Below are 56,616 nucleotides of genomic sequence, written 5' to 3'. Positions count from 1 at the left end.
TTTTTCTTTGTAGCAACTGTTTATAATTATACCTATATCTACCATCCTGTTCAATATTATGTGCATAAAACAAGGGCGTTTTCACGCCCCTGCCTATTGCACTATCAGTTATTCATCTCTCAGGTCTTAGATTATTCCTATTAAGATTTGGACTTTGCTGCTCCTTCCTCTGATCAACTATCGTCTGGCTTTCTCTTAGCTTTTGCAAAATGCTTGTTTTAGCCTTTTCAGCTACCTCAGGCTTCTTGGTCTTATCCCACCATTCCTTGAATGTTCTGAAGGCTTTCGAGACTAGTTTTCCCAGTGTGGTCTTAGGATTTTCGAGTGTTGCGTATCTCATGAATTCCTTTTTCATTTCTGTATTTACCACTGAGTCCACATATTGGTTAACTGTGCTTTCAATGTCCTCCTTCATTTCTTTAGCCGTTCCGTCCAGAGCTTCAATCTGTGTCTCCTTCTCCTGGCACTTATCTTCCAGCTTTTCATATTCTTGCTGCTTTAGCCTTAAGTAGAATTCTTTTGAGAAGTCGCTATTCCTTCCTTTTTCCTTTGGCTTTAAGGTTTCATCTCCAAAGATCTCCGGGTGGTCTATCATCTGATGCTCTACAAAATCGTGCATTAGATCTTGTATTTTTCTAGTCTCTCCTGATCAAACACTTTTGTTTTTGCCACCTGTTTGCTTAGTCCTCGTTTGTATCCTGTTGCTACCGGAACTCCTACTACGTGCATATGAGGTGAATCCTCATCCAAGTGTGTTACCGCCGATGCGATTTTGAATTCCGGAACTATCTCTTTTACATATTCAAGCTGATCTCTCAAGAGTGGCTTCATTGCATTCCACTGCTCTCTCGTCTTATCTGCCCAGAATTCCTTATCCCCTACTTGGAGAATTACCTCCGTAGCCACATCATTCTTTTTACTTTCGGATACATACTCCAGATAGTCAGGAATCTGTCTGTCACTTCTTTTACCTTTGTTGTATTCCGCAAGTGCCTCAGAGAATTCCCTTTCATAAATCTCTTTTACATCATCGAGAACATTTACTTCACTCCCGACTTCCACTTCGATCATTTCTTCGTTATACTCTTCGCTTTGAAATAATCGAAGATTGTGTTTGCTCACCGAAACCACATCTCGCGTTTTAGTGAGCGAATGCTTCTTACATGAAATGTGAAATGTCACTGTTATCATAAACAAACTCCTTTCGTAATATTTTTTTGCCGCCGGCAGGCCCCTCGGAGAGCCCCCGGATAATGATGTGTAATGTCATTATCCATAGAGGGTTACCCATAACGACACGTTATGGGGAAGCTCGCTCCGCTCGCCTGCCAAGCCATTCATTCCTTGGCTGATTATTACCGGAGCGTGTCACGCTCCCGTTCAATCCATCAAGGGAAATCACCATCTAAAATCCCTGTGCATTCCCACCATATCGAGGTAGTCCTGACGAGCTTTTTCCTTCTCCTCTTCTGTGGGTGCTGTCTTGAACTTTGAATAGATTTCATGCCTCACTAGTTTTTCCATCTTGTCTTCAAGTTCTTTTTGATCAGATCAGTATCTTCATCAAACTCAAAGACCAGTAATCGTACCAGCCTTATAAATAATTCCTGTGATATCTGTACGTTTTTCATTCGTCCCTTTCTTCTAGTCCGCAACAATGCAGTGTCTTTATCTTTTTACAACCTTGCAATCTTAAGAGTGTAACTTCAGATACCTTACATTGTTGCGGTCTTGATTATCATTCGTTCTCTTTCAATATCCAGTACCAGGTATTGTTGATTCTCCTGGCTTTTATCCCAAGTTCATTTTTGGCTATCTCCAGAGTTCTTTTTGATATATCCTCTTCTTTAGCCAGTTCTACTGCCTCGTTACTTGGGATCATATTATGGTCTTCAGCCAATTCTCTCAGAAGAGCTATCGCCTTTTCCTGCTTATTCGCTTTCGGTGCAATTCCTCCGAGAACTTCGTCTGCGGTTATTTCATAATCTCCAATCCACTCGAATCCCTTTTCTGATAATCTGAAGGCCTTTGAATGTCCAAATGCTGCTAAGTTGTTCTTTATTTGGACTATTGCCCTTAGTTCCGGTTCTCCTTCTATCCTTCCTACCAGCAGGACACTTCTTGCTACTGCGTAGAAGTCAATTGATCCCATCCCTCTATAGGCTGCCTTGTTTCCGGAAGCCTTGTTCATGTGTCCGATTAGGATGATTGCACATTTGTACTTCTCCGCCAGAGCTCCCAGCTTCTTAGTCATATCTCTTGCTTCGTTAGCTCTATTCATATCCATTCCGCCTCCGAGATATGCCTGTAGTGGATCCAGAATCAAGAGTTTTGCTCCAGTCCTTATGATTGCCTGTTCAACTCTCTCATCTACCATTGATAGCGATTTATCACTCTCATCTATCACATGGATTTTGGAGCAGTCAGCCCCGGCACCTTCAAGTCTTGGCTTTACTGTATCAGCCAGTCCGTCTTCTGCTGTCTGATATATGATGTTTATTGGTTCCTCACTCTGCAGACCTGTATCTAACGAAATTCCTTTTGATAACTTCGCTGCTGCATTTAGTACAAAAGTTGTTTTTCCATCTCCGGGATCTCCCTGAATGATGGTAAGCTTTCCATATGGTATAAACGGATACCATAGCCAGGAAACTTCTTCAGCTTCTACATCTGACATCTGGATAAGCTTTAATTCTGGTTTGCTTGTTTCCATTTTGATTCCTCCAATCTTACTTTTTTGTTGAACTTGGCCGGAACCCTTGCTATACTTTATTTAATCGAATTTACAAAAGCTCCGGCTTTTCATTCACTCTCTTGTTACCAGCAAGAGAGTTTTTTCATTTTAGACTGCTTCTGGACTAAAGTATCCAATCTCTTCCCATACCTTTCTGTCTGGACAATAGTAGTTGTATTCACTAGAATTCTCTTTCTTCATGGCATATCCAAATTTGAATATCCCCTGCTGGATTCCAATTCTTACGAACTGTGCATCCTTGTGCATTGCCTCGGCAACCTCAGTTATAGGAACATTTCTACCGGTAAATCTTGGTAGTTCTACATATAACTTTTTGTCTTCCATACTTTTCACCTCCCTTCTTTCAAAATACGAATTATCAGTTCGTATTTTGATAATACGTCTTAGTAATTCATTTGTCAACACAAAATATGTATTTATAATTCGTATTACGTTCTTGCAATTCGTATTACTACATGTTACAATTCACACAAGGAGGTCAGTATGATGAATAATAGATCTGATATTGGAAATAGAATTAAAGAAGCCAGAAAAGCTCAGCACCTCAGTCAGACTGAACTGGCTAACAGACTAGGTAAAACTATGCGTACCGTACAGAAATATGAAAGCGGTGAAATAGAGCCTTCAATAGGTGTACTGAATGAGATCGCAAGTATTCTTAACATCTCTCCGGCAGAACTTATTGGATATCAGAAGAAGAACATCACTTTAGATACACTCTCAGATGTCCTCTATGTTCTAAACGAATTAAATAAAAAAGCAGGTCTTCACTTTAATATAGACGTAAATCGCCCGCCAAAAACTGAAGAGTGGAGCTGTAGCCTTAAATTCATAGGAAACGATGAAGCAGCAGAAAACAACGCAGATCTCTGCCTTTTTCTGGAAAGATACGCAGATGAACGAGAAAGCCTTGAACAAGCCTATCAAATGAAGATAGATTTAATCACTGGTTTGAAACAGAACTTGCATACTACGCAAATGTAGCATTGCCCGATAAGAAAGGTGATTAAGGGACTATCCCCTTTTTCATAAATTACCTGAGCATCAAAGGAGGTCGATATTATTTGAAATTACCAAACGGATATGGAAGTGTTATGAAAATGTCCGGGAAACGCAGAAAGCCCTATATGGTAAGAGTAACCACCGGATGGACCATTGATCCGGAAAAAGGTACCAAAAAGCAGACGTACAATGTCATAGGATATGCTGAAACCAAGCAGGAAGGCTTGCAAATGCTATCAGATTATCATCAGAATCCATTTGATACAAAAGCAGCCAAAATGACATTCTCAGACGTATATAACGCCTGGTCTGAAGCAAAATATCCTACAATCTCTAAATCCAATGTGCATGGGTATACAGCCTCATATAACGTATGTGGCACCCTTTACAACAAAACTTTTAGAGATATAAGGCTGGCAGAGCTTCAGAATGTCATTGATACCTGCGGAAAGAATTATCCTACACTCCGTAAGATCAAAGTCCTTTTCAATCAGCTTTACGATTATGCCCTTAAGAACGATATCTGTAACAAGGACTATTCCGAATTTGTAGATATCCTCAAGTATAAGGACAAAAATCCAAATAAGGTTGAGAGAGATATCTTTTCAAAAGCTGAGATTGACAGGCTATGGGAACTCAAGGATGATCCGTTCTACCAGACAGTACTGATGCTGATTTACAACGGCTGTAGAATATCTGAACTACTGGATTTGGAAAAGAAAAATGTTCATCTTGAAGAACAGTATTTCGATGTGATACTAAGTAAGACTGAAAATGGTATCAGAAAGGTTCCTATAGCAGATAAGGTTCTACCATTCTACAAAGCCTGGTATGAATCCTCTGACTGTGAATACCTTCTTCACACAGATGACAACAAAAAATCACCTACAGGAACTATAAAGACAGCTACTGGACACCACTAATAGAAAACCTTGGTATGGAGCACAATCCTCATGATACTAGGCATACCTGCATATCAATGCTGGCGGAAGCTCATGTGGATCCTACAATGATCAAGAAAATCGTAGGACACGCCGGAGCAATGTCTCTGACAGAGAAAGTGTACACACACCTTGATATCCAGTCTCTGGTAGAAGCAATAAATAAAATCTAAGACTTGATAATTTTGCTGTCTACCTGCTGTTTACTCGCTGTTTACGGTACAAAATTTTCTGCGTTTCACCACAACTGAATACAATTATAGATAAAAGAAAAACCCCAGAAACACTGAGTTTCTGAGGTTTGTAAATTCTTTTTGAATCTCGAAAGATTATCTCTTTGAGAACTGAGGAGCACGACGTGCCTTCTTGAGACCGGGCTTCTTTCTTTCCTTCATACGAGGATCTCTTGTAAGGAATCCAGCCTTCTTAAGTGTAGGTCTGTACTCATCTGAGTCAGCCTGAAGAAGTGCACGAGAAATGCCGTGACGAATAGCACCAGCCTGACCTGTTGTGCCGCCGCCTCTTACAGTTACAACTACGTCGAACTTCTCAACTGTATCTGTAGCTACGAGTGGCTGACGAACGATAGTCTTAAGTGTCTCAAGACCGAAATACTCGTCAATGTTTCTCTTATTGATTGTGATATTTCCCTTTCCAGGGAGAAGGTATACACGTGCAACAGAACTCTTTCTTCTGCCGGTACCATAATATGTTGCTGCTTTAGCCATTTTGAATTCTCCTTTCAATTACCTGTAATTAAAAATCCAGTACTTCAGGCTTCTGAGCAGCGTGATTGTGCTCTGGTCCTGCATATACATGAAGCTTTGTGTACATTTCTCTTCCAAGAGAACCCTTAGGGAGCATGCCCTTAACTGCGTGCTCGATAACTCTTTCAGGGTGAGTATTAAGCATCTCACGAAGTGTTGCGCTCTTCTGACCACCAACGTAGTCTGTGTGGTGCCAGTAAATCTTCTGATCAAGCTTCTTACCTGTAACTTTGATCTTCTCAGCGTTTACTACGATTACGAAATCGCCTGTATCAATGTTAGGTGTGTAGATAGCTTTGTTCTTTCCTCTAAGGACGTTAGCTACTTCTGTAGCAAGACGACCAAGTGTCTTATCTGTTGCATCAACAACGTACCATTTTTTCTCTACGTTAGTTGCGCTTGGCATGAATGTTTTCATCGTATTACCTCCATAGTTACTCTGTACTATATATACTATGAAAAGAACTGCCGCCAGCCTTTTCACGTTACAGAAACCCTTCACCTGATTTCTGCCATGATATATACGAAGCTCTAAAGCCCGTGGATAGACTTCTCTGTTTGTGAGGCAGACGCTTCGCGGTGCATATGCACCTATGAAAACTGTACCATGAAGGAACGTTTTCACTGTATCATCGGAAGCTTACCGGGTCTTCCGAATGATATTAACAAATTTAATGTGTGAACAAAATTAATCACACAGCAATATATTTTAGTCTTATTTTAGTAGATTTGTCAAGCGTTTTATTGTGAATCAGGGCATTTTTTAACCTCATGTCGCGAGTGAAAAAAGCGACTGCATTTTCAAACTGATGGAGCTTGCAACATCAATTTGAACTTAAAAATGGAACATTTTAAGCTTAAATCACTACTTCTTTGTCCGGAAACTCATATTTCATAAGGCATAATCCATTAGCAGGAGCTGTAGGTCCGGCTGCTGATCTATTTCTTGCTTCTATCATGGCCTGTATGTCCTCAGGGCTTCCTTTGCCTCTACCTATCATAGCCAGTGTCCCTGCCATGATTCTGACCATGTTGTACAGAAAGCCCTTGCCTTTGACTTCTATCACGACTTCCTTGCCTTCTCTAAATACGTTAACACTTATTACAGTTCTCACATGATCCGGTGTCTGTGTTGCTGTATTACAAAAAGAAGTAAAGTCATGGGTGCCTACAAGATATTCTGCCGCTTGCTGCATTTTCTCTATATCAAGATTGAAACTGCAATGCCATGCATAGTATCTTTTTACAGGGAGCATCACATCGTCGTTCCAGATTCTATACTGGTAGGTCTTAACGCTATTACAGTGCCTGGGGTGAAAAGAAGGATCTACTTCCATTGACTTCATGATCCTTATATCATCAGGCAGCATGCTGTTAAGGGCGTAGGAGAATTTATCGGGTGGTATACTTGCTTGCGTATCAAAAACAAACAAATTGCCACAAGCATGAACTCCTGCGTCAGTACGGCTTGCTCCTATAAGCTCAGGCTCATGTCCTGTAAGGCCTTTTATGGCTTTTTTTAATACGCCTTCTATTGTGACAGCTTCAGGCTGATATGCTGATCCGTTATAGCCTGTGCCATCATATGCTGTTATCAGCAGTACTCTTGGCATCGTATCTCCATTTCTTTTGTCAAAAAATAATATCGTAAGATAATACTTGCATTATAGATAATAATACAATCGGTAGATTGCTTGTACCTTTAGTTTTAAGCTGGTGTTAAAGTTCTAAGAAAAACGTATTATCATCTATGCTTAGATCAGTATATCTATTCTGCCAAGTACTACCATAGAAATCATAAATACTGCAACTACAAGATATGCTACAAAATCGTTTTTTTTGTAGATAAGCGGTTTCATTCTGGTTCTTCCGTCTCCGCCGTGATAACATCTGGCTTCCATTGCCATTGCAAGGTCATTGGCTCGTCTGAAAGCGGAGATAAAAAGCGGTACGAGTATTGGCACCAGGCTTTTAGCCTTTTGGATGATTCCGCCTGATTCAAAATCAGCTCCTCTTGCCATCTGTGCTTTCATGATCTTATCGGTCTCTTCCATGAGGATTGGTATGAATCTAAGTGCTATCGCCATCATCATGGCAATCTCATGAACTGGTACGCGAACTTTTTTTAGCGGATTAAGAAGAACTTCCAGGCCGTCCGTAAGCTGGTTGGGAGTTGTTGTAAGTGTGAGAATTGAAGATCCTGTTATAAGGAATATAAGCCTTATAGCCATCCTTCCTGCCATAATAAGGCCTTCTTTGGTTATCTTCAGTATCCAGAATGTAAATATCGTCTCTCCCGGTGTCAGAAAAATATTAAATAAAACCGTGATCATAAGCAGCATAAATATTGCTTTCATGCCTCTAAAGATAAATGAAGGCGGCACATGGGAAAGATATATGGTCGTTGCAAGATAAGCTGCTGCAATAATATATCCTGTCATGTTGTTCACAAGAAACAGGAATATGATGAACGCAAGCGTTGCAACTATCTTAACTCTTGGATCAAGGTCATGGACCTTAGATTTAGTTTGATAATACTGACCTATCGTTATGTCTCTAAGCATTGAATTATGTCCTTGTTTATTGTATTTCTAAGTCCACTGTTACAGGATGTAACTGGGACTTGTCCAGAAATACAGGGATGTATTTCTAAGTCCGCTGTTACAGGATGTAACTGGGACTTGTCCAGAAATACAGGGATGTATTTCTAAGTCCGCTGTTACAGGACGTAACTTGGACTTGTCCAGAAATACATGGATGTATTTCTAAGTCCTAAGATAAAGCTCTCATGATCTCATCAGTTGCTTCTTCAATGGTTGTGATATTACCATCAACATCAAAGCCTTTTTCTTTAAGATCATTCATGATATATGTTACTTGAGGCGCTGCAAGTCCCATTTTCTCCAGTTCCTTGTAACTTGCAAAAACTTTCCTTGGTTCGTCATCAAATTGAACCTGCCCGTGATCCATTACAATGATCCTCTCGACATAATTGGCAACATCTTCCATGCTGTGTGATACAAGGATTACTGTGATACCTCTTTCTTCATGAAGCTTCTTGAGGAGATCAAGTATCTCCGTCTTTCCTTTTGGGTCAAGCCCGGCTGTGGGTTCATCTAATACCAGTATTTCAGGATTCATGGCAAGGACGCCTGCTATAGCAACGCGCCTTTTCTGTCCACCTGAAAGGTCAAATGGAGACTGCTTATAATATTCATCAGGAAGACCTACCATTCTAAGAGCATCATAAGCTCTTTTTTCAATCTCAGATTTAGAAAGACCGAGATTTTTGGGGCCAAAGCATACATCTGCAAATACATCTGTTTCAAATAGCTGATGCTCCGGATATTGAAATACAAGTCCGACTTTAGATCTTAGCTTTTTTCTATCATAATCTTTTGCATTTATGTCTTCGCCGTTGTATAGTACTTGGCCGGATGTAGGCTTTACAAGACCGTTTAAATGAGTTACAAGTGTCGATTTACCGGAACCTGTGTGTCCTATAAGTCCGATAAATTGACCATCTTTTATTTCAATTGTCACATCGTTTAGAGCAGTATGAGCCATCTCGGTGTCTGCATCGTATATATAATTTACATGATCTAGTTTTAATGCCATGTTAATCCTCTATCATTTTAGATATCATCAATAATACATGTAGTACTCATGTTCATGAACATACTTTTGAAGTAGTCATAAGTTTTATAGTTATTCACTTTTGGGTTATATAATTTTGCAATTATACATTTTAGTACTTATTAGATGTACCAAAATTATGTATTATATCGTGCTTATATTTAATCTTTTGACCGTTTCTTTATTGTGACCAAAGCATCTGTAAGTTCATCTCTGGTAAGAATTCCCTTTGGTATATCAAGTCCTTTTTTTCTAAGGCTATCAGCAAGTAATGTAACCTGAGGTACATCCAGACGCAGCTCTTTGAGTTTATCTACCTGACTAAAGATTTCTCGCGGAGTTCCTGACATCACAACCTTTCCTTTGTCCATTACAAATATTCTGTCAGCGTGTACAACTTCTTCCATGTAGTGAGTTATAAGAATTACAGTGATGCCTTCTACGTCATTTAAAGCTCTTGCGGCTCTTATAACTTCTCTGCGCCCTGAAGGATCCAACATAGCTGTAGGCTCATCCATGATTATGCATTCCGGATGCATAGCTATAACACCAGCAATGGATACGCGCTGCTTCTGACCTCCTGAAAGATGATTAGGAGATGCTTTCCGGTATTCATACATTCCAACTGTCTTTAAGCTTTCATTAACACGTTCCCATATCTCTTCTGTAGGCACTCCCATGTTCTCAGGACCGAATCCCACATCTTCCTCGACTATCTGACCGATTATCTGATTATCAGGGTTCTGAAAGACCATGCCAGCCTTCTGGCGTATATCCCATATTCTGTTATCATCACAGGTGTCCATACCGTCTACCAGTACTGAACCTTTAGTAGGATATAAGAGAGCATTAAAATGTTTGGCAAGAGTAGACTTACCTGAACCATTATGGCCCAAGATAGCAATAAACTCGCCTTTATTTATAGTCATATCTACACCATCTACTGCAGTTACAGTTCCTATCGGGTTGCCTTCTTCGTCATGTTTTGTGTATTCAAAACTAACTCCACAGGCTTGGATCATTGGTTTATTATCTTTTCGTGTATAATCATTCATTTTTTTATATGTGTAATCCTGCGATCATTATTATATTTATATTTTTTAGATAGGTTTCAAAAGGTCCTTTTAACCTATATTTCATATTATGAGGAATATATGGATTTTATAAAAATAGAATTAGCCACATTTTTCCTGTATCTTCACGATTATACAAAATTAGCATAAAAGCGTCAATTAGAGTAAACTATACGTATAGGGAGGTGCGTATGAGAATTAGCAATCTTAGTCTATCCAAAAAGATATTCATATTGATAATCTGTATCGTAATATGCGCAATCGGAGCGAGAATTTTAAACTCAGGAGAAACTCTGTCAGAATATGCAGCAAATCATCCAGAGGAAGCATATGCTTCAACAGCAGAAAGCACTGGTAATTGAGTTCTTTTTGTAAAAAGCTTATATAAAATATAATCTTGTTCAAAAAATCCGCATATACATTTAGTATATGCGGATAATTTTTATGTTATCTTAAACTGAATTAAACGAGCTCAAGAACAACCATCATAGCTGCGTCACCCTTACGCTGACCAATCTTGATGATACGTGTGTAGCCACCCTTACGGCCAGCATACTTCTCAGCGTACTCATCGAAGATCTTGTCTGTAAGATCAACAACCTTTGTGTTCTGCTTACGAAGCTTTCCTTCTGTAGGAACTTCAGTAACCTTGTAGATCTCTTTGTACATCTGACGTCTAGCATGAAGACGTGAAGGCTTGTCCTTTGTTACTTCCTTCTTCTCGATGTCATAATCGTAAACCTTAAGAGTCTTCTTAAGCTTTTCGTTATACTTCTTCTCGAGAACGATGCGCTTTCCGTTTTCGTCCTTCTTGCAGTGCTTAACTTCTACAGTAACAGTCTCAACGTTATCTTTCTCTCTGATTCCAAGTGCGATAAGGTGCTCAGCGATCTGACGTACCTCTTTTGCACGAGCCTCAGTTGTAACGATCTTACCGTTGTAAAGAAGTTCAGTTACCTGGTTTCTAAGAAGAGCCTTTCTAGGCTTGCTTGCTTTGCTAAGCTTTCTGTACATTGCCATGATATAATATTTCCTTTCTCATTACAGAGTTCCCTCTGCGTTGGTGCATTTTACAGCGCTCATTGGTCTTACCCGTAAAATGTTATGTTTACCATGAGATTCGCATCAGTACACTTTGGTTTTACCTTCTGCGAATTAACTCTTTAGTTAAGTTCCTCAGTTATCTCACCTTTTCTAAGCTGCAGACCGAGCTCTTCGAGCTTGGCAAGAACTTCTTCAAGTGACTTACGTCCGAGGTTACGTACCTTCATCATATCATCAGGAGTCTTGTTGCAGAGTTCCTGAACTGTATTGATTCCGGCTCTCTTGAGACAGTTGAATGAACGAACAGAAAGTTCAAGCTCTTCAATTGACATCTCAAGGACTTTACCCTTAACATTGTCTTCTTTATCTGTAATAACATCAGCAGTCTGAGCTACTTCAGAAAGATCAATGAAAAGAGACAGATGCTCTGAAAGTACCTTCGCAGCAAGGCTTACAGCCTCATCAGGCTCAAGTGTACCATTAGTGTGAACATCTAAAGTCAGTTTATCAAAGTCAGTTACCTGACCGACACGAGTGTTCTCAACTGTAACATTTACACGCTCAACAGGAGTGTAAATAGAGTCAATAGCAAGAACTCCGATCGGAAGGTCTCCAGACTTGTTCTTATCTGAGCTGACATATCCTCTGCCGCGTGTGATTGTAAGCTCCATATAAAGCTTAGCATCAGCACCGCAAAGTGTAGCAATAGTCTGATCGGGATTCATGATCTCGATATCCTGATCAACCTGAATATCTGAAGCCTTAACAACGCCATCACCTGTATATTCGATGTAAGCGATCTTAGGCTCATTTGTTTCAGATTTATTCTTGATAGCAAGATTTTTGATGTTCATTATGATTTCAGTAACATCCTCTTTAACTCCAGGGATAGAACTGAATTCATGAAGAACGCCTTCGATCTTGACCTGACTTACTGCAGCACCAGGTAAAGAAGAAAGCATAATCCTTCTGAGGGAATTACCAAGTGTAATACCATAACCTCTCTCAAGAGGTTCTACAACGAATTTACCATACTTCTTGTCATCTGAGATTTCTGCTACTTCAATATTTGGTCTCTCAAAATCAAACACTGATATTTCCTCCTTTTATGCTTAGTCAACAGTTGCATTCTTTATATAATAATTAACTATTTACAAATTACTTGGAATACAGCTCGACGATAAGCATTTCGTCAACAGGAACATCAATCATGTCTCTTGCTGGAAGCTGTGAAATAGTACCCTTCCAATTCTCCTTGTCAGCATCGATCCATGAAGGAACGAGTCTAGCACCAGCGATTTCAGCGATATCCTTGAATCTCTGCATGTTCTTAGCAGACTCTTTGATTTCAACTGTATCACCAGCCTTGATCTGGTAAGAAGGAACATTTACAACCTTACCGTTAACAAGTACGAACTTATGAAGAACTACCTGACGTGCTTCTCTTCTTGTTCTAGCGAAACCAAGACGGAAGATTACGTTGTCGAGTCTTCTCTCCAGAAGAACCATAAGGTTCTCACCGGACTGTCCTCTCATCTGCTCAGCCTTCTCATAGTAATTTCTGAAAGGCTTCTCAAGTACTCCATAAATGAATTTTGCTTTCTGTTTCTCACGGAGCTGAAGACCATATTCTGAAATCTTACGGCCTGATCTCTGTGGGTTTCTCTTTGACTTCTTGTCATATCCAAGGAATGTAGGATCAAGGTCAAGAGATCTGCATCTTTTAAGTATCGGTGTTCTGTTTACTGCCATTTTGTGTGGCTCCTTTCTTCAGGATAATTGTCCTGCTGTTGTTTACAATCAATATGTGTCCGAAATGGACATGACCTTCTTCCAACTAACTAAATTGCTATTTGTAACTATATATTCTTCCAAACAGAAGAATTGAATTGATCATAATGCAGCTATTACAGCTGCATCACAATCAATATATATCATCTCATAAATGTATCTATATATTTTTAATATATATAGAGTCTTTCACGAAGTGACAACAGGCTATAAATACAACCTGCATAACCCAGCTATTACAAACTGAGTCTTATACTCTACGTCTCTTAGGTGGACGGCATCCGTTGTGAGGAACTGGAGTTACATCTGTGATGCTTGTAACTGTGAGTCCATTAGCTGCGAGTGCTCTGATAGCAGCTTCTCTTCCTGAACCCGGTCCCTTTACGAACACATCAACTGTCTTAAGACCATGTATAAGAGCAGCCTTTGTAGCTGTTTCAGCAGCTACCTGTGCAGCATAAGGAGTAGATTTCCTTGAACCCTTAAATCCAAGTCCGCCTGCACTTGCCCAGCTAAGAGCGTTTCCAGCTGCATCTGTCAGTGTAACGATAGTGTTGTTGAAAGATGCCTGGATGTGTGCCTGACCGTGTTCAACGTTTTTCTTAACACGCTTCTTTGAAGCGCTAGCTTTCTGATTTGCCATAGTAAACTAACCTACTTTCTTCCTTTTAGTTTGTATACAGATGACTGAATGCTACATTCCAAAATCATCTGTGTCAACGATTGACTGACTACTATTACTTCTTCTTGTTAGCAATAGTTCTCTTAGGTCCCTTACGTGTTCTAGCATTAGTCTTTGTTCTCTGACCACGGCAAGGAAGACCCTTTCTGTGACGAGTACCGCGATAGCATCCGATCTCAGTCAGTCTCTTGATATTCATTGCTACTTCACGACGAAGATCACCTTCTACAAGGTAATCGTTAGTGATAATCTCACTAAGCTTCTTTACTTCGTCATCTGTAAGATCACGGCAACGAGTATCTGGATTAACACCAGCAGCTGCAATAATCTTATTGGAACTTGTTCTTCCGATTCCATAAATGTAAGTCAAGCCGATTTCTACGCGCTTGTCTCTAGGTAAATCAACACCTGCAATACGAGCCATTTTAATAATTCCTCCATAATAAATTATATGTATGTACGCGAACATAGAGGCGTGGCTTGTTGCCTATATGCTTTTTACTGGCGTCATACGGTTACTTTTGATTGAGGCATCTGAATGTGATATTCATAACTTCGCCTTTGCGAAATTTCTATGCCCAATCGGACAGGATCCGATCTTTCCAACACACAATATTAATATTGGTATCAAAAAGTAATATACGTAGGCTCTACGATATATTAATCGAACAGACATCAGCCGCTAGCAGCGGCGCCCGGACGAATCGAATTATCCCTGTCTCTGCTTGTGCTTAGGGTTCTCGCAGATAACACGAATGACACCCTTTCTCTTAATGACCTTGCACTTCTCGCACATAGGCTTAACAGAAGATCTGACTTTCATCCCGACTCCTTTCCTGTAGTTTCCCACATTCTTTATGTCATACTACCTCTTCACAATAAAATAACGCAAAGAGAGCCTTCTACGCAGAAGACCGTTTTATAGTATAGCGCATATTAAAATAAAATGCAACAAATTTTGCCCAAAAATTTCAGTAATTTTTTTGAGCAATTATTTGTCTCTCCAAATTATTCTACCCTTTGTAAGATCATATGGTGAAAGTTCCATAGTAACCTTATCTCCGGGAAGGATTCTTATAAAGTTCTGTCTGAGCTTGCCGCTGATATGAGCCAGAACTACATGTCCGTTTTCAAGTTCTACACGGAACATTGTGTTAGGAAGTTTTTCTATTACTTTTCCTTCGATTTCAATTACATCTGCCTTAGACATTATTTCCTCCTTGCTATGTGCAGCATTTATTCCTCACCTTCAAGCATTGTCAGGATTTCGGGTTCATCGTCAGTTATCACGATAGTATTTTCATAATGCGCTGCCGGTGATCCGTCTACTGTCACTACTGTCCAGTCATCATCAAGCCATCCAACATGTCTTTTTCCCATTGTGATCATGGGTTCTACACATATCGTCATGCCTTTTTGAAGTTTTATTCCTCTTCGAATCTGTCTGTAGTTAGGGACATTGGGCTCTTCATGTAGACTTTGACCTATTCCGTGGCCTGTCAATTCATGTACTATTCCATATCCATATTGTGTAACATATTGATCAATGGCTTTGGATATCTCATAAAGTCTGTTACCTGCTCGTGCCTTCGCAATTCCCTCAAAAAAGCTCTGCTTTGTAACTTCGATAAGCTTTCTTTTCTCAGGACTGATCTCGCCAACCCCCCAGGTTCTGGCAGCATCAGAATGCCATCCTTTGTAAATAAGGCCGGTATCAAATGTTACGATATCACCTTCCTGAAGTATTCTGTCAGCACTCGGTATTCCATGAACTACCTCTTCATTAACAGAGATACATATGGAAGCCGGAAAGCCTTCGTAATTCTTACAGTTCGGGATACCACCCATTTTTCTGATCAGTTCTTCTCCTAAAGTATCAATCTCGAGAGTTGACATACCCGGGCGTAATGCCTGATGTAATTCTGCATGCACCTGCGCTAAGAGGTGCCCTGATTGTCTCATAAGATCAATCTGATCCGGTGTTTTGATATAGATCTGCATAACAGGACCTCAATTATCCAAGGATCTTAACAATATCTTCAAAGACATCATTCATATCTTTGGTTCCATCGACAGTTTTAAGGATGTTTTTGCCATTATAATATGTTATAAGAGGCTGTGTCTGTTCATGATAAACACTGAGACGATTCTGAACTGTTTCCGGTTTATCATCATCTCTTTGTACAAGCTCACTACCACAGCGGTCACATATGCCTTCCTGCTTCGGAGGGATATGCTCGATATGATAAGTAGCTCCGCACTTAAGACAAGCACGTCTTCCTGACATTCTGCGAACAATATTTTCATCAGGAACTTCTACATTTATTGCAAAATCTATCTTGTCAGAAAGCTTTGTAAGCTCTTTGTCAAGTACATCTGCCTGAGGGATAGTTCTTGGGAATCCGTCAAGAACATAACCATCTTTACAATCTTCCTTAGCTACTCTGTCAAGAAGAAGTTCAACAGTCAGTTCATCAGGAACAAGCTGTCCCTTATCCATGTACTCCTTAGCTTTTTTGCCAAGTTCTGTTCCGTTTTTTATATTCGATCTGAAAAGATCTCCTGTTGAAATGTGCGGAATATTGTACTTGTCACATATCATCTGTGCCTGTGTACCTTTACCGGCACCAGGTGCTCCCAGCATTATAATCTTCATTCCCCTGTCTCCTCTATTATGTATATAGTCTTATGTCAACGCAAAAGAAGGTCGGGCCATGCAAAACCATGAAACCCGGCCTCTTTGTATTATTCTCAATCGTCTAAAAAGCCTTTGTAATTACGAACAAGCATCTGTGACTCAATCTGTTTAACTGTTTCAAGTATAACACTTACAACGATGATAAGAGAAGTGCCACCAAATGATACATTTGCATTAAAAAGTCCGTTAAATACGATTGGAAGGACCGCAATGATTATCAGGCCACATACACCTATAAGAACGATGTATTTAAGCATGGTCTGCAGATAATCGCTGGTTGGCTTACCAGGTCTGATACCAGGTATAAAACCACCCTGCTTCTTAAGATTATCTGCTATCTCAAGCGGATTAAATGTAATGTCTGTATAGAAATAAGCAAAGAATATCATCAGAAGTATATATACGACAAGACCTATGCTGTATTTCCACTGAGAAGTCTGGAACCAGTTACCTTCATTAAGATATTTGAGAACCTCGCTCCAAATTCCTGTTCCCTTGTATCCCAGAAGCTGAGAAACTATGATCGGGAACTGGAAAAGTGACATTGCAAAAATGATAGGCATAACGCCGGCAGTATTAACCTTGAGTGGAATCTCAGCTCCACTTGAACCTACAAGGCGTCTGCCCTGTAATTTCTTAGCATACTGAACCGGAATCTTACGCTCTGCATCATTGAGCAGGACTACCAGTACTACCATTGCAACAATGATAGTAAGAATGATAAGACCATAAACAACCTTCTGAACCACTGAGTGATTCTCAAGGAACTGCGTATAAAGAGTCTTTAAATCCTGCGGCATTCTGGAGACAATGTTGATTGTAAGGACAATGGAAATACCATTACCTACACCATAATCCGTAATTCTTTCACCAATCCACATAAGGAATGCACTACCTGCAGTAAGCGCTGCAACGATTTCTACACAATATACCCAGTTCTGAGATTTGATAAGAAGACCATTGCGATAGAAACCTACTGCCATAGCAATTGATTCTACGAGCGCAAGTGCTATTGTGATGTAACGAGTCATGTTAGTAAGTTTCTTACGTCCTTCCTCGCCATCATGCTGCCATTCTTCTAACTTCGGAATAGCAATAGTCAGCAGCTGTATAATGATAGAGGATGTAATATAAGGTGTAATATTCAGAGCCAGAATTGACATCTGTTCGAATGAACCACCTGTAAAACGATCCATGAAACCAAAAGTTCCACCTGCTGTAAGATTTTTGAACCAGGCTGAAAACTGATCACCGTATATTCCGGGAACAGTTATTAAAGTACCAAGTCTGATTACTGCAAGCATCAGAAGTGTAAATATTATCTTGCTTCTGATTTCTCTGATTTTGAATGCATTCTTTAGGGTTGTTAGCATCAGATCACCTCAGCTGTTCCACCAAGAGCCTCGATCTTTTCTTTTGCAGATGCACTGAATGCATTTACTTTAACCGTAAGCTTCTTAGTTAATTCTCCGCCACCAAGAATCTTAACACCATCATTTTCCTTCTTGATGATGCCCATTTCCTTAAGTGCGCTGACAGTAACTTCAGCTCCGTTATCAAATGCTTCCAGTCTGTCAACATTGATAGCTACAAAATTCTTAGAATTGATGTTCTTGAAGCCTCTCTTAGGAAGTCTTCTGAACAGTGGCATCTGGCCACCTTCAAATCCTGGTCTTGGAGCTCCTGAACGAGCCTTCTGACCCTTGTGACCCTTACCAGCAGTCTTGCCGTTTCCTGAAGCGTGTCCACGTCCTCTTCTGAAGTTGTCTGACTGAACTGAACCTTCAGCTGGTCTTAAATTTGATAATTCCATGATTTTTCCTCATTTCCCGCTGCGAGATCACTAAGACGCAGACTATGCCTCGCAGCGTGTCTCATAATCTGCTCGCTCATTATATTATATGCACATTTACCGTGCATAGCAAACATGGTTCTGCAAAAAATTTGCAGAACCGTGTTTATATCATTACATTTCTTCAACTTTAACAAGGTGTCTGATCTGCTGGATCTGTCCTCTTGTAGCGGAGTTATCCGGAAGAACAACACTGCTGTTAAGTTTCTTAAATCCCATTGATTTAACGGTTGCTACCTGCTTAGGCACAGCACCGATAGTGGATTTAATCAATGTGATCTTGAGTTTCTTTTCTGCTGCCATTGATTTCTCCTTTCCTTAAGGCTGTTACCTTAAGCTTTAACTTCTTCTACAGACTTGCCACGCATCTTTGCAACTTCCTCAGGAGTCTTAAGCTTGCTGAGGCCGTTGATTGTAGCGAATACAACGTTCTGCTTGTTGTTGGAACCAAGAGACTTTGTACGAATGTTCTTGATACCAGCAAGTTCACATACGGAACGTGCAGGACCACCTGCGATGATACCTGTACCTTCTGGGCTCTTCTTAAGAAGAACTTCAGCGCTTCCGAACTTACCAACGAAATCATGTGTAATGGAGTTATTCTCATCAAGAGCAACTGTAACAAGTGACTTTGTTGCAGCTTCCTTACCCTTACGAATAGCATCCGGAATTTCTGTAGCCTTACCAAGACCACAACCTACGTGTCCATTACCATCACCTACAACTACGAGAGCTGTAAACTTCATGTTACGGCCACCCTTAACTACCTTGGTAACCCTTTTAATGGTAACGACTTTATCTGTTAACTCAAGCTGACTTGCATCAACGACTGTACGTTTCATTTAATTCTGTTCTCCTCTCTTAGAATTCTAAGCCAGCTTTTCTGGCAGCATCAGCAAGGGCTTCAACCTTACCGTGATAAATGTAACCTGCTCTGTCGAAAACAACAGCCTTGATACCCTTTTCAAGGGCTCTCTTAGCTACTACATCTCCAACATATGCAGCTGCATCAACATCATCGGTGTTCTTGAGCTCAGCTTTGATGTCTTTCTCAAGAGTAGAAGCAGAAACAAGAGTCTTCTGAGCTACGTCATCGATAACCTGAGCGTAGATGTTCTTGTTGCTTCTGAACACTGCAAGTCTTGGTCTCTCAGCAGTGCCGCTGTAGCGTTTACGTTCCTTCAGGTGCTTCTTTTCACGAATTTCCTGTCTGGATTCTTTTCTAACCATTTTACACTCTCCTTATCTCTTACTTCTTACCGGTCTTACCGACTTTACGTCTGATTACTTCATCAACGTACTTGATTCCCTTGCCCTTATATGGTTCAGGAGCTCTCTTCTCGCGGATGATTGCTGCGTACTGGCCAACCTTTTCCTTGTCGATACCCTTAACTGTGATGATCTGACCTTCAACAGTAGATTCAACACCTTCAGGATCTTCAAGTTCTACCGGGTGAGAATATCCAAGAGTAAGTGTGAGAGTTTTGCCTTTCTTTGCAGCTCTGTAACCAACACCTGCAACTTCAAGCTTTTTCTCAAATCCGTCTTTAACACCTGTTACCATGTTGTTCAGGAGAGCTCTTGTAAGGCCGTGGAGAGCCTTTGTTCTCTTCTGATCATCTGGTCTTGATATAACAATCTCGCCGTCTTTCTGCTCGATTGAAAGTTCCTGAGGGAAGTCTCTTGTAAGTTCTCCCTTAGGACCTTTTACAGTCACCTTGTTATTTTCTGCAACGCTGATAGTAACTCCATCAGGGATTGCGATTGGCATTTTACCGATTCGTGACATGCCCGTACCTCCAATTTACCAAATAAATGCAAGAACTTCGCCACCAACCTGGAGCTCTCTTGCTTTCTTATCAGTTACAACACCCTGGTTTGTAGAAATGATAGCGATTCCGAGACCACCAAGTACTCTTGGAAGCTCATCCTTGCCAGCATATACACGAAGACCAGGCTTGGAAATTCTCTTGATGCCTGTGATAACCTTATCGTTACGATCTGCACCATACTTAAGTGTGATGTGAAGATCTTTGAAGCCCTTGTTATCAACGATGTCAAGCTTCTTGATATAACCTTCCTCAAGAAGAATGTTTGCGATTGCAAGCTTCATCTTTGATGAAGGAACATCTACAGTATCATGTTTAGCAGTGTTAGCGTTACGAATTCTTGTAAGCATATCTGCAATAGGATCATTCATTGCCATTTTAAATTTTCCTCCTAATATTCTTGCTTCGCCTTACTCCCCCAAAAAGGGGAGAGACACGAAGCCGCAATAAACAAATCTAACTTTATCACCAAAGTGATTAGTTACATAATTACCAGCTGGCTTTCTTTACGCCAGGGATTTCGCCCTTATAAGCAAGTTCACGGAAGCAGATTCTGCAAATTCCGTATTTTCTAAGAACTGAATGAGGACGACCGCAGATTCTGCAACGTGTATAAGCTCTTGTTGAGAACTTAGGTTTCATCTGCTGTTTTCTTTTCATGGATAATTTAGCCATGTTTTTTCTTTCCTCCTATGATTACTTTGCGAAAGGCATGTTGAACAGTCTGAGAAGCTCACGAGCCTCTTCGTCTGTCTTTGCTGTTGTTGTGAAGATAATGTCCATTCCTCTTGTCTTATCTACCTTATCATACTCGATTTCAGGGAAGATAAGCTGTTCACGAATACCAAGAGCATAGTTGCCTCTTCCGTCAAAGGAATCAGGATTGATGCCGCGGAAGTCACGTACACGAGGCAGTGCCAGGTTTACGAGACGATCCAGGAAATCATACATCTTCTCGCCACGAAGAGTAACCTTGCATCCGATAGCCTGGCCCTCTCTGATCTTAAAGTTAGCGATTGACTTCTTAGCCTTTGTAAGAACGGGCTTCTGACCTGTGATAATTTCCATGTCGCCAGCTGCGTTCTCAAGAACCTTAGCATTTTCTTTAGCTTCGCCAACTGCCATGTTTACAACGATCTTGTCAAGCTTCGGAACTTCCATAACGTTCTTGTAGCCGAACTTCTTTGTCATAGCGTCAACGATTTCGTTTTTATATAAATCTTTATATCTGCTCACGTCTTAGTACCTCCTTCCCGTTAGTTCTTCTTCTGTGCCGGATAGATCACATCGATTTCTTCACCAGTTGCTTTTGCAACACGAGTCTTCTTAACGACCTTGCCGTTTTCATCTCTCTCGACTTTGATGCCGACACGAGTGGTCTTACCGTCAACTACGAGCATAACGTTGGAGATATCGATAGGAGCTTCAACTTCTACGATTCCGCCGTTCTGATTCTGCATAGAAGGCTTCTGGTGCTTTTTAACCTTGTTGATACCTTCTACAACTACTCTGTGATTTTTAGCATCAACGGACAGAACCTTACCTTCATGACCCTTGTCTTCATAGGAGCCAGCGATAACACGAACTGTATCTCCCTTTTTAATTCTACTTGCTGCCATAACCTGGGTTCCTCCTTATAATACTTCAGGTGCCAGAGACAGTATCTTCATGTATTTCTTATCACGAAGCTCTCTTGCAACTGGTCCAAATATACGTGTTCCTTTTGGATTACCGTCATCGTTGATAACTACAGCAGCGTTCTCATCGAACTTGATGTAGGAACCATCTTTACGACGTGTCTCCTTTACTGTACGAACAACAACGGCTTTAACAACGTCACCCTTTTTTACAACACCACCGGGTGTTGCATCTTTAACAGAAGCAACGATTACATCACCGATTCTCGCATATCTTCTTGTAGATCCGCCCATAACACGAATGCAAAGCAGTTCTTTTGCACCAGTATTATCAGCGACATTAAGTCTGCTTTCCTGTTGAATCATGTTAATTCTCCTTCTTTATAATGCGCAGGATACGAGTTAAATTTCAAAGAAATTATACTCAAAATTACTTTGCGCGCTCAATAATAGAAACAAGTCTCCATCTCTTATCTTTTGAAAGTGGTCTTGTCTCCATGACCTTTACTGTATCGCCAACATGACACTCATTGTTCTCATCATGTGCCTTAAGCTTATATGTTTTCTTAACGATCTTCTTGTAAAGAGGATGTTTTACATGGTCTTCAATGGAAACAGTGATGGTCTTGTCCATCTTATCACTTGTAACCTTACCAACACGTGTTTTTCTAAGATTTCTTTCCACGATTCTTTATCCTTTCCCGCAACTTCAGCGAAATTATTCAGCTACTTTAGACTTCTGTGTGATAACTGTCTGGATTCTAGCAATATTCTTACGAACAGTGTTGATTCTAGCAGTATTGTCCAGCTGGTTAGTAGCCTTCTGGAATCTTAAATTGAAAAGTTCCTTCTTTGCAGAAACAAGCTCTTCATTAAGAGCCTTTGCATCCTTCTTATTAAGCTCTTCAACATATGTATTAGTTTTCATCAGATACACCACCTTCCAAATCAGCCTTGGAAACGATCTTGCAGCGGCAAGGAAGCTTGTGCATAGCAAGACGAAGTGCTTCTCTGGCATCATCTTCAGATACACCGCCGATCTCGAACATTACGCGACCTGGCTTTACTACAGATACCCAGTACTCTACAGTACCTTTTCCGGAACCCATTCGAGTTTCAGCAGGTTTTGCTGTAACAGGCTTATCCGGGAAAATTTTGATCCAAACCTGTCCACCACGCTTTGTGAAACGTGTCATAGCTACACGGGCAGCCTCAATCTGGTTGGATCTGATCCAGCAAGGATCAAGGGCAACTATTCCGAACTCACCGTAAGAGATAGTTGTACCGCGAGTAGCTTTGTGAGCCATAGAACCACGGAACTGTTTACGGTGTTTAACTCTCTTTGGCATTAACATTATTTATCGCTCCCTTCCTTGTCAGCATCAGCCTTAGGTCCTTTCTTAGGAAGAACTTCTCCCTTATAGATCCAAACCTTGACACCAACCTTACCATAGGTTGTATCTGCTTCTGCAAAACCATAATCAATATCAGCTCTAAGTGTCTGAAGCGGAATTGTTCCTTCGCTGTAGAACTCTTTACGAGCAATATCAGCACCACCAAGACGTCCACCGCAGCAAGCCTTGATACCAAGAACTCCTGCCTTCATGGATCTTGACATTGAAGACTTCATAGCTCTTCTGAAGGATACACGGTTCTCAAGCTGGCTTGCAATGTTTTCTGCAACAAGCTGAGCATCGCGGTCAGGTCTCTTGATCTCTTTAATATCAACCATGACCTTTTTATCTGTAAGCTTCTGAAGCTCTTTCTTTGTGATCTCGATTTCGTTACCGCCCTTACCGATTACAACGCCGGGCTTAGCTGTGAAAACGATAACCTTAACTCTGTCAGATGCTCTCTCGATCTCGATCTTGGAAACACCTGCAGCATATAACTTTTTCTTAAGGTACTTTCTGATCTTGTAATCTTCAACAAGATTATCAGCAAATGCACCCTCTTCAGCGTACCATCTGGAATCCCAGTCAGCTATAACGCCTACTCTCATGCCATGCGGATTAACTTTCTGTCCCATTTGATTTTAGCTCTCCTTTCTTATCTCTCATCCAGAATGATGCTGAGGTTGCTCATTCTCTTGTTGATTCTGTAAGCTCTACCCTGTGCTCTAGGATGAATTCTCTTCATGATAGGGCCGTTGTTTGCGTAGCACTCAGCAATGTAAAGATTCTCACGGTTCTTACCCTGGAACTCAGCATTTGCTGCAGCACTTGCAAGAAGCTTATAGATAACGCTTGAAGCATATCTTGGATTGTACTGTAAGATAGCAAGAGCTGTTGTTACATCCTTACCACGGATAGCGTCCATAACGAAGCATGCCTTCTGAACAGGAATTCTAGCGTATGTAAGCTTTGCGTGTGGTCTTGTCTCTCTATTTTCTCTATTTCTCTCAACTTTGTATTGAGATCTGGACTTCTTCTTTTCTTCTGTTGCCATAATGAACCTCCTTTCGCTCTACCTTATCTGGCACCTGTCTTTTTCTCGTTGCCTGAGTGGCCGCGGAAAGTTCTGGTCTGAACGAACTCACCAAGTTTATGGCCAACCATATCCTCAGTTACATATACCGGGATGTGCTTTCTACCGTCGTGAACTGCGATCGTGTGCCCTACAAATGAAGGGAAGATCGTTGAACGACGTGACCAGGTCTTGATGATCTGCTTTTCGTTCTGTGCGTTCATAGCATCTATTTTCTTTAAGAGACTTGCGTCAGCGAAAGGTCCCTTTTTAAGTGATCTTGACATTTTATTCTCCCTTCAATTATTTGATGGCTTTACCGTTTCTTCTTCTTACGATGAGCTTGTTAGAAGCCTTCTTGGACTTACGTGTCTTATAACCAAGAGCAGGCTTGCCCCAAGGTGTGCATGGACCCGGACGACCTACCGGAGCCTTACCTTCACCACCACCGTGTGGGTGATCGTTAGGGTTCATAACAGAACCACGAACTGTAGGACGGATACCCATGTGACGAATACGGCCTGCCTTACCATAATTGATAAGGTTATGTTCAATGTTGCCGACCTCACCGATTGTTGCACGGCACTCGATCGGAACCATTCTCATCTCACCTGAAGGAAGACGAAGTGTAGCGTACTTCTCACCCTTAGCCATAAGCTGTGCAGAGTTACCAGCTGAACGAACAAGCTGTCCACCCTTTCCAGGATAAAGCTCAATGTTGTGAACTTCAGTACCTACAGGAATAGCTGAAAGGGGAAGGCAGTTACCAACACGGATTTCTGCGTTAGCACCGTTCATAACTGTCATGCCGTCTGTCAGACCTGCAGGAGCAAGGATGTATGACTTTGTTCCATCTGCATAGCAGATAAGAGCAATGTTTGCTGTACGGTTAGGATCGTACTCGATACCGATAACCTTTGCAGGCATATCATCTTTATTTCTCTTGAAGTCTACGAGTCTGTATTTAACTCTTCCGCCGCAACCTTTGTGTCTAACTGTGATCTTACCCTGGTTATTACGTCCAGCGATGCTGTTCTTTGAAACAAGAAGCTTCTTCTCAGGAGTCTTCTTTGTGATTTCAGCGAAATCAGAACCAGTCATGTTTCTTCTGGATGGGGTATAAGGACCATACTTCTTAATTCCCATGATTCTTTTTCTCCTTATTTTGTCGCATGCGAGGGACTAGCCCTTGGCCCCCGGACTCTTTAAATGGGCCTTGCACGCATAATTATTATTATCTAAATTAGAGTCCCTGGAAAATTTCGATGTCTTTAGAATCTGCTGTCAGAGTTACTACAGCCTTCTTTGTCTTAGCTGTGAAACCTACTGCCTGACCTCTTCTTCTCTTTGTACCATCAGCGTTAAGTGTGTTAACCTTAGCAACCTTAGTACCTTCGAACATCTTCTCTACAGCTTCCTTGATCTGACTCTTGTTAGCCTGAGGATTTACAAGGAATGTGTATTTCTTATCGCCCATAAGGTTCATTGACTTCTCAGTCAGAACGGGCTTCAGGATAATGTCATAATATTCGAGTGCTGCCATTATGCGTACACCTCCTCGATCTTGCTTACTGCGTCCTTAGTAAGAACCAGTGTCTTTGCATTTACGATATCGTAAACGTTAAGTGTAGTAGCCTGCATTGTCTTAGCCTGAGCGAAGTTACGAGCTGAAAGAACTACGTTCTGATCGTTATCAGCAAGAACAACAAGTGCCTTACGGTCTACATTGATGTTAGCCATAACTTCAGCAAACTTCTTTGTCTTGATCTCATCGAACTTAAGCTCGTCAAGAACAACTACATTGCCGCTTTCAACCTTATCTGTAAGAGCGGACTTAAGGGCTGCCTGCTTCTCCTTCTTGTTCATCTTGAAGGAATAATCTCTTGGAACTGGTGCGAATACAACACCGCCGCCTGTCCACTGAGGAGATCTTGTTGAACCCTGTCTAGCATGACCTGTTCCCTTCTGTCTCCATGGCTTTCTGCCACCTCCGGAAACTTCGGAACGAGTCTTTGCTTTCTGTGTACCCTGACGATTGTTAGCAAGATACTGAACAACTGCAAGGTGTACAAGGTGCTCGTTGACATCAACTCCGAATACAGCATCGTTTAAGTCGATCTTGCCAACTTCTTTACCTTCCATATTTAAAACAGATACGTTAGCCATCTGAATGGTCCTCCTTTCCTTCGTTATGCCTCAACTCTTGTTGTTTCTTTGATAGTAACAAGGCCCTTCTTAGGTCCTGGTACAGCGCCTTTAACAAGAATGAGATTCTTCTCAGCGTCTACCTTTACAACTTCAAGGTTCTGAACTGTAACTCTTACAGCGCCCATGTGACCTGGCATACCTTTGCCCTTGAATACACGGCTAGGATCAGAACTTGAACCGTTAGAACCCTGATGACGATGGAACTTTGAACCGTGAGCCATAGGTCCTCTGTGCTGACCATTCTTCTTGATGGCGCCCTGGAAACCTTTACCCTTTGAGATAGCTGTTGCATCGATCTTGTCTCCATCTGCGAAGATGTCTGCCTTGATCTCTGCACCAAGCTGATAATCAGCTGCATTCTCAAGTTTAAGCTCTCTGACGTATCTCTTGGATGTAACACCGGCCTTCTTGAAGTGACCAGCCTCAGCCTTGTTTACGCCATGTCTGTGCCATACCTGGCCTGCTTCGTAGTTCTTTTCTTTCTTATCTACGAAACCAACCTGAACAGCAGAATAACCGTCGTTTTCCTGTGTCTTGATCTGTGTTACTACGCACGGTCCAGCCTGAAGTACTGTTACAGGAACAAGTGAACCGTCTTCTTTGAAGATCTGGGTCATTCCGACCTTAGTAGCTAAAATAGCCTTCTTCATGTTTTACCTCCTGATTCATCTACAGCGGATGCTTAAATCGTTCGCAATGTCGTTTTATTACTTAATGTAAGTAATTTCCAGTGTCGCGGCATCATGCGTCTTGCATCATACTAGTAGAGGTTAGATTTTAGTAGTTTCTGATGAATTATTTCATCTTGATGTTGATGTATACACCTGCAGGCATCTCGAGTCTCTGCAGAGCATCAACTGTTTTAGGTGTAGGTGTGATGATATCGATCAGTCTCTTATGAGTTCTCTGTTCGAACTGCTCTCTAGAATCCTTGTACTTGTGTACAGCACGAAGAATTGTTACTACTTCCTTCTTAGTAGGAAGCGGAACTGGTCCTGAAACCTGAGATCCGTTCTTCTTGACTGTCTCGATGATCTTCTTAGCAGATGCATCAACTAACTGATGATCATATGCTTTAAGAGTAATCCTCATTACCTGATTTGCCATAAAAAAAGTCGCCTCCTTTTCGCACTTTTGTTTAAGTACGACAAGCGGTGACTGTACATTCTCCCGTGTGTGTCCTGATTCGCAACCCAAATTACAACTCAGATTTTCACTTCACGTCGTTTCTGCCCATCAATCCCTTTGGGATTTGCAGCAGACATCATTTGCTTGTACAGTGACTTGTCGTCATGATTTTGTGGCCGCTATGCAGCCTACTGACATTCGCTCCACGGAAAACCCACATCACTGGATAATGTGGCAACCTCACGCTTCAACGCTATCATGTCACAGCAATAGCTACTATATTACTTTTTTTTCTGTTTTGCAAGCCTTTTATATGATTTTTCGTCAAAATAAAGCAAAGAGGATTGTTAATATCATTTTTGTTGATATATATTAATCTCTAATTGCGTTTATTTATCATATTTCGATTAATAACTCTCATAAAGCCCGAATTTTCAATACATATAGCTGTTTTTATGTTTGTCACAGATTATATATTATAGGTCGCCTTTACTCATTTTTTATCAATTATCTCTGTTATTAATCACTGTTGATAGTCTGAACTGATTCTTGCAATTAATCACTTATTCTCTGGGTGCTTTCCTATTACTTTATAATAACTATTTCAATATATTCTTTTTTGTAATATAATCAGATTCGCTATATTATATTAGTAGATATCAAATCCACTGTTGTAAAACAAAGCTATTGAAATGGAGTAATTATGTGGCTTGCTGAAAATTGGAAAGATTATGAAGTTTTAGATACATCTAATGGAGAGAAGCTTGAAAGATGGGGTAAGTACCAGCTTGTACGTCCTGATCCTCAGGTTATTTGGAATACAGATAAAAAGCTCCCTGGATGGAGAAAACCTAATGGACATTATCACAGGAGTAATAAAGGCGGCGGCGAATGGGAGTTTCATTCTCTTCCCGAAGAATGGACTATAAGTTATAATTCGCTGACATTCCATCTTAAGCCCTTTAGTTTCAAACATACAGGTCTGTTCCCAGAACAGGCTGCTAACTGGGACTGGTTCTCTAAGCTTATCAGGGAATCCGGTCGTGAAATTAAAGTTCTGAATCTCTTCGCCTATACAGGTGGAGCAACTGTTTCTGCAGCTGCTGCCGGCGCATCCGTAACTCACGTGGATGCAAGTAAAGGAATGGTTACCTGGGCTAAAGAAAATGCAGTTTCATCCGGACTTGCAGATGCCAGTATCAGATGGCTTGTTGACGACTGTGTTAAATTTGTACAGCGCGAGATTCGCCGTGGCAACAAGTATGATGCGATCATTATGGATCCTCCTTCATATGGAAGAGGTCCTAAGGGTGAGATCTGGAAGATTGAGGAAAGTATCTATCCTTTCATAGAACTTTGTTCACAGATTCTTTCGGATAATCCTCTTTTCTTCCTGATCAACTCATATACAACCGGTCTGCAGCCTGCTGTTCTTTCATATATGCTTCACACAGTCCTTGATCCTATTCATAAAGGCAAGATTGAAGCTGATGAAGTCGGTCTTCCGGTTTCTTCAAATGGTCTGGTTCTTCCTTGCGGTGCAAGCGGAAGATGGACAGCACTATAAAATCTGATAATAAACGAACAAAAACTTAGTGGCTTATTACACCACTAAGTTTTTTTACATATTATCATAACAATCAAGCTATATTTTAATCAGAATTATTCTCTGGATTATTTCTGATTCTTCCCTTAGCCTTCACCTAAGACTTGACTCAACAGCCTTGGCACTATTCTTTTTAGATGAACTCTGTGCATTGGCCGAAGCTATAAAAATAGGATCAGATTGCTCAATCTCTATTACTTTCTTTTTTGATTTTTTCCTATTTTCAATTTCAGTTCTTGATTCTATATCCTGTAAATCATGCCTATCAAAGTCATCTGATGATGCGCTGTTTTCTTTTGCACCATTATCACTCATCTGACTGATCTGCTTCTTGGCTGCATCCAGAACTGCTCCTATTGAATTCTCAGAACTTTTTTGTTCAGCAGGTGATTTTACATTCTTTTCAACATTGCTGCTATCATCTGATAATTCTTCAATTTCTTTTTTCAGATTGCTAAAATCAATCCTTGGACCTTCTGTATCCTCTTTGGCTCTTCCAGCATCGATCCTTTCTCTTATCTGTTGCATCCTTCTGTCTATCTGATTGATCATATCTGCAGAAAAGCACAGATCTTCCGTTATCATCTCAGCATCCTGTATATCTTTTTTATACTTCATCTTATGCTCAAGACTTGCCCAGAAATCCATAGCTATCGTCCTAAACTGAACTTCAACAGTCATGTATTCCTTGTCATGAGTCAGGAATATCGGAATTTCCAATATAAGGTGAAGACTTCGATAACCACTTGGTTTAGGATTCTCAATATAATCCTTGATCTCAACAAGTCTGACATCATCCTGCTCTTTTAAACAATCAGCCAGCATATAGATATCATCTATAAAAGAGCAGATAACCCTGATTCCGGCAACATCACTTATATTATCCTTAATATTGTCTACTGTAAATGGAAGCCCTTTTCTCTGCATCTTCTCAAAAAGACTTATAGGTGCTTTGATCCTGGTCTTGATAGATTCAAAAGGATTACGATTGTTGCGAAGAGACAGCTCTTTGTTAAGAACATCAAGCTTTGTCTTGATCTCATACATTGCACACTCATATTTCATCATGAGTTCCTGAAAGTCCTGTATCTGATCAGTTATCCTTAATAGCTGCTCTATATCTTCCTGTGATATTGATTTTAAATCTGATAAAGAAATATTACCGAGCATTCTTTCCGCCGGTATTTTATCTCGTTCCATTAATTGCTCCCCATATCCGTATTATTTTTATAGTGAAACCGCAATGTTTTATTATATATCCTTGAAAGATTATTTCAAGCATCCATAGCTGTTAGATTATACTTCTTTTACATATACATATGAAAAGATTTTACTTCCTAACATCAAATTAAGGTCTAAGCTATCCTCTTAGACCTTAATCTATATTATACATGTATTATTTGATAAAAATATGAAATATATCTGAAAGATTATAAAGAAGACAACATCAAATAAACTGAATTGACCAATACTAAAAAACTGAATCGACCAATACTAAAAAAGTGAATCGACCAATATTAAAAAAGTGAATCGACCAATATTAAAAACTGAATCGACCAATATTAAAAACTGAATCGACCAATACTAAAAAACGGCTTTCGGAGAAAACTCCGAAAGCCGTATAAATTCAGGTTATATACAATTACTCGATGATTGTAGCAACACGGCCTGAACCTACTGTACGTCCGCCTTCACGAATAGCGAATGTAAGACCCTGCTCCATAGCGATAGGGTGAATAAGTTCGATAGTCATTGTTACGTGGTCACCAGGCATGCACATCTCTGTACCTTCAGGAAGGTTACATACACCTGTTACGTCTGTTGTTCTGAAGTAGAACTGAGGACGATAGTTGTTGAAGAAAGGAGTATGACGTCCACCTTCATCCTTTGTAAGAACGTAAACCTCAGCTGTGAACTTCTTGTGGCAAGTAACTGTTCCAGGAACAGCTACAACCTGTCCTCTTTCGATCTCTGTACGATCTACACCACGAAGAAGGATACCTACGTTATCACCAGCTTCAGCGTAGTCAAGAGTCTTACGGAACATCTCGATACCTGTAACAACTGACTTCTTTGTCTCTTCCTTGATACCAACGATTTCGATTTCGTCGTTAAGGTGGAGCTGACCTCTCTCAACACGGCCTGTAGCAACTGTACCACGACCTGTGATTGTGAATACGTCCTCAACAGGCATAAGGAAAGGCTTGTCGATCTCACGAGCAGGATCAGGGATATAAGAATCAACTGTATCCATAAGCTCAACGATCTTGTCACCCCATTCGGACTTAGGATCCTCAAGAGCCTTAAGAGCTGAACCACGGATGATAGGTGTATCATCGCCAGGGAACTCGTACTCGTTAAGAAGGTCTCTGATCTCCATCTCAACAAGGTCAAGAAGTTCAGGATCATCAACCATATCGCACTTGTTCATGAATACAACGATGTAAGGAACGCCTACCTGACGAGCAAGAAGAACGTGCTCCTTTGTCTGAGCCATAACACCGTCTGTAGCAGCAACAACGAGGATAGCGCCATCCATCTGAGCTGCACCAGTGATCATGTTCTTTACATAATCAGCGTGGCCAGGGCAGTCAACGTGTGCATAGTGTCTGTTTTTTGTCTCATACTCGATGTGAGCAGATGAAATTGTTATTCCACGTGCCTTTTCTTCAGGTGCCTTATCGATCTGATCGAAAGCTACTGCTTCGCCACCCTGTCTGTCAGCAAGAACTGCTGTGATAGCAGCTGTAAGAGTTGTCTTACCGTGGTCAACGTGTCCGATTGTACCAATGTTACAATGCGGCTTTGTTCTGTCAAAATGTGCCTTTGCCATTTTTTAAGTCCTCCTTAAATGAATGTGTAACAACATTATCATTATTGTTATTGAATATTTTGAGCACCGACTATAAACGATTATATTCGATAATCGGCGCAAATTCAAGCTTTTTTGCTTAATTTAGGCCTGCTTGTACTGTGAGATAACCTTGTCAGCAACGTTCTTCGGTACTGGCTCATACTTCTCAAAGAACATTGAGTAGTTACCACGACCCTGTGTCTTAGAACGAAGGTCTGTTGCATAACCGAACATCTCAGCAAGAGGAACGTATGCACGAACAATCTTACCATTGCCCATGTCATCCATACCTTCTACACGGCCACGACGGGAGTTGATATCACCGATAACATCACCCATGTATTCCTCAGGCATTGTAACCTCAACCTTCATGATAGGCTCAAGAAGTGCAGGTGATGCCTTAGCCATAGCATCCTTGAATGCCATAGATCCGGCAATGTGGAATGCCATTTCAGATGAATCGACTTCATGATATGATCCGTCGTATACGGTTGCGTGGATACCAACAACAGGGAATCCAGCAATACTACCGGCTTTCATAGCCTCTTCGATACCATCAGAAATAGGCTGGATGAATTCCTTAGGAATAGCACCGCCGACAACTTCGTTATCGAACTTGTAAAGCTCTTCACCGTTAGCATCCATAGGCTCGAATCTAACTTTACAGTGACCATACTGACCACGACCACCGGACTGCTTAGCATACTTAGACTCGATATCTACAGCCTTTGTGAATGCTTCCTTATATGCAACCTGAGGTGCACCTACGTTAGCCTCAACCTTGAACTCACGAAGGAGACGGTCAACGATAACTTCCAGCTGAACTTCACCCATACCAGCGATGATAGTCTGACCTGTCTCGTGGTTAGTGTGTACCTGGAATGTAGGATCTTCTTCAGAAAGCTTACCAAGAGCTTCACCAAGCTTAGCCTGGCCTGCTTTTGTCTTAGGCTCGATAGCGAGCTCGATAACAGGATCAGGGAACTCGATAGACTCGAGGATAACAGGATTGTTCTCATCACAGATTGTATCACCTGTAGTTGTATCCTTGAAACCAACTGCTGCAGCGATATCACCAGCAAATGCTTCCTGGATCTCTGTACGCTTATCAGCATGGATCTGCATGATACGACCTACACGTTCCTTCTTATCCTTTGTTGAGTTGAGTACATAAGATCCTGACTTGAGGATACCTCTGTAAACACGGATAAATGCAAGCTTACCTACGAAAGGATCAGATACGATCTTGAATGCAAGAGCTGCAAGAGGGCCATCCTCTGTAGACTTACATGTGATCTCATTTCCTTCCATATCTGTACCTTCAACGTCCGGTACATCTGTAGGAGCAGGAAGATACTCGATAACTGCATCAAGAAGCTTCTGAACACCCTTGTTTCTGTAAGCTGTTCCGTTACATACAGGAACTGCCTCAGAAGCGATTGTTCCCTTACGAAGAGCTGCTTTGAGCTCTGCTGTAGTAACTTCTTCGCCTTCAAGGTATTTCTCCATAAGGTTCTCATCAAGCTCTACGATCTGCTCAACCATCTTGTTGTGCCACTCTTCAGCCTGATCCTTGAGTTCCTCAGGGATTTCTTCACAATCTTCATCAGCACCCTTCTCACCCTTGAAATAATAAGCTTTCATTTCGAAGAGATCGATAAGTCCTTCATAAGTATCTTCAGCACCGATCGGGATATTGATAGCGATCGGGTTCTTACCAAGACGATCACGGATCATATCCAGATCGTGGTAGAAGTTTGCACCAACGATATCCATCTTGTTGATGAATGCGATACGTGGTACGCCGTATGTGTCAGCCTGACGCCATACGTTCTCAGACTGTGGCTCAACGCCGTTCTTAGCATCAAAGATACCAACTGCACCATCAAGTACACGAAGTGAACGCTCAACTTCTGCTGTGAAGTCTACGTGACCAGGAGTATCGATAATGTTAAGACGATACTCAGGAGCACCAGCGATCTTTTTGCCGTATTCCTGTGGAGTCCAGTGGCATGTTGTAGCTGCAGACTGAATTGTGATTCCACGCTCTCTCTCCTGTTCCATGAAGTCCATGGTAGAAGCGCCGTCGTGTGTCTCACCAATCTTGTAGTTAACACCAGTATAATAGAGGATACGCTCTGTACATGTTGTTTTACCAGCATCGATATGAGCAATGATACCTATATTTCTGGTTCTCTCCAATGGATATTCTCTTTTAGCCAATGGTTCTTCCTCCTAAATGATTGCAAACAACGTTCTATAACAGAATATATAATTAGAATCTGTAGTGTGAGAAAGCCTTGTTTGCATCTGCCATCTTGTGCATGTCTTCCTTACGCTTTACAGCTGCTCCTGTATTGTTAGAAGCATCCATAATCTCGCCAGCGAGACGATCGATCATAGTCTTCTCGCCTCTCTTACGTGAAAACAGTACAAGCCAGCGAAGAGCCAGGGCCTGACGTCTGTCCGGTCTAACCTCGATCGGAACCTGGTATGTAGCACCACCAATACGTCTAGCTTTTACTTCGAGTGCAGGCATGATATTATTCATAGCTGTCTCAAATACTTCGAGAGCTGGCTTTCCAGACTTCTCTTCAACCTGTGCGAAAGCTCCGTATACAATCTTCTGTGCAACACCTTTCTTGCCATCCAGCATAACCTGGTTTACAAGCTTTGTTACAACCTTGCTGTTGTACATTGGATCTTCCAGTACATCACGTTTTACAATATGTCCTTTACGCGGCACGGTTCTTCCCTCCTTATTAGTTAATAAATCATAGGTACTCACTTGCGGGGCTTTCTACGGCAACTTGTGCACAAGTGCCTCGCATGCATTAAGTGTTCGTGCGGTTTTCCTAAAACTTACTAATATAACTGATAAAGCTTCTACTGCTGTATTACTTTGACTGCCGTATGTTCAGTCCGAGTTTAACTGCAAGCTCGTTTGATCATTTATATTACTATATGTTCAAAGAACCCAACACTTAATATTTTTTGTTACTAAATTACTTTGAGGCCTTAGGTCTCTTAGCGCCATACTTGGAACGAGCCTGCTTACGATCTGCAACACCGGCTGTATCAAGTGTACCACGGATAATGTGATATCTTGTACCAGGCAGATCCTTAACTCTTCCACCACGGATAAGAACAACGCTATGCTCCTGAAGGTTGTGACCTTCACCAGGAATATAGGATGTTACCTCGATGCCGTTTGAAAGACGCACTCTGGCGATCTTACGAAGAGCTGAGTTAGGCTTTTTAGGTGTTGCTGTCTTAACAGCTGTGCAGACACCACGCTTCTGAGGAGAAGCTGTAGCTATGTCCTTCTTGTGAAGAGAGTTAAAACCCTTCTGAAGAGCAGGAGCAGTAGACTTCTTTACAGATGTCTGACGACCTTTTCTGACTAACTGGTTAAATGTTGGCATTCTTTTTACCTCCTGTTGAAATGTGTATATCAACGTGCGAACACGGAAAGAGGACATACGTTCCCCTTTCCGTATTTTCACACAATTCGATATTATAATATTTTAATGCAATATTGTCAATACAGAACTGATTTATTCGTCATCATCCATTACAGTAACAGTTTCTTCGATAGCGATATTGTCATCAATATCACTTTCAGCTTCGAAGGCAGCTCTGCTTACTGAAGGCTGTTTACGAAGAATCATTCTTGCAGGATCCTTGAAGTGTTCGTCTGTATTAAGACCAACGTCACGATATCTCTTAAGACCTGTACCAGCAGGAATAAGTTTACCGATGATAACGTTCTCTTTAAGACCAAGAAGCGGATCAACCTTACCGCGGATAGCTGCATCTGTCAGAACCTTAGTTGTTTCCTGGAAGGAAGCGGCTGACAGGAAGGAATCTGTTGCAAGTGCTGACTTGGTGATACCAAGGATTACCTGCTTACCTACTGCAGGTCTCTTACCTTCTGAGATGAGTCTTTCATTGTCATCCTCGAAGTCAAGAACGTTTACAAGTGTTCCAGGAAGGTAGTTAGTATCTCCACTTTCATCGATCATAACCTTATTGAGCATCTGGCGTACGATAACTTCGATATGCTTATCGCAAATATCAACACCCTGAAGACGATATACTCTCTGTACCTCTCTAAGAAGGTAATCCTGTACTGCACGGATACCCTTGATCTTGAGAAGATCGTGAGGATTTACAGAACCTTCTGTAAGTTCATCACCGGCTTCAATTGTCTGCTTATCCTGAACTTTGATACGTGAACCATAAGGGATAAGATATGCCTTTGATTCACCTGTCTCGTCATTAGTAACGACAACTTCACGCTTCTTCTTAGTGTCACGGATCTCTACCTGACCATCAAGCTCTGAGATGATAGCAAGTCCCTTAGGTTTACGTGCTTCGAACAATTCTTCTACACGAGGAAGACCCTGTGTGATATCTCCGCCGGCAACACCACCGGTATGGAATGTTCTCATAGTAAGCTGTGTACCAGGCTCACCGATTGACTGAGCAGCGATGATACCAACTGCTTCACCAACCTGTACTGCTTCACCTGTTGCCATGTTAGCACCATAACACTTAGCACAGATACCAACGTGGCTGCGGCATGTAAGGATTGTACGGATCTTTACTGCCTCGATCGGACCACCCTTAGCATTTACACCTACAGAGAGGATCTTCTCTGCACGGCTTGGTGTGATCATATGATTCTTCTTAACAAGTACATTTCCTTCTGCGTCCTTGATAGTCTCGCATGAGAAACGTCCTGTGATACGATCTGACAATGGCTCGATAGTTTCTTTTCCATCCATGAAAGCACGTACTGTCATTCCAGGAATCTCTTCCTTGCCTGCAGAACAGTCAACTTCACGAATAATAAGTTCCTGTGATACATCAACCATTCGACGTGTAAGGTAACCTGAATCGGCTGTACGAAGAGCTGTATCAGAAAGGCCCTTACGAGCACCATGAGCTGACATGAAATACTCCAGAACGTCAAGACCTTCACGGAAGTTTGACTTGATAGGAAGTTCGATTGTACGACCTGTTGTATCAGCCATAAGTCCACGCATACCAGCCAGCTGCTTGATCTGCTGGTTAGAACCACGGGCACCGGAGTCAGCCATCATGAATATGTTGTTGTATTTATCAAGACCTTCAAGAAGGCACTTAGTAAGCTCTTTATCGGTCTGCATCCATGTATCGATTACTGCACGATAACGCTCTTCGTCTGTAATAAGACCACGGCGGTAGTTAGCAGCGATACGGTCAACAGTCTTCTGAGCTTCATCAAGCATCTCCTGCTTCTGTGGAGGTACTGTCATATCAGAAATTGAAACTGTCATGGCAGCTCTTGTAGAGAGGTGATAACCTGTTGCCTTGATGTAGTCAAGAACTTCAGCAGTCTTGAATGTACCATGCACGTTGATACACTTTGTGATGATCTGCTTGAGCTGCTTCTTACCAACCATGAAGTCAACTTCTGGCTTAAGAAGGTTTTCAGGCTTTGATCTGTCTACAAATCCAAGATCCTGAGGAAGCATCTCATTGAACATGAAACGTCCTACAGTGCTCTGTACTATGCCGGAAGCTACTGTTCCGTCAGCAAGAGTCTTGGATACACGAACGTATACCTTAGACTGAAGAGTTACTACATCGTTCTCATATGCAAGAACAGCTTCATCTACTGACTTGAAGAACTTGCCTTCTCCCTTTGCACCAGGACGCTCCTGTGTAAGGTAGTAAAGACCAAGTACCATATCCTGTGTAGGAACGTTAACAGGGCCACCATCTGCAGGCTTCAACAGGTTGTTAGGAAGCAGCATAAGGAAACGACACTCTGCCTGAGCTTCTACTGAAAGTGGGAGGTGAACAGCCATCTGGTCACCATCAAAGTCAGCATTGAAAGGTGTACATGCAAGAGGATGAAGCTTAATAGCTTTACCTTCTACAAGGATAGGCTCAAATGCCTGGATACCAAGTCTGTGAAGTGTGGGAGCACGGTTAAGCATAACAGGATGCTCTTTGATAACATCTTCAAGTACATCCCAAACCTGCTCATCAAGACGCTCAACAAGCTTCTTGGCATTCTTTATATTCTGTGAGATTCCGCGGGATACAAGCTCTTTCATAACGAAAGGTTTGAACAGCTCGATAGCCATTTCCTTAGGAAGACCACACTGATAAATCTTAAGTTCAGGACCAACTACGATAACGGAACGGCCGGAATAGTCGACACGCTTACCAAGAAGGTTCTGTCTGAAACGACCTGACTTACCTTTCAGAAGGTCTGAAAGTGACTTAAGTGCACGGTTACCAGGACCTGTAACAGGACGTCCACGACGACCGTTATCAATAAGAGCATCTACTGCTTCCTGAAGCATTCTCTTCTCGTTACGAACGATGATATCAGGAGCACCGAGCTCAAGAAGTCTCTTAAGACGGTTGTTTCTGTTAATAATACGACGATACAGATCGTTAAGATCAGATGTTGCAAAACGTCCACCATCGAGCTGTACCATAGGACGAAGATCCGGAGGAATAACCGGGATACAATCCATGATCATCCAGCTTGGATCATTGCCTGACTCACGGAAAGCTTCTACTGCATCAAGTCTCTTGATGACACGAGCTCTCTTCTGTCCGCTTGATGTCTCAACTTCTTCCTTGAGCTCTGCATAATCTTTCTCAAGGTCGATATCGATAAGGAGCTCTTTGATAGCTTCAGCACCCATTCCTGCACGGAACTTGTTGCCGAACTCTTCTCTGGCATCCTGATATTCTTTCTCAGAGAGAACCTGCTTGTACTCAAGAGTTGTTTCTCCCGGATTAAGAACTATGTATGAAGCAAAATAGAGGACTTTCTCAAGTACTCTTGGTGATATATCAAGAAGAAGACCCATACGGCTAGGGATTCCCTTGAAATACCAAATGTGGGAAACAGGAGCTGCAAGCTCGATGTGACCCATGCGCTCACGACGAACTGAAGACTTAGTTACTTCAACTCCGCAGCGATCACAAACAACGCCCTTATATCTAATCTTCTTATATTTTCCGCAGTGACATTCCCAGTCCTTTGTAGGTCCGAAAATTCTTTCGCAGAAAAGGCCATCACGTTCCGGCTTTAAGGTTCTGTAGTTAATGGTCTCAGGCTTTGTAACTTCGCCATGTGACCACTCACGAATCTTCTCCGGAGAAGCAAGACCAATCTTAATTGCATCAAATGTCATCGGCTGATACTGCTGCGTAAGAGTAGATCTTCCGCTGGAAGCCTCATTGATTGCTTTATTCATTGTTGAATCTGACATGCTTATATTCTCCTTGTCCGATGCCCGCCCCAAAAGGCGGGCATGCCTTCAACTTATCAACTGTAGTTACCTGGATTATTCGTTGTCACCATCTGTTGCCTGTGCATCGATAGCAGCATCAAAATCATCGAATCCTTCTGCAAAGTCATCTTCGTCTGCTACAAGCTCACCGCTCTCTTCATCGAATCTCTGCTTTGAGAATCCATTAGCTTCGAGAGACTCATCCTCGAAGTTTCTGCGGTTCTCGCCTTCAATCTCGAATCTAAGATCAGAATCGCTGTAATCAATAGACTCCATGATCTCAACTTCCGTATTATCTTCACGCATAACACGGATATCCAGACCAAGTGCCTGAAGCTCTTTGAGAAGAACCTTGAATGATTCCGGAACACCAGGTTCAGGAATGTTATCACCCTTGATGATAGCTTCATAAGTCTTTACACGACCTACTACATCATCGGACTTAACTGTAAGGATCTCCTGAAGAGTATATGCAGCACCGTAAGCTTCCAGTGCCCAAACTTCCATTTCTCCGAAACGCTGTCCACCAAACTGAGCTTTACCACCCAGAGGCTGCTGTGTAACAAGAGAGTAAGGACCAGTTGAACGAGCATGGATCTTATCATCAACAAGGTGGTGGAGCTTGAGGTAGTGCATGTGTCCGATTGTTGTCTTACCATCGAACTTCTGACCTGTACGTCCATCACGAAGCTGTACTTTACCGTCTGTAGTGATCGGAACACCCTTCCAGAGTTCTCTGTGATCACGGTGATCATACAGATACTTCATGATCTCAGGCATTACTACATCCTTATATGCAGCTTCAAAATCTTCCCATGTCATGTTGACATAGTCATTAGCCATCTGGAGCATATCCTGGATATCTTTCTCGTTAGCACCATCGAAAATAGGTGTTGCTACGTTAAAGCCAAGAGCTCTTGCAGCAAGTGAAAGGTGAATCTCAAGCACCTGTCCGATATTCATACGTGAAGGAACGCCTAGAGGGTTCAACACGATGTCAAGCGGACGTCCGTTAGGAAGATATGGCATATCTTCGATAGGAAGTACACGTGAAACGACACCCTTGTTACCGTGACGGCCAGCCATCTTATCACCTACAGAGATCTTTCTCTTCTGAGCGATATAGATGCGGACTGATTTATTAACACCAGGTGAAAGCTCATCACCATTTTCTCTTGTAAATACCTTAGCATCTACGATGATACCGTACTCACCGTGAGGAACCTTAAGGGAAGTATCACGAACTTCTCTTGCCTTCTCACCAAAGATCGCACGAAGGAGTCTCTCCTCAGCTGTAAGCTCTGTCTCTCCCTTAGGAGTAACCTTACCTACAAGGATATCACCTGCACGAACCTCTGCACCGATACGGATTACACCATTCTCATCAAGGTCTTTTAATGCTTCGTCACCAACACCAGGAACATCACGAGTGATTTCTTCCGGTCCAAGCTTAGTCTCACGTGCCTCTGCTTCATACTCTTCAATATGAACTGAAGTGAATACATCATCACGTACAAGACGCTCTGAAAGAAGAACAGCATCTTCGTAGTTGTAACCTTCCCATGTCATGAATCCGATAAGAGGGTTCTTACCAAGACCAAGTTCACCATGGAATGTTGAAGGACCATCCGCGATAACCTGTCCTGCTTCTACATGCTCGCCCTTATCAACGATAGGTCTCTGGTTATAGCATGTAGACTGGTTGGTTCTCATAAACTTAATGAGGTGATACTCTTCCTTCTCACCATCATCATAAGTCATACGTATGATTTTGGAATCAACAAAATCAATTGTACCTGCCTTACGGGCAACAACGCTGTCACCTGAGTCAACTGCAGCCTTCTGCTCCATACCTGTACCAACTGCAGGAGCATCTGTTGTAAGAAGCGGTACTGCCTGACGCTGCATGTTTGATCCCATGAGCGCACGGTTAGCATCATCGTTCTCAAGGAAAGGAATAAGGGCTGTAGCAACTGAGAATACCATTCTAGGTGATACGTCCATATAATCAATAAGATTCTTCTGATATTCAGAAGTCTCTTCTTTATAACGACCTGAAACGCTGTTACGGATGAAGTGACCTTCAGCATCAAGAGGAGTATTAGCCTGAGCTACATGATAGTTATCTTCCTCATCTGCTGTCATGTATGTGATCTCATCTGTAACAACAGGATTCTCTGCATCTGTATGGTCTACACGACGATAAGGTGCCTCAACGAATCCGTACTCATTAACTCTTGCATATGATGCCAGAGAGTTGATAAGACCGATGTTAGGACCTTCAGGTGTCTCGATAGGACACATACGACCATAGTGAGTATAGTGTACGTCTCGAACCTCGAATCCGGCACGATCTCTTGAAAGACCACCAGGTCCAAGTGCAGAAAGACGTCTCTTGTGAGTCAGCTCAGAAAGAGGGTTGTTCTGATCCATGAACTGAGACAACTGTGATGATCCAAAGAACTCCTTAACAGCAGCCTGTACAGGCTTAATGTTAATAAGAGTCTGAGGGGAAATCTCCTCTGCATCACGAGTAGTCATACGCTCACGAACAACACGCTCAAGTCTTGAAAGACCGATTCTGTACTGGTTCTGTAAGAGCTCACCAACGCAGCGGATACGACGATTACCAAGGTGATCGATATCATCACTGTGGCCGATGCCGTACTCTACGTGCATATTGTAGTTGATGGATGCAATGATATCTTCCTTAGTGATGTGCTTAGGAATAAGATCATTCTTACGTGCCAGAATAGTCTCAGCAAGACCTTCGGCATCATCCTTGGTTGCATACTCATCAAGAATCTCTTTAAGTACTGGATAGTAAACATCCTCATTGATGCCGAGCTGCTCAAGATCGCAGTCAACATAGTGAGTAAGATCTACCATCATATTGGAAAGAACCTTGATGTTGCGCTCTTCAGTCTGGATCCATACATAAGGTATAGCTGCATCCTGAATCTCTTTAGCAAGAGCTCTGTCAACCTTAGTTCCGGCTGAAGCAAGCATCTCGCCTGTTGTCTCATCAACAACATCTTCAGCAAGGATCTGTCCACCTATACGATTCTTAAGGTGTAATTTCTTATTGAACTTATAACGGCCAACCTTAGCAAGATCATATCTTCTTGCATCGAAGAACATAGCGTTGATAAGTGACTCTGCACTATCAACAGAAAGAGGCTCGCCGGGACGGATCTTCTTGTAAAGTTCAAGAAGACCTGACTGATAGTCTGTAGAAGGATCCTTGGAGAAGGAACCCTGGAGCTTAGGCTCATCACCGAACAGATCGATGATCTCTTCGTTAGAACCTATACCAAGAGCACGTATAAGTACTGTTACAGGTACCTTACGTGTACGATCTACACGAACATAGAATATATCATTAGAGTCTGTCTCATACTCAAGCCATGCACCACGGTTAGGAATAACTGTGCATGCGATAAGCTTCTTACCAAGCTTATCATATGTAATATCATAATAAATACCAGGTGAACGAACGAGCTGTGATACAATAACACGCTCTGCACCGTTGATAACAAAAGTTCCAGTAGCAGTCATCAAAGGAAGATCGCCCATGAAGATCTCATGTTCTGTGATCTCGTCCTTTTCTTTATTGTGAAGACGTACCTTAACCTTAAGAGGAGCTGCATATGTAGCATCTCTCTCCTTACATTTCTCGATAGAATACTTAACTTCATCTTCGCAGAGTTTGAAGTCTACAAATTCAAGACTCAGTTTACCACTGTAATCTTCAATTGGAGAGATATCATCGAAGGCTTCCTTGAGACCCTCATCCAGGAACCACTGATAGGAGTTCTTCTGGACCTCAATGAGGTTGGGCATCTCGAGGGTGTCCTTCTGGCGCTGAAAACTCATGCGGACATTTTTGTCTGAACCAGTAGGATGTATTCTGTACTTTTCCATTGACATTCACCCCGTTCTTTGGATTTAATGAAAAGAGCTTCCGGCCTGCATCTATACCATTTTTACAAAAGGGCATAATAAGGCCTTTCACTCCACAATAAGTGCATTTTCCATCATAATGCAAATCTATACAAATGTCAAATGATTTTTTTGGTAAAAGAGCTGAAGAATATTTTTTGACAACAGAAATATCCAAACAAAAGATAAAAAATATAAGAATATAATATTAGATTTAAATTCAAGAATGAAATATAAGAAATAAATCCAATGATAAAATATAAGAAATAAATCCAAGAATAAAATATAAGAAATAAATCCAAGAATAAAATACAAGAAATAAGTCCAAGAATAAAATACAAGAAATAAATTCAAGAATAAAATACAAGAAATAAATTCAAGAATAAAATACAAGAAATAAATTCAAGAATAAAATACAAGAAATAAATTCAAGAATAAAAAAGCGGAGAAGATTTCTCTTCTCCGCCAGGTAAAAACATTTTGAAAGGTTTAAATTACTTAAGAGTAACCTTAGCGCCTTCAGCTTCGATCTTAGCCTTGATATCTTCAGCTTCTGCCTTCTCAACGCCTTCCTTGATCATCTTAGGAGCGCCATCTACGAGATCCTTAGCTTCCTTGAGTCCAAGACCTGTAAGCTCACGAACAACCTTGATAACCTTAACCTTGTTAGGACCAACTTCTGTAAGCTCTACGTTGAACTCAGACTGCTCTTCTGCAGCACCTGCGCCAGCGCCTGCTGCTGCTACAACAACACCAGCTGCTGCTGATACACCGAACTCTTCCTCGCAAGCCTTTACGAGATCGTTAAGCTCAAGAACTGAAAGCTCTTTAATAGCGTCAATGATTTCCTGTGTGGATAACTTTGCCATGATAATTTACCTCCATATAATTTGGTATAATTCTTTGTTTTAGTTCGCCTGACTATTCAGGCCTTACTTGATATTTATATATCAAAATGTCATCTTGAAGACGACTTATGCGGCAGAATGATTACTCTGCTGCAGGAGCTTCCTCTGTTGCAGGTGCCTCTGCTGCTGCCTCAGGCTGCTTCTCTGCGATCTGCTTGATAACGCGAGCGAAGTTTGCCATAGGAGACTGCATAGAACCAAGCAAACGGGAAAGGAGCTGATCCCTTGGAGGGATAGAAGCGATCTCCTTGATTGTGTTCTCGTCGAAGAATTTGCCTTCGCAAACACCACCCTTGATCTCAAGCTGTGGGTTCTTCTTAGCAAACTCTGCAAGAATACGAGCAGGTGCTGCAGGATCTGTCTCAGAAATAGCTGCTGCACTTGGTCCGTCGAGCATACCATCGAGCTGAGCAAAATCTGTTCCCTCGAATGCACGCTTCATCATTGTGTTCTTGTAAACCTTGTAAGATACACCCTCTGCACGAAGAGCTTTACGAAGCTCTGTGTCCTGAGCAACTGTAAGTCCGCGGTAATCTACAAGAACAACTGCCTGTGCATTTTTGATCTTCTCAGAGATCTCGTTTACTACAGGCTGCTTAATTTCAACCTTTGCCATGTTTTTTACCTCCTTATAGAATTGGCCGAATAAAAAACCTCCCAAAGACATTGGGAGGATAAAGTCATAATAATATACTTTACATTCCTCGGCGGGCATTGCTTTCGCAAATTTACGGTTTTCACCACCTGCTGTCTTCGGCTTAGGTCTGACGACCTTGAATAATATATAACATGTAAATGTATTTTGTCAATACTTTTTTACTATAATTTCGATTTTTTTATCTATGAGGCAAAAAACAAACCAAGAACAATTAATAACTAAAGCCGCTTCCCACTTAAGCACCCCGGCATTACCCAAGCAGGAAATTTTAGTTATTAGTTATTGGAATAGATATACCCATCTCCATCTATTACTACACGAGGCGATATTGACTGCATAAAATTAATGATCCTAGACTTCTCATCACCATATGCCATCCTGACCGTTGAATTCGACTGAATACCGGGAATAAATCTCCAGCTTATAAGTCCATCAGTACCAATCTTTGCTTCTATAAGGCCAGTATCAAGTGTTTTTGAGTTAAAAAGATAATTACCCATGCTGTAGATAACAGGAACCCCATTTACATAATCAAGATTTTGAAGTATGTGTGGATGATCGCCTATGATAAGATCAGCTCCGGCATTTGCAAGATCCGCAGACTGATTTTTTTGTAGATAGTTAAGTTCCAAGGTGTTCTCAAGGCCCCAATGCATATATACAACTACAAAAGCACCTGATGCCTTGGCTTCCATTACTCTCTGACATAAAAGCTCATCCTGCCTGACTCTGAATACTCCGCTTTGAGCATCAGTCGCTCCTCTGGTAAAGGGCGGATCGCTACCCTCTATATCACATCCACTTATAAATGCAATACGAATTCCGCTGGCCGAATTAAAATATACAGTTCTCGATGCTTCTTCAAGATTGCGGCCGGCTCCAACATATGGCATGGACACTGATTCAAGTGTTGTCAGAGTATTAGAAAGGCCGATTGCGCCGTAATCAAAAATATGATTATTACCAATGCTAACGATATCGACTCCCATATCAAAAAGATAATGTACCGAAGATGGGTTAGCATGAAAAGTCCAGGTCTTACCTTCAAGAGGAGCACCTTCCAAGGTGTATGGAAATTCATTGTTGACCATACAAATGTCTGCTCCTCTCATACAATCAAGTAGTCCTTGATCTATAACGCCTTCTATCGTTCCACCATTTCTGGCAATACTATATATGATCGCATACCCTTCCGAAAAAAGAACATCTCCGCCAAATACTACGGTGGCAGTATCACCTCCGTCTTTAATATCAAATGAATATTCATTTGGCAAAAGAGCTACAGGTGAATCAGAAGATGGAATCTCCTCATCAGATATTTCCATAGAACTGTCAGATGCCGCATTGCCATCAGAACTTCCGATACCATCACCATCCGCAGCATTATCATTAGCATTGCTCCCATTTGATCCTATATCTAAAGATCCGTTACTATCGCCGCTTATCTCATCCTGAGTCATAGGAACTCCAACAGCACCTGTAAGATATTCAGTTCCCATATCATTGTCACTTATCGCATTACCGGCTTCATCAATAGAAATAGCGGATGCGCCCAATAAACTTCTGTTTTCATTAGCCTGACATCCCGTAATGCAAAAAGAAAGAACTAATGCAGGAAACAAACAGTTAAAAATTTTTCTTCCAAAGCAGTTTAGATGTCTTATATACACCTTACGTTCCCTTATTTGCATACATCCTCCCACAGATCTTAATTGTAATAAGAAAATCAGAACATAATATCTTAATAACAGAACAATCTAATTTACTGGCAATATTCTAGTGTTAACTAACATATCGATATAACATACATTTTGAAATTTAAGAAGTTATACTATATAAAAATCCAAAAGAATTGCTGCCTAATCTCTAATAATTATACTTAGATTGTCAATTATAAAATAAGGCAACATAAGATGTTATCCATACTTTAATGTTAACAACATAACTTTCATTCATCAATAGAAGGATTTAAACATATTAACTCCATTAAGTACGACACAACAATGCGCACACCAAAAAAGCAGTCACCATCAATGATGGTGACTGCTTGCGATAGCTTATTAAGTTACCGGCCGTTAATTAATAACGGTTAGCTACGATCTTAACGCCAGGTCCCATTGTTGTTGCAAGGGAGATAGACTTAAGATACTGACCCTTAACTGAGCTTGGCTTAGCCTTTGAAATAGCTTCCATAATTGCATTGTAGTTCTCTGTGAGCTGCTGCTCTGAGAAAGAAGCCTTTCCGATCGGAACGTGTACAATGTTAGCCTTGTCAAGACGGTACTCAATCTTACCAGCCTTGATATCAGCGATTGCCTTAGCAACATCCATTGTTACTGTACCAGCCTTAGGGTTAGGCATAAGTCCCTTAGGACCAAGTACCTTACCAAGACGTCCTACAACGCCCATCATATCAGGTGTAGCTACTACAACGTCGAAATCAAGCCATCCTTCGTTCTGGATCTTCGGGATGAGCTCGTCTCCGCCAACATAATCAGCGCCAGCTGCCTGTGCCTCGTCAAGCTTTGTACCCTTAGCGAATACAAGAACTTTAACTGTCTTACCAGTTCCGTTAGGGAGTACTACTGCTCCACGGATCTGCTGATCAGCGTGACGTGAATCACAACCAGTTCTGATGTGCAGTTCTACAGTTTCATCAAATTTTGCAGAAGCAGACTTCTTGACAAGAGCAATTGCTTCGTCAGCTTCATACAGCTTTGCTTTTTCGATCAGCTTTGCAGCTTCAACATATTTCTTTCCGTGCTTCATGATCTGCTCTCCTCCTTAGTCTACTACTTCTATACCCATACTGCGTGCTGTACCGGCAACCATGCTCATAGCTGCTTCGATAGTGTTAGCATTCAGATCAGGCATCTTCATTTCAGCGATCTCGCGGATCTTGTCCTTAGAAACCTTAGCAACCTTGTTCTTGTTCGGAACACCGGATGCCTTCTGCAGGTTACAAGCCTTCTTGAGAAGAACTGCTGCAGGGGGAGTCTTTGTGATGAATGTGAAGCTTCTGTCTGTATAAACAGTGATTACAACAGGGATGATAAGATCACCCTTATCTGCTGTCTTAGCGTTGAACTGCTTTGTGAATTCAACGATGTTAACGCCGTGCTGACCAAGAGCTGGTCCAACTGGCGGTGCCGGAGTTGCTTTGCCGGCCTGGATCTGTAACTTAATGTATCCTTCGACTTTCTTTGCCATTTTGGCTTCCTCCTAAGAAAATATGTGGTTGAGCGCAAAAGAATCAGGTAATCTGATAAGTCAGAAAACCGCTCTATGAGCAAATGTCCTTCTGCTCCCACTCCATAGGTGAATATATCTATATAAAGCAAAGTGCTCTATATCATAATAGGAATGCTTATGCATACGCATAAGACATTTATATACAAGTATCTTCTCAACATTCCATTAAAACAAATGTCAAGAGCATGATACATTGCATTCAAAACACAGATCAGCTATCGATTCTGCGTACTTCCGCAAAACTGATCTCAACAGGAGTCTCACGACCAAACAGTTCTACATTGATTGTAGCTGTCTGCTTGCTGTAATCCATACGCTGAACGATACCTGCAGTATCTTTCCAAACGCCTGCAACAACAGCAATCTCGTCTCCAACTTCAAAATCAACTGTCACATTCTGAGTCTTAATACCAAGAGGCTTAATCTCAGCATCTGACAACGGAACAGGCTTAGATCCCGGACCTACAAAACCTGTAACGCCCCTGGTATTACGTACTACATACCATGTGTCATCATTCATGATCATATGAACAAGGACATAACCGGGGAACATCTTACGTTGAACAGTCTTCTTGGCACCGTTCTTAACTTCAACTACGTCCTGAAGCGGAACACGTACCTCAAGAATCTGATCTTCCAGATGACGATTTTCAATTGTCTTATCAAGATTGGCTTTTACCTTATTCTCATATCCTGAATAAGTATGAGCAACATACCATTTTGCTTCAGAAGTCTTATCTTCCGGAGCGAGGGCATCCTGACTTTCAGCTACGTTCTCAGCTTCAACTGATTCTGCAGCTTCGCTCATGTTGTTCTTTTCTTCTTCTGCCATTTGCATCTCCTCATCAAATTCCTGCACACTGCGAAAACTATCAAACATCTCAGATTACAGGCTCTGAATGAAATTTAAGCCAAGTCCGAAAACATAATCAAGAACAGCAATAAGAGCAGCCATAACCGCGCAGATAATAGTTACTGCTACTGTCTGCTTACCAACTGTCTCTCTAGAAGGCCAAGTAATCTTAGCAAACTCAGATTTAAGTCCTTCCCAGAAAGAACTGATTGTGTTCTTTTTAGGCTCTTTCTTTTCAGAAGCTTTAACTTCTGTCTTATCTGATTCTCCCATTGTATCGGTCTCCCTTCTGTCGCAGGATTACTTTGTCTCCTTGTGGATTGTGTGTCTTCTGCAGAAAGGACAGTACTTCTTGATCTCCATACGATCAGGGTGAGTCTTCTTATCCTTTGTAGTATCATAGTTACGGTTCTTGCACTCTGTGCAAGCAAGTGTAATTCTTGTACGCATCTCTCTACCTCCGCGCGCTTTCTATCTTTTTTCTTAAAGGTCAAATTTTATGCATAAAAAAAAGACCTAAAATTTCATGTCGCTGTACTAGAATATCATAGAGCCGAGAATTCGTCAATATTTTTTTGTAATAATTCTACATAACGTTATATAAATTTTCCTTGATATCAAGCGCTTATCCTTACTTTGTGCGTGCTAAGCAGATTATTACTCGCACGGATGCCCTCTGTCATAAATACGTTTATTTGTTCATAATAACAAAAATCAAAGAGCTCAGAACTATTTCTCAGCTCATCGCTATAGGACGTACTATTTTTTATTAATCGTCATCTTTTTCAAGCTTCAAGAATACTTCGTTCCAGTTTATTATATGTCGAATATACGGATCTGCGCCGTATACGCCTTCAAGATATCTTTTTGCATATTTTTTGTCATTGATCCTATCTTCCTCGACTACAAAATCCGCAAGGCTGTAAAGCACAGTCCTTTGATGCTCACTTCTTGCCGCAAACCATATCTCATCGCGACGAAGGAAGTCTTTGTCCAAAGTGATCATGTCATAGGACGTTAGTATAAGCTGAGCATTCCTCCTGTTGCTGTTCCTGTCAAGATAATACCCCAGGATATGTTTCAGAATAGAGGGATGTAGTTCTAACATACCGGAATCAAGCATCACAGCCTGGCCCTTAAGAAGGCTGTTGGCTATTACAGGAAGAAGGTATATGATTTTTCTGATTCCGGAAGATTCAGCTTCAAGCGGTATCTCATATTCATCATCGCCTATCCTATGTGTAACACTTATCTTACTTCCTACTACCTTGAGATCAACAATATCAAGATCAAGTTCCGCTACCATATTCCTGAACAGATCCCAAACATCCTCCTGAGATAGTGCATCCGTAAGTAGAACTTCTGCATTTTGCTCATCCTGCATAAAATCAAGCCCGCTCACAAAAAAGTTCATTACATCACTTATTATTTTATTCTCCGGAAAAAGACGTATAAGCCTACCAAGAAATGTTTCGCTTGAGCGAACCTTTGTTACTTCAGCAAATTTCTTATCCTCGATTTTAAGAATCTTTCGAAGATTGACCTCCTCATCTTTTCTTTCAAAAATACAAGTTCTGCGCCAATTATCATTTGGTATCCTGTCAAGGCACTCATATGTTATCTGTGCCTGCTTAATATGCAGACGATATCTGTACTCTGCGTTGTCTGAAGCGAAGATGATCTCAAATTTGGTAGGATCGTTTCTACTTTCTTTAGAAAAATAGAAAGGGATTGCTTCTCCGCCGCCAATCTGCTCCAGAACCATGCCTTTCACAATTTCCATCGCCTTAAGAAGATTGGACTTGCCGCTTCCGTTTGGGCCATAGATGATAGCTATAGGCAGGAATTCATCATCAAGTGCTTCTATGATATGACCGCTGTGTTCCTTGACCGTTGATACTGCCTGAAGATCAAGAGTCACAGTATCCTTTATGCTCTTATAATTATTAACCGTAAACTGTATTAGCATACGACTCCCTTCGTTTAAATAGATGTCACTTATCTATAATCAGACCACTTAGAACATGATCTTATGACGAATAGGTCAAAAGTCATTATAAAAAAACTTTCGTCAAATAAGCAAACAACTAAAAAATGTATTTTATCAGCCTTTAAATGCCTTATATGCTTTTTCCTTATGCTGCTGTCATATCATAAAAAATCGCTTTCTCATTAATGCCCATCACAAAAATTCGTTTTCTCATTAATACCTATCGGCATGGCTACAATTTTCTTTATGAAAAGCCTGTATCTGCCACATTCAAAAAATAGTGGCAAAAATAAGGCTATCAGGCTCCGATACTGTGACTTATTCTGTGTTACAACTTGCCGATAATACTTAGCATAAAAAAAGGACAGCCAACAGGCCGTCCCCGATAATCTATGACATTATCAAATTGATCAATCTTCCTCAACATCGCCTACAGGCTTTCCACCTGTAGCAAGCCACTTAAGGTAAGCATTGATGAATGGATCAAGATCTCCATCAAGTACTCCGTCAGCATTAGAAACCTTCTCGCCTGTTCTTGTATCATTGACCATAGTATATGGCTGAAGGACATAAGAACGGATCTGGCTTCCCCATGCATTATCCTTAACCTCGCCTCTGATACCGGCAAGTTTAGCTTCATTTTCTTCCATCTTGAGCATAAGGAGCTTGGCTTTGAGCATCTGCATAGCCTTATCCTTGTTCTGGAACTGTGAACGCTCATTCTGACAAGTTACAACAATACCTGTTTCAAAGTGAGTAATACGAATAGCAGACGATGTCTTGTTGATATGCTGTCCACCGGCACCACTTGAACGATATGTATCAATTCGGATATCTTCAGGACGAACCTCGATATCAAGATCCTCTTCGATATCAGGCATTACATCGTTGGATACGAATGATGTCTGACGCTTGCCCTGCGCATTGAAAGGGCTGATACGGACAAGACGATGAACACCTCTTTCAGACTTAAGATATCCATATGCATTCATACCGTTGATCTGGAATGTAACTGACTTAATACCGGCTTCATCACCATCAAGAAGATCAAGCACTTCTACAGTAAAGCCATGACGCTCTGCCCATCTTGTATACATACGATAAAGCATAGAACACCAGTCACATGCCTCTGTACCACCAGCACCAGCAGAGAGCTTAAGGATGGCATTGCACTTATCATACTCACCATTCAAGAGATTGGCAATTCTGATCTCTTCAAGAACTGTCTCAAACTCATCAAGATCTGCTCTTATCTCATCAGCCATATCATTATCTTCTGTACCTTCATCATTGCACATATCGATCATATCAATGATGTCACCGTACTGAACATTAAGATGCTCTATCTTCTCGATAAGATCCTGCATGTTCTTGAGCTCTTTGGTCTTCTTGTTGGCCTTCTCAGCATCATCCCAGAAGGTAGGCTCTTCCATCTCACGATTTAACTCTTCGATTCTTTTTTTCTTACTTTCAAGATCCAGTGAAGCTGTAACCTCATCAAGAGTAGGCTTCAAATTCTGAATCTCGATCTTCATGTTATCTAATACTACCATTTTCAACCTCTATAAATTATTCAACACCGCCCTGAGCGCCGTGGCAGTTCTTATACTTCTTGCCGCTACCACATGGGCACAGATCATTAGGTCTTATCTTGACTGCAGCTCTTTTAACAGGACCCTTCTTAACAGAATCATCCTTGTTAGTACCTGTAACCTTGGCAACCTGCTCACGCTCAACCTTCTCCTGTACATGTACATGGAAAAGAAGTCTTACAGTATCTTCCTTGATTCCGGCCATCATCTCATTGAACATATCATAGCCGGCCATCTTGTACTCAACCTTAGGATCACGCTGACCATATGCCTGAAGGCCGATACCCTGACGGAGCTGATCCATATCATCGATATGATCCATCCACTTACGATCGATTACCTTAAGAAGGATAACTCGCTCGATCTCACGGATTGTCTCTGCTTCAGGGAACTCAGTCTCTTTCTCTTCATAAAGAGCAACTGCCTCTTCTTTGAGCTGCTGCTTAAGGCCATCTTTGGACTTCTTAGTGATACGGCCTCTTGTAACAGGCTTAAGAGGAACTGTTGGTAAAAGAAGCTCATTGAGCTCTTTAAGATCCCAGTCATCAATATTCTGACCATCACCGATCACTGTATCAATGCTCTCTTCAACGATATCTGTGATCATCTTGTAGATATTATCACGAAGTGATTCACCATCAAGAACGCGGCGACGCTCTTTGTAGATGATCTCTCTCTGCTCATTGTTAACAGCATCATATTCAAGAAGGTTCTTACGAATACCGAAGTTGTTCTCCTCGATTCTCTTCTGCGCTGACTCAATAGCCTTGGTAAGAGCCTTGTGCTCGATCTCCTGCCCTTCAGGAATTCCAAGTGCATTGAACATACTGATAAGACGCTCTGAACCAAAGAGTCTCATAAGGTCATCCTCAAGTGAGATATAGAACTTGGATTCACCCGGATCACCCTGACGTCCTGAACGACCACGAAGCTGATTATCAATACGTCTTGATTCATGACGCTCTGTACCTATGATCTTAAGACCACCGGCTGCTCTGGCCTCTTCATCAAGCTTAATATCTGTACCACGACCAGCCATGTTGGTTGCGATAGTAACAGCGCCGTGCTTACCGGCCTCTGCAACGATCTCAGCTTCCTGCTCGTGGAACTTGGCATTGAGTACGTTGTGCTGGATGCCTGCCTTAGTAAGCATCTTGGACAGAAGTTCTGAAGTCTCGATGGTAATAGTACCAACAAGAACAGGCTGTCCCTTATCGTGAGCCTTCTTAACAGCTTCTACAACTGCTTCATACTTTTCTTTCTTGGTCTTATATACAGCATCCTGAAGATCCTTACGAACTACAGGCTCATTAGTAGGAATCTCTACAACGTCAAGAGCATAGATATCACGGAACTCCTGCTCTTCTGTAAGAGCTGTACCTGTCATACCGCACTTCTTGTTGAACTTATTGAAGAAGTTCTGGAATGTGATAGTTGCAAGAGTCTTGGACTCACGTTTAACCTTAACATGCTCTTTGGCTTCAATTGCCTGATGAAGACCGTCAGAATAACGACGTCCTGGCATTACACGACCTGTAAACTCATCAACGATGAGAACTTCATCATCGCGAACAATATAATCATGGTCTCTCTGCATCAGGTTATTAGCACGGAGTGCAAGAATTATATTGTGCTGGATCTCAAGATTTTCAGGATCTGCAAGGTTAGAAATATGGAAATAGCGTTCAACCTTAGCAACACCCTGCGCTGTAAGGTTTACAAGCTTATCTTTTTCATTGACAATGAAGTCGCCGGTCTCTTCCTGTTCGATACCCATAAGAGCATCCATCTTGGAAAAATCTCCAACGTCTTCACCACGCTGCATCTGCTTTGCAAGCATATCGCAGGCCTCATAAAGCTTAGTTGACTTATCACTCTGACCTGAAATGATAAGAGGTGTTCTTGCTTCATCAATAAGGATAGAGTCAATCTCATCGATGATAGCGAAGTTAAGGCCTCTTAATACGCACTGCTCTTTGTAGATAGCCATGTTATCACGAAGGTAATCAAAACCAAGTTCGTTATTGGTAACATATGTGATATCGCAGTTGTATGCAGCTCTACGCTCATCTGAGTTCATTCCGTTAAGGACTATACCAACTGTAAGTCCAAGGAATTCATGGATCTTGCCCATCCACTCAGCATCACGCTTAGCAAGGTAATCGTTAACTGTAACAACATGACAGCCCTTGCCTTCAAGAGCATCAAGGTATGAAGGAAGTGTAGCAACAAGTGTCTTACCTTCACCTGTTTTCATCTCAGCAATACGACCCTGGTGAAGTATGATACCACCAATAAGCTGTACACGGAAATGTTCCATACCAAGCACACGCTTACCTGCTTCTCTTACAACAGCATATGCTTCAGGCATTATATCATCTGAAGTCTCGCCATCAGCAAGACGTTTTTTAAATTCATCTGTTTTGGCACGCAGCTCTTCATCTGTAAGAGCCTGCATTGCAGGGCGAAGTGATTCAATCTTATCTACGATAGGAGCGATTCTCTTCAGTTCCCTCTCTGAATGTGTTCCAATAATTTTATCGAGTAAACTCATAACTTTCCAACTTTCCCCACTTAAATGGCGTTAATTAACCCATCTGTGACTATACGCCTTTTGGGCTAACTTCATGCCCAAAATCATGCAGATAGTCGCAGTCCGTTTAGCATTATATCAAAAATCTTATGTCTATTCAATTAACAGCTTGTAAATAATGTAAGTTACCGTCTATAAGCTGTATCTTTAGCCATGGATCTAGGGTCTTTATGCAATGAAAAAGCCTCCCTGCCACTAGCTTAGCAGCATGGGAAGCCTTTAAATTAACTATTTGAATTACTATATACCGGTAAAATTAGTATACCTTAGCCTTTTCTTCACCGTTCATAACACGGATAGCGCCCTGAGCGAGTGCAAGAAGCTCGTCTTCACCAGGATATACAGTTACAGGAGCTATGAAACCGATTCTTTCCTTCATTGCAGATGTGATCCTGTCATTATAAGCGATACCACCTGTGATGATGATCTGGTCAACCTTGCCCTTAAGGACAGTTGCCTGAGCACCTATATCCTTACATACCTGATAGATGAATGCATCCATGATAAGTCTTGCCTTCTCATCGCCGGCATCGATCCTTTTCATAACTTCTCTTGCATCATTAGTACCAAGATAAGCATTGAATCCGCCTGCGCCTGTAGCCTTCTTGAGCATCTCTTTTTCAGAGAACTTGCCTGAATAGCAGAGTCTTATAAGAGCGCCTGTAGGAAGCCCACCACATCTCTCAGGAGACATAGCACCGTCACCTTCAAATGCAGAATATACATCTACTATACGACCATGATCGTGAGCGCCTACTGATACACCACCACCAAGGTGAGCAACAACAAGACGAAGATCCTCATACTTCTTGTCAACAGACTTAGCATAACGTCTTGCTACAGCCTTCTGGTTAAGAGGGTGGAAAATAGATGTTCTCTTAACATCAGGCATACCTGATACACGAGCTACATCACTAAGCTCATCAACAACAACAGGATCTACGATGTAAGCCTTAACACCGATCTGATCTGCGATCTCACGAGCAAGGATACCACCAAGGTTAGATGCATGCTGTCCCTGAACACCGATCTCAAGATCCTTGATAACAGCGTCAGTAACTTCATATGTACCGCCTTCGATAGGCTTTAAGAGTCCGCCACGACCAACGATTACATCGAAAGTCTTAACATCAATATTTTTTTCCTTAAGGAAATCAAGGATGATGTTCTTACGGAAGTCCTTCTGATCAATGATAGAGTCATATTTGGAAATCTCTTCTGTAGAGTGGCGAAGAGTCTCGTCCATTTTAAGTTCTTCATCCTCAAAGATACCGATCTTGGTTGATGTTGAGCCTGGATTGATAATAAGGCTTTTGATTGCCATAATGTTATCTCCTTTTTTACGAAAAAATCAGGAAAAGGTTAAACATACGAGCACCTCGTAAGCTAACTGTATTCTTGATTTTTAATTTATAGTTACAAGATTTTATATTTCCGGAAGTACATTTCTATTGATTATAAAGTACCGTTCTTCTGATCTTCTGCAACTACAGCAGCAAGTGCGATAGAGTTGAGCTTAACATCTACACTATCAGAACGTGATGTAAGAATA

The 56,616-nt window shown here is 41.5% G+C and carries 66 protein-coding genes, 1 pseudogene and 1 other annotated feature (1 of these 68 only partly in view); of the genes and pseudogenes, 5 read left to right on the top strand and 62 right to left on the bottom strand.

What is annotated here, in order from left to right; all coding sequences use genetic code 11:
* Positions 1-112 precede the first annotated feature (112 nt).
* The 5 genes from I7804_RS06175 to I7804_RS06160 form a co-directional block, all read right to left on the bottom strand.
* Positions 113-619 carry a hypothetical protein gene (locus I7804_RS06175; protein WP_248405454.1) on the bottom strand — a complete coding sequence of 169 codons (507 nt, stop codon included), beginning with the start codon at positions 617-619 and terminating at the stop codon, positions 113-115.
* Entirely contained in the window at positions 619-1,191 is a 573-nt protein-coding gene (locus tag I7804_RS06170) for a plasmid recombination protein (protein WP_248405452.1), read from the bottom strand. The genes I7804_RS06175 and I7804_RS06170 overlap by 1 nt, the downstream gene beginning before the upstream one ends.
* Positions 1,192-1,398: 207 nt before the next feature.
* Positions 1,399-1,524 (bottom strand): hypothetical protein, encoded by a 126-nt coding sequence (locus tag I7804_RS18955; RefSeq protein WP_282570496.1) that lies wholly within the window; start codon positions 1,522-1,524, stop codon positions 1,399-1,401.
* 214 nt (positions 1,525-1,738) lie between these two features.
* Positions 1,739-2,713: an AAA family ATPase gene (locus I7804_RS06165; RefSeq protein ID WP_015550818.1), complete on the bottom strand. Its 975-nt coding sequence runs from the start codon at positions 2,711-2,713 to the stop codon at positions 1,739-1,741.
* Between the two features lie 129 nt (positions 2,714-2,842).
* A complete protein-coding gene (locus I7804_RS06160) occupies positions 2,843-3,079 on the bottom strand; it encodes a hypothetical protein (RefSeq protein ID WP_013280038.1) in 237 nt (78 codons plus the stop codon).
* Positions 3,080-3,238: 159 nt separating this feature from the next.
* Here I7804_RS06160 and I7804_RS06155 point away from each other — a divergent pair, with 159 nt between their 5' ends.
* The 3 genes from I7804_RS06155 (at position 3,239) to I7804_RS18945 (ending at position 4,871) form a co-directional block, all read left to right on the top strand.
* Positions 3,239-3,739, top strand: a complete 501-nt coding sequence (locus I7804_RS06155; RefSeq protein WP_248405451.1) for a helix-turn-helix domain-containing protein — start codon at positions 3,239-3,241, stop codon at positions 3,737-3,739.
* 80 nt (positions 3,740-3,819) lie between these two features.
* The gene (locus I7804_RS18950) at positions 3,820-4,680 is read left to right on the top strand and encodes a tyrosine-type recombinase/integrase (protein ID WP_282570495.1); all 861 of its coding nucleotides are present in this window, start codon (positions 3,820-3,822) and stop codon (positions 4,678-4,680) included.
* Between the two features lie 14 nt (positions 4,681-4,694).
* Positions 4,695-4,871 (top strand): tyrosine-type recombinase/integrase, encoded by a 177-nt coding sequence (locus I7804_RS18945; RefSeq protein WP_282570494.1) that lies wholly within the window; start codon positions 4,695-4,697, stop codon positions 4,869-4,871.
* 156 nt (positions 4,872-5,027) lie between these two features.
* On the opposite strand, the gene rpsI is transcribed toward I7804_RS18945, so the two are convergent.
* From rpsI to I7804_RS06120, 6 genes are all read right to left on the bottom strand, one after another.
* The gene (rpsI, locus tag I7804_RS06145) at positions 5,028-5,426 is read right to left on the bottom strand and encodes a 30S ribosomal protein S9 (protein WP_022754345.1); all 399 of its coding nucleotides are present in this window, start codon (positions 5,424-5,426) and stop codon (positions 5,028-5,030) included.
* A gap of 28 nt (positions 5,427-5,454) precedes the next feature.
* A complete protein-coding gene (gene rplM / locus I7804_RS06140; protein ID WP_022754346.1) occupies positions 5,455-5,883 on the bottom strand; it encodes a 50S ribosomal protein L13 in 429 nt (142 codons plus the stop codon).
* A 439-nt stretch (positions 5,884-6,322) separates the two neighbouring features.
* On the bottom strand, positions 6,323-7,078 hold the full coding sequence (gene truA / locus I7804_RS06135) for a tRNA pseudouridine(38-40) synthase TruA (RefSeq protein ID WP_022754347.1): 756 nt from the start codon (positions 7,076-7,078) through the stop codon (positions 6,323-6,325).
* 141 nt (positions 7,079-7,219) lie between these two features.
* Positions 7,220-8,029, bottom strand: a complete 810-nt coding sequence (locus I7804_RS06130) for an energy-coupling factor transporter transmembrane component T family protein (RefSeq protein WP_022754348.1) — start codon at positions 8,027-8,029, stop codon at positions 7,220-7,222.
* A 208-nt stretch (positions 8,030-8,237) separates the two neighbouring features.
* Positions 8,238-9,083 (bottom strand): energy-coupling factor transporter ATPase, encoded by an 846-nt coding sequence (locus I7804_RS06125; protein WP_022754349.1) that lies wholly within the window; start codon positions 9,081-9,083, stop codon positions 8,238-8,240.
* Between the two features lie 179 nt (positions 9,084-9,262).
* Positions 9,263-10,156 carry an energy-coupling factor transporter ATPase gene (locus I7804_RS06120; protein WP_331477863.1) on the bottom strand — a complete coding sequence of 298 codons (894 nt, stop codon included), beginning with the start codon at positions 10,154-10,156 and terminating at the stop codon, positions 9,263-9,265.
* Between the two features lie 209 nt (positions 10,157-10,365).
* Here I7804_RS06120 and I7804_RS06115 point away from each other — a divergent pair, with 209 nt between their 5' ends.
* Positions 10,366-10,536, top strand: a complete 171-nt coding sequence (locus I7804_RS06115) for a hypothetical protein (protein WP_022754351.1) — start codon at positions 10,366-10,368, stop codon at positions 10,534-10,536.
* A gap of 100 nt (positions 10,537-10,636) precedes the next feature.
* Here the strand turns inward: I7804_RS06115 and I7804_RS06110 are convergent, their stop codons facing one another.
* The 31 genes from I7804_RS06110 to rpsJ all read right to left on the bottom strand — a co-directional run bounded on the left by I7804_RS06110 (position 10,637) and on the right by rpsJ (position 27,488).
* Positions 10,637-11,194: a bL17 family ribosomal protein gene (locus tag I7804_RS06110; RefSeq protein ID WP_022754352.1), complete on the bottom strand. Its 558-nt coding sequence runs from the start codon at positions 11,192-11,194 to the stop codon at positions 10,637-10,639.
* 143 nt (positions 11,195-11,337) lie between these two features.
* Complete coding sequence (locus tag I7804_RS06105) at positions 11,338-12,309, bottom strand: DNA-directed RNA polymerase subunit alpha (RefSeq protein ID WP_022754353.1); 972 nt, start codon at positions 12,307-12,309, stop codon at positions 11,338-11,340.
* 67 nt (positions 12,310-12,376) lie between these two features.
* Entirely contained in the window at positions 12,377-12,970 is a 594-nt protein-coding gene (gene rpsD, locus I7804_RS06100) for a 30S ribosomal protein S4 (protein ID WP_022754354.1), read from the bottom strand.
* A gap of 289 nt (positions 12,971-13,259) precedes the next feature.
* Positions 13,260-13,652, bottom strand: coding sequence for a 30S ribosomal protein S11 (rpsK, locus tag I7804_RS06095; protein WP_022754355.1), 393 nt, complete (start codon positions 13,650-13,652; stop codon positions 13,260-13,262).
* Positions 13,653-13,746: 94 nt separating this feature from the next.
* Entirely contained in the window at positions 13,747-14,115 is a 369-nt protein-coding gene (rpsM, locus tag I7804_RS06090) for a 30S ribosomal protein S13 (protein ID WP_022754356.1), read from the bottom strand.
* A 285-nt stretch (positions 14,116-14,400) separates the two neighbouring features.
* Positions 14,401-14,514 carry a 50S ribosomal protein L36 gene (rpmJ, locus tag I7804_RS06085; protein ID WP_022754357.1) on the bottom strand — a complete coding sequence of 38 codons (114 nt, stop codon included), beginning with the start codon at positions 14,512-14,514 and terminating at the stop codon, positions 14,401-14,403.
* 168 nt (positions 14,515-14,682) lie between these two features.
* Positions 14,683-14,901, bottom strand: a complete 219-nt coding sequence (infA, locus tag I7804_RS06080) for a translation initiation factor IF-1 (RefSeq protein WP_022754358.1) — start codon at positions 14,899-14,901, stop codon at positions 14,683-14,685.
* Positions 14,902-14,927: 26 nt separating this feature from the next.
* Positions 14,928-15,692, bottom strand: a complete 765-nt coding sequence (map, locus tag I7804_RS06075) for a type I methionyl aminopeptidase (protein WP_027204533.1) — start codon at positions 15,690-15,692, stop codon at positions 14,928-14,930.
* A 13-nt stretch (positions 15,693-15,705) separates the two neighbouring features.
* Positions 15,706-16,347, bottom strand: a complete 642-nt coding sequence (locus tag I7804_RS06070; RefSeq protein WP_022754360.1) for an adenylate kinase — start codon at positions 16,345-16,347, stop codon at positions 15,706-15,708.
* A gap of 95 nt (positions 16,348-16,442) precedes the next feature.
* Positions 16,443-17,762 (bottom strand): preprotein translocase subunit SecY, encoded by a 1,320-nt coding sequence (secY, locus tag I7804_RS06065; protein WP_022754361.1) that lies wholly within the window; start codon positions 17,760-17,762, stop codon positions 16,443-16,445.
* Entirely contained in the window at positions 17,762-18,202 is a 441-nt protein-coding gene (gene rplO / locus I7804_RS06060; RefSeq protein WP_022754362.1) for a 50S ribosomal protein L15, read from the bottom strand. The genes secY and rplO overlap by 1 nt, the downstream gene beginning before the upstream one ends.
* 153 nt (positions 18,203-18,355) lie before the next feature.
* The gene (gene rpmD, locus I7804_RS06055; protein ID WP_022754364.1) at positions 18,356-18,544 is read right to left on the bottom strand and encodes a 50S ribosomal protein L30; all 189 of its coding nucleotides are present in this window, start codon (positions 18,542-18,544) and stop codon (positions 18,356-18,358) included.
* A gap of 29 nt (positions 18,545-18,573) precedes the next feature.
* Positions 18,574-19,083: a 30S ribosomal protein S5 gene (rpsE, locus tag I7804_RS06050; RefSeq protein WP_027206663.1), complete on the bottom strand. Its 510-nt coding sequence runs from the start codon at positions 19,081-19,083 to the stop codon at positions 18,574-18,576.
* A gap of 19 nt (positions 19,084-19,102) precedes the next feature.
* Positions 19,103-19,471, bottom strand: a complete 369-nt coding sequence (rplR, locus tag I7804_RS06045) for a 50S ribosomal protein L18 (protein WP_022754366.1) — start codon at positions 19,469-19,471, stop codon at positions 19,103-19,105.
* A gap of 19 nt (positions 19,472-19,490) precedes the next feature.
* Entirely contained in the window at positions 19,491-20,030 is a 540-nt protein-coding gene (gene rplF, locus I7804_RS06040) for a 50S ribosomal protein L6 (protein WP_022756763.1), read from the bottom strand.
* A 15-nt stretch (positions 20,031-20,045) separates the two neighbouring features.
* Positions 20,046-20,447, bottom strand: coding sequence for a 30S ribosomal protein S8 (rpsH, locus tag I7804_RS06035; RefSeq protein WP_022754368.1), 402 nt, complete (start codon positions 20,445-20,447; stop codon positions 20,046-20,048).
* A 112-nt stretch (positions 20,448-20,559) separates the two neighbouring features.
* The gene (locus tag I7804_RS06030; RefSeq protein WP_022754369.1) at positions 20,560-20,745 is read right to left on the bottom strand and encodes a type Z 30S ribosomal protein S14; all 186 of its coding nucleotides are present in this window, start codon (positions 20,743-20,745) and stop codon (positions 20,560-20,562) included.
* Positions 20,746-20,766: 21 nt separating this feature from the next.
* Positions 20,767-21,306: a 50S ribosomal protein L5 gene (rplE, locus tag I7804_RS06025; RefSeq protein ID WP_022754370.1), complete on the bottom strand. Its 540-nt coding sequence runs from the start codon at positions 21,304-21,306 to the stop codon at positions 20,767-20,769.
* Between the two features lie 20 nt (positions 21,307-21,326).
* On the bottom strand, positions 21,327-21,689 hold the full coding sequence (gene rplX / locus I7804_RS06020) for a 50S ribosomal protein L24 (RefSeq protein WP_022754371.1): 363 nt from the start codon (positions 21,687-21,689) through the stop codon (positions 21,327-21,329).
* A gap of 15 nt (positions 21,690-21,704) precedes the next feature.
* The gene (gene rplN / locus I7804_RS06015; protein ID WP_022754372.1) at positions 21,705-22,073 is read right to left on the bottom strand and encodes a 50S ribosomal protein L14; all 369 of its coding nucleotides are present in this window, start codon (positions 22,071-22,073) and stop codon (positions 21,705-21,707) included.
* Between the two features lie 64 nt (positions 22,074-22,137).
* Positions 22,138-22,392: a 30S ribosomal protein S17 gene (rpsQ, locus tag I7804_RS06010; RefSeq protein ID WP_022754373.1), complete on the bottom strand. Its 255-nt coding sequence runs from the start codon at positions 22,390-22,392 to the stop codon at positions 22,138-22,140.
* Positions 22,393-22,425: 33 nt separating this feature from the next.
* Positions 22,426-22,635: a 50S ribosomal protein L29 gene (gene rpmC / locus I7804_RS06005; RefSeq protein WP_022754374.1), complete on the bottom strand. Its 210-nt coding sequence runs from the start codon at positions 22,633-22,635 to the stop codon at positions 22,426-22,428.
* Entirely contained in the window at positions 22,625-23,062 is a 438-nt protein-coding gene (gene rplP / locus I7804_RS06000) for a 50S ribosomal protein L16 (protein ID WP_027206665.1), read from the bottom strand. The genes rpmC and rplP overlap by 11 nt, the downstream gene beginning before the upstream one ends.
* Entirely contained in the window at positions 23,062-23,736 is a 675-nt protein-coding gene (gene rpsC / locus I7804_RS05995) for a 30S ribosomal protein S3 (protein ID WP_022754376.1), read from the bottom strand. The genes rplP and rpsC overlap by 1 nt, the downstream gene beginning before the upstream one ends.
* Positions 23,737-23,756: 20 nt before the next feature.
* A complete protein-coding gene (gene rplV / locus I7804_RS05990) occupies positions 23,757-24,155 on the bottom strand; it encodes a 50S ribosomal protein L22 (RefSeq protein ID WP_022754377.1) in 399 nt (132 codons plus the stop codon).
* Between the two features lie 23 nt (positions 24,156-24,178).
* Complete coding sequence (gene rpsS, locus I7804_RS05985; protein ID WP_022754378.1) at positions 24,179-24,460, bottom strand: 30S ribosomal protein S19; 282 nt, start codon at positions 24,458-24,460, stop codon at positions 24,179-24,181.
* Between the two features lie 16 nt (positions 24,461-24,476).
* Entirely contained in the window at positions 24,477-25,319 is an 843-nt protein-coding gene (gene rplB / locus I7804_RS05980; protein WP_022754379.1) for a 50S ribosomal protein L2, read from the bottom strand.
* 97 nt (positions 25,320-25,416) lie between these two features.
* Positions 25,417-25,716, bottom strand: coding sequence for a 50S ribosomal protein L23 (rplW, locus tag I7804_RS05975; protein WP_022754380.1), 300 nt, complete (start codon positions 25,714-25,716; stop codon positions 25,417-25,419).
* On the bottom strand, positions 25,716-26,339 hold the full coding sequence (rplD, locus tag I7804_RS05970; RefSeq protein WP_022754381.1) for a 50S ribosomal protein L4: 624 nt from the start codon (positions 26,337-26,339) through the stop codon (positions 25,716-25,718). Before rplD ends, rplW begins: the two co-directional genes overlap by 1 nt.
* Positions 26,340-26,362: 23 nt before the next feature.
* Positions 26,363-27,031 (bottom strand): 50S ribosomal protein L3, encoded by a 669-nt coding sequence (gene rplC, locus I7804_RS05965; RefSeq protein ID WP_022754382.1) that lies wholly within the window; start codon positions 27,029-27,031, stop codon positions 26,363-26,365.
* Between the two features lie 145 nt (positions 27,032-27,176).
* Positions 27,177-27,488, bottom strand: coding sequence for a 30S ribosomal protein S10 (gene rpsJ, locus I7804_RS05960; protein WP_022754383.1), 312 nt, complete (start codon positions 27,486-27,488; stop codon positions 27,177-27,179).
* A 724-nt stretch (positions 27,489-28,212) separates the two neighbouring features.
* On the opposite strand from rpsJ, the gene I7804_RS05955 reads away from it, so the two are divergent.
* Complete coding sequence (locus I7804_RS05955) at positions 28,213-29,076, top strand: class I SAM-dependent methyltransferase (RefSeq protein WP_027206666.1); 864 nt, start codon at positions 28,213-28,215, stop codon at positions 29,074-29,076.
* A gap of 537 nt (positions 29,077-29,613) precedes the next feature.
* Here the strand turns inward: I7804_RS05955 and I7804_RS19380 are convergent.
* The 20 genes and pseudogenes from I7804_RS19380 to ptb form a co-directional block, all read right to left on the bottom strand.
* Positions 29,614-30,285: pseudogene (locus tag I7804_RS19380) on the bottom strand (GTP pyrophosphokinase); the annotation flags it as partial.
* Between the two features lie 472 nt (positions 30,286-30,757).
* Positions 30,758-31,948 (bottom strand): elongation factor Tu, encoded by a 1,191-nt coding sequence (gene tuf, locus I7804_RS05945; protein ID WP_248405449.1) that lies wholly within the window; start codon positions 31,946-31,948, stop codon positions 30,758-30,760.
* A gap of 123 nt (positions 31,949-32,071) precedes the next feature.
* Complete coding sequence (fusA, locus tag I7804_RS05940; RefSeq protein ID WP_022754387.1) at positions 32,072-34,192, bottom strand: elongation factor G; 2,121 nt, start codon at positions 34,190-34,192, stop codon at positions 32,072-32,074.
* A 52-nt stretch (positions 34,193-34,244) separates the two neighbouring features.
* The gene (gene rpsG, locus I7804_RS05935) at positions 34,245-34,715 is read right to left on the bottom strand and encodes a 30S ribosomal protein S7 (RefSeq protein WP_022754388.1); all 471 of its coding nucleotides are present in this window, start codon (positions 34,713-34,715) and stop codon (positions 34,245-34,247) included.
* 259 nt (positions 34,716-34,974) lie between these two features.
* Entirely contained in the window at positions 34,975-35,394 is a 420-nt protein-coding gene (gene rpsL / locus I7804_RS05930) for a 30S ribosomal protein S12 (protein WP_022754389.1), read from the bottom strand.
* Between the two features lie 132 nt (positions 35,395-35,526).
* A complete protein-coding gene (rpoC, locus tag I7804_RS05925) occupies positions 35,527-39,240 on the bottom strand; it encodes a DNA-directed RNA polymerase subunit beta' (RefSeq protein ID WP_051211764.1) in 3,714 nt (1,237 codons plus the stop codon).
* 90 nt (positions 39,241-39,330) lie between these two features.
* A complete protein-coding gene (locus I7804_RS05920; RefSeq protein WP_022754391.1) occupies positions 39,331-43,200 on the bottom strand; it encodes a DNA-directed RNA polymerase subunit beta in 3,870 nt (1,289 codons plus the stop codon).
* 512 nt (positions 43,201-43,712) lie between these two features.
* Positions 43,713-44,087, bottom strand: coding sequence for a 50S ribosomal protein L7/L12 (rplL, locus tag I7804_RS05915; RefSeq protein ID WP_022754392.1), 375 nt, complete (start codon positions 44,085-44,087; stop codon positions 43,713-43,715).
* Between the two features lie 121 nt (positions 44,088-44,208).
* On the bottom strand, positions 44,209-44,742 hold the full coding sequence (gene rplJ, locus I7804_RS05910) for a 50S ribosomal protein L10 (RefSeq protein WP_248405447.1): 534 nt from the start codon (positions 44,740-44,742) through the stop codon (positions 44,209-44,211).
* A gap of 21 nt (positions 44,743-44,763) precedes the next feature.
* Positions 44,764-44,901 (bottom strand) — a sequence feature (ribosomal protein L10 leader region).
* A 158-nt stretch (positions 44,902-45,059) separates the two neighbouring features.
* Entirely contained in the window at positions 45,060-46,475 is a 1,416-nt protein-coding gene (locus tag I7804_RS05905; protein ID WP_248405446.1) for a CapA family protein, read from the bottom strand.
* A gap of 388 nt (positions 46,476-46,863) precedes the next feature.
* On the bottom strand, positions 46,864-47,553 hold the full coding sequence (rplA, locus tag I7804_RS05900; protein ID WP_022754395.1) for a 50S ribosomal protein L1: 690 nt from the start codon (positions 47,551-47,553) through the stop codon (positions 46,864-46,866).
* Positions 47,554-47,568: 15 nt separating this feature from the next.
* Positions 47,569-47,994, bottom strand: coding sequence for a 50S ribosomal protein L11 (gene rplK / locus I7804_RS05895; protein ID WP_022754396.1), 426 nt, complete (start codon positions 47,992-47,994; stop codon positions 47,569-47,571).
* Positions 47,995-48,247: 253 nt separating this feature from the next.
* On the bottom strand, positions 48,248-48,868 hold the full coding sequence (gene nusG, locus I7804_RS05890; protein WP_022754397.1) for a transcription termination/antitermination protein NusG: 621 nt from the start codon (positions 48,866-48,868) through the stop codon (positions 48,248-48,250).
* Positions 48,869-48,922: 54 nt separating this feature from the next.
* On the bottom strand, positions 48,923-49,162 hold the full coding sequence (gene secE, locus I7804_RS05885) for a preprotein translocase subunit SecE (protein WP_022754398.1): 240 nt from the start codon (positions 49,160-49,162) through the stop codon (positions 48,923-48,925).
* Positions 49,163-49,189: 27 nt separating this feature from the next.
* The gene (gene rpmG, locus I7804_RS05880; RefSeq protein ID WP_022754399.1) at positions 49,190-49,339 is read right to left on the bottom strand and encodes a 50S ribosomal protein L33; all 150 of its coding nucleotides are present in this window, start codon (positions 49,337-49,339) and stop codon (positions 49,190-49,192) included.
* A 319-nt stretch (positions 49,340-49,658) separates the two neighbouring features.
* Positions 49,659-50,858, bottom strand: a complete 1,200-nt coding sequence (locus I7804_RS05875) for an AAA family ATPase (protein WP_248405444.1) — start codon at positions 50,856-50,858, stop codon at positions 49,659-49,661.
* A gap of 431 nt (positions 50,859-51,289) precedes the next feature.
* Complete coding sequence (prfB, locus tag I7804_RS05870) at positions 51,290-52,432, bottom strand: peptide chain release factor 2 (RefSeq protein ID WP_022754401.1); 1,143 nt, start codon at positions 52,430-52,432, stop codon at positions 51,290-51,292.
* Positions 52,433-52,448: 16 nt separating this feature from the next.
* The gene (secA, locus tag I7804_RS05865; RefSeq protein ID WP_022754402.1) at positions 52,449-55,025 is read right to left on the bottom strand and encodes a preprotein translocase subunit SecA; all 2,577 of its coding nucleotides are present in this window, start codon (positions 55,023-55,025) and stop codon (positions 52,449-52,451) included.
* Positions 55,026-55,320: 295 nt separating this feature from the next.
* Positions 55,321-56,388, bottom strand: coding sequence for a butyrate kinase (gene buk / locus I7804_RS05860; RefSeq protein ID WP_022754403.1), 1,068 nt, complete (start codon positions 56,386-56,388; stop codon positions 55,321-55,323).
* 131 nt (positions 56,389-56,519) lie between these two features.
* Positions 56,520-56,616: the final stretch of a phosphate butyryltransferase gene (gene ptb, locus I7804_RS05855; RefSeq protein WP_248405442.1), read on the bottom strand. 830 nt of this gene lie beyond the right edge of the window; only the last 97 of its 927 coding nucleotides appear in the window; its start codon lies off the right edge, out of view; the stop codon is at positions 56,520-56,522.

Source organism: Butyrivibrio fibrisolvens (assembly GCF_023206215.1).
GTDB lineage: Bacteria > Bacillota > Clostridia > Lachnospirales > Lachnospiraceae > Butyrivibrio > Butyrivibrio fibrisolvens_C.
This window is presented reverse-complemented; position numbering and strand designations above follow the sequence as displayed.

What these genes read in the sequence shown, in the direction of transcription:
- I7804_RS06175 (WP_248405454.1), bottom strand. Translation starts at nt 619, where the DNA reads ATGCACGATTTTGTAGAGCATCAGATGATAGACCACCCGGAGATCTTT.
- I7804_RS06170 (WP_248405452.1), bottom strand. Translation starts at nt 1,191, where the DNA reads ATGATAACAGTGACATTTCACATTTCATGTAAGAAGCATTCGCTCACT.
- I7804_RS18955 (WP_282570496.1), bottom strand. Translation starts at nt 1,524, where the DNA reads ATGGAAAAACTAGTGAGGCATGAAATCTATTCAAAGTTCAAGACAGCA.
- I7804_RS06165 (WP_015550818.1), bottom strand. Translation starts at nt 2,713, where the DNA reads ATGGAAACAAGCAAACCAGAATTAAAGCTTATCCAGATGTCAGATGTA.
- I7804_RS06160 (WP_013280038.1), bottom strand. Translation starts at nt 3,079, where the DNA reads ATGGAAGACAAAAAGTTATATGTAGAACTACCAAGATTTACCGGTAGA.
- I7804_RS06155 (WP_248405451.1), top strand. Translation starts at nt 3,239, where the DNA reads ATGATGAATAATAGATCTGATATTGGAAATAGAATTAAAGAAGCCAGA.
- I7804_RS18945 (WP_282570494.1), top strand. Translation starts at nt 4,695, where the DNA reads ATGGAGCACAATCCTCATGATACTAGGCATACCTGCATATCAATGCTG.
- rpsI (WP_022754345.1), bottom strand. Translation starts at nt 5,426, where the DNA reads ATGGCTAAAGCAGCAACATATTATGGTACCGGCAGAAGAAAGAGTTCT.
- rplM (WP_022754346.1), bottom strand. Translation starts at nt 5,883, where the DNA reads ATGAAAACATTCATGCCAAGCGCAACTAACGTAGAGAAAAAATGGTAC.
- truA (WP_022754347.1), bottom strand. Translation starts at nt 7,078, where the DNA reads ATGCCAAGAGTACTGCTGATAACAGCATATGATGGCACAGGCTATAAC.
- I7804_RS06130 (WP_022754348.1), bottom strand. Translation starts at nt 8,029, where the DNA reads ATGCTTAGAGACATAACGATAGGTCAGTATTATCAAACTAAATCTAAG.
- I7804_RS06125 (WP_022754349.1), bottom strand. Translation starts at nt 9,083, where the DNA reads ATGGCATTAAAACTAGATCATGTAAATTATATATACGATGCAGACACC.
- I7804_RS06120 (WP_331477863.1), bottom strand. Translation starts at nt 10,156, where the DNA reads ATGAATGATTATACACGAAAAGATAATAAACCAATGATCCAAGCCTGT.
- I7804_RS06115 (WP_022754351.1), top strand. Translation starts at nt 10,366, where the DNA reads ATGAGAATTAGCAATCTTAGTCTATCCAAAAAGATATTCATATTGATA.
- I7804_RS06110 (WP_022754352.1), bottom strand. Translation starts at nt 11,194, where the DNA reads ATGGCAATGTACAGAAAGCTTAGCAAAGCAAGCAAGCCTAGAAAGGCT.
- rpsD (WP_022754354.1), bottom strand. Translation starts at nt 12,970, where the DNA reads ATGGCAGTAAACAGAACACCGATACTTAAAAGATGCAGATCTCTTGAC.
- rpsK (WP_022754355.1), bottom strand. Translation starts at nt 13,652, where the DNA reads ATGGCAAATCAGAAAGCTAGCGCTTCAAAGAAGCGTGTTAAGAAAAAC.
- rpsM (WP_022754356.1), bottom strand. Translation starts at nt 14,115, where the DNA reads ATGGCTCGTATTGCAGGTGTTGATTTACCTAGAGACAAGCGCGTAGAA.
- rpmJ (WP_022754357.1), bottom strand. Translation starts at nt 14,514, where the DNA reads ATGAAAGTCAGATCTTCTGTTAAGCCTATGTGCGAGAAGTGCAAGGTC.
- infA (WP_022754358.1), bottom strand. Translation starts at nt 14,901, where the DNA reads ATGTCTAAGGCAGATGTAATTGAAATCGAAGGAAAAGTAATAGAAAAA.
- map (WP_027204533.1), bottom strand. Translation starts at nt 15,692, where the DNA reads ATGCAGATCTATATCAAAACACCGGATCAGATTGATCTTATGAGACAA.
- I7804_RS06070 (WP_022754360.1), bottom strand. Translation starts at nt 16,347, where the DNA reads ATGAAGATTATAATGCTGGGAGCACCTGGTGCCGGTAAAGGTACACAG.
- secY (WP_022754361.1), bottom strand. Translation starts at nt 17,762, where the DNA reads ATGCTAACAACCCTAAAGAATGCATTCAAAATCAGAGAAATCAGAAGC.
- rplO (WP_022754362.1), bottom strand. Translation starts at nt 18,202, where the DNA reads ATGGAATTATCAAATTTAAGACCAGCTGAAGGTTCAGTTCAGTCAGAC.
- rpmD (WP_022754364.1), bottom strand. Translation starts at nt 18,544, where the DNA reads ATGGCAGCAGAAAAGAAACTCAAGATCACATTGATTAAATCCACTATC.
- rpsE (WP_027206663.1), bottom strand. Translation starts at nt 19,083, where the DNA reads ATGAAACGTACAGTCGTTGATGCAAGTCAGCTTGAGTTAACAGATAAA.
- rplR (WP_022754366.1), bottom strand. Translation starts at nt 19,471, where the DNA reads ATGGTTAGAAAAGAATCCAGACAGGAAATTCGTGAAAAGAAGCACCTG.
- rplF (WP_022756763.1), bottom strand. Translation starts at nt 20,030, where the DNA reads ATGTCACGAATCGGTAAAATGCCAATCGCAATCCCTGATGGAGTTACT.
- rpsH (WP_022754368.1), bottom strand. Translation starts at nt 20,447, where the DNA reads ATGGCAATGAATGATCCTATTGCAGATATGCTTACAAGAATTCGTAAC.
- I7804_RS06030 (WP_022754369.1), bottom strand. Translation starts at nt 20,745, where the DNA reads ATGGCTAAATTATCCATGAAAAGAAAACAGCAGATGAAACCTAAGTTC.
- rplX (WP_022754371.1), bottom strand. Translation starts at nt 21,689, where the DNA reads ATGGCAGCAAGTAGAATTAAAAAGGGAGATACAGTTCGTGTTATCGCT.
- rplN (WP_022754372.1), bottom strand. Translation starts at nt 22,073, where the DNA reads ATGATTCAACAGGAAAGCAGACTTAATGTCGCTGATAATACTGGTGCA.
- rpmC (WP_022754374.1), bottom strand. Translation starts at nt 22,635, where the DNA reads ATGAAAACTAATACATATGTTGAAGAGCTTAATAAGAAGGATGCAAAG.
- rplP (WP_027206665.1), bottom strand. Translation starts at nt 23,062, where the DNA reads ATGTTAATGCCAAAGAGAGTTAAACACCGTAAACAGTTCCGTGGTTCT.
- rpsC (WP_022754376.1), bottom strand. Translation starts at nt 23,736, where the DNA reads ATGGGACAGAAAGTTAATCCGCATGGCATGAGAGTAGGCGTTATAGCT.
- rplV (WP_022754377.1), bottom strand. Translation starts at nt 24,155, where the DNA reads ATGGCAACAGAAGAAAAGAAGAAGTCCAGATCTCAATACAAAGTTGAG.
- rpsS (WP_022754378.1), bottom strand. Translation starts at nt 24,460, where the DNA reads ATGTCAAGATCACTTAAAAAGGGACCTTTCGCTGACGCAAGTCTCTTA.
- rplB (WP_022754379.1), bottom strand. Translation starts at nt 25,319, where the DNA reads ATGGGAATTAAGAAGTATGGTCCTTATACCCCATCCAGAAGAAACATG.
- rplW (WP_022754380.1), bottom strand. Translation starts at nt 25,716, where the DNA reads ATGGCAGCACTCGAATATTATGACATTATCCTGAAGCCCGTTCTGACT.
- rplD (WP_022754381.1), bottom strand. Translation starts at nt 26,339, where the DNA reads ATGGCTAACGTATCTGTTTTAAATATGGAAGGTAAAGAAGTTGGCAAG.
- rplC (WP_022754382.1), bottom strand. Translation starts at nt 27,031, where the DNA reads ATGAAGAAGGCTATTTTAGCTACTAAGGTCGGAATGACCCAGATCTTC.
- rpsJ (WP_022754383.1), bottom strand. Translation starts at nt 27,488, where the DNA reads ATGGCAAATCAGGTAATGAGGATTACTCTTAAAGCATATGATCATCAG.
- I7804_RS05955 (WP_027206666.1), top strand. Translation starts at nt 28,213, where the DNA reads ATGTGGCTTGCTGAAAATTGGAAAGATTATGAAGTTTTAGATACATCT.
- tuf (WP_248405449.1), bottom strand. Translation starts at nt 31,948, where the DNA reads ATGGCAAAGGCACATTTTGACAGAACAAAGCCGCATTGTAACATTGGT.
- rpsL (WP_022754389.1), bottom strand. Translation starts at nt 35,394, where the DNA reads ATGCCAACATTTAACCAGTTAGTCAGAAAAGGTCGTCAGACATCTGTA.
- rpoC (WP_051211764.1), bottom strand. Translation starts at nt 39,240, where the DNA reads ATGAATAAAGCAATCAATGAGGCTTCCAGCGGAAGATCTACTCTTACG.
- I7804_RS05920 (WP_022754391.1), bottom strand. Translation starts at nt 43,200, where the DNA reads ATGGAAAAGTACAGAATACATCCTACTGGTTCAGACAAAAATGTCCGC.
- rplL (WP_022754392.1), bottom strand. Translation starts at nt 44,087, where the DNA reads ATGGCAAAGTTATCCACACAGGAAATCATTGACGCTATTAAAGAGCTT.
- rplJ (WP_248405447.1), bottom strand. Translation starts at nt 44,742, where the DNA reads ATGGCAAAGGTTGAAATTAAGCAGCCTGTAGTAAACGAGATCTCTGAG.
- I7804_RS05905 (WP_248405446.1), bottom strand. Translation starts at nt 46,475, where the DNA reads ATGCAAATAAGGGAACGTAAGGTGTATATAAGACATCTAAACTGCTTT.
- rplA (WP_022754395.1), bottom strand. Translation starts at nt 47,553, where the DNA reads ATGAAGCACGGAAAGAAATATGTTGAAGCTGCAAAGCTGATCGAAAAA.
- rplK (WP_022754396.1), bottom strand. Translation starts at nt 47,994, where the DNA reads ATGGCAAAGAAAGTCGAAGGATACATTAAGTTACAGATCCAGGCCGGC.
- nusG (WP_022754397.1), bottom strand. Translation starts at nt 48,868, where the DNA reads ATGGCAGAAGAAGAAAAGAACAACATGAGCGAAGCTGCAGAATCAGTT.
- secE (WP_022754398.1), bottom strand. Translation starts at nt 49,162, where the DNA reads ATGGGAGAATCAGATAAGACAGAAGTTAAAGCTTCTGAAAAGAAAGAG.
- rpmG (WP_022754399.1), bottom strand. Translation starts at nt 49,339, where the DNA reads ATGCGTACAAGAATTACACTTGCTTGCACAGAGTGCAAGAACCGTAAC.
- I7804_RS05875 (WP_248405444.1), bottom strand. Translation starts at nt 50,858, where the DNA reads ATGCTAATACAGTTTACGGTTAATAATTATAAGAGCATAAAGGATACT.
- prfB (WP_022754401.1), bottom strand. Translation starts at nt 52,432, where the DNA reads ATGGTAGTATTAGATAACATGAAGATCGAGATTCAGAATTTGAAGCCT.
- secA (WP_022754402.1), bottom strand. Translation starts at nt 55,025, where the DNA reads ATGAGTTTACTCGATAAAATTATTGGAACACATTCAGAGAGGGAACTG.
- buk (WP_022754403.1), bottom strand. Translation starts at nt 56,388, where the DNA reads ATGGCAATCAAAAGCCTTATTATCAATCCAGGCTCAACATCAACCAAG.